The sequence below is a fragment of the Halobacillus sp. GSS1 genome, assembly GCF_017307035.1.
In the GTDB taxonomy this organism is placed as follows: Bacteria; Bacillota; Bacilli; order Bacillales; family Halobacillaceae; genus Halobacillus; species Halobacillus litoralis.
Genome location: NZ_JAFLHE010000005.1, coordinates 173014 through 230684, shown reverse-complemented (window position 1 = coordinate 230684; position 57671 = coordinate 173014). Strand labels below are relative to the sequence as shown.

Here is a 57671-nt window from a genome sequence, read left to right as displayed (position 1 = left end):
TCAGGCGTTCATCGGTGCCATGGGTGATTTAGGAGTACATAAAGCAGACTTGCTCCGCTACATCCTTGGGGAAGAATTTGTCGATGTCGCAGGTTTTGTCGAGAACAATGCGAAGAAAGACATCACGGTCGATGATAATGCGGTTTGCATTCTACGTTCTCAATCCGGAGTTGTTGGCACAATGGCAGCAAGCTGGGCCTATAATCCGAACGAAGACAACTCTACCGTGATCTACGGGGAAAAAGGAACGCTTCGTCTAGAAGACGATCCTGAATACTCCTTGATTGCTCAATACACAAATGGAGATATCGTCAATTATCAACTTGGAAAAATCCAATCCAACGAAGAAGGCGGACAAAGCAATTCCCACGTCATCGACCACTTCGTTGACAGCATTGTGAATGATACCGAGCCTCTGATCACTGGAGAAGAAGGTATGAAATCATTGGAAGTCATCCTCGGTGCCCTCCGCTCAGGCGAAACGAGACAAATCAGCAGCCTGGAGAAAGTCACGAAATGACACGATTGAAAATGGGAATCATCGGAGTAGGGGGAATTGCCCAGGGACGGCATATTCCCTCTTTCCTTGATTTAAAAGACAAAGTGGAGCTCACGGCTGTTCAGGATGTGAATGAAGAACGAGCGGAAGAAGTAGCCGAAGCCCATCAGATTCCCTATGTTTTTAAAGATTACAAAGACATGTTTGCAAAAGTCGATGCGGTCACAATTTGTACACCGAATAAGTTTCATGCGGAAATTTCCGTTGCCGCCCTTGAAGCCGGCGTGCATGTGTTATGTGAAAAACCGATGGCGATTACGACAGAAGAATGCGAAGCGATGATGGAAGCGGCAGAAAAAAATGAGCGTCTTTTATCCATCGCTTATCATTACCGCTACACACCGGAAGCGCAGCTGGCTAAAAAAGCAATCCTTAATCATGAAATTGGCGATCCTCTCGTAACAAGGGTCCAAGCGATGCGACGCCGAAAAGTCCCAGGCTGGGGCGTATTCACGAATAAAGATCTGCAGGGCGGCGGCAGTTTGATTGATTTCGGATGTCACTTGCTTGATCTTGCGCTTTGGCTTCTGGATGATCCAAAACCTGTAGAGGTGATGGGACGAACCTACGATCGATTGAGCAAAACGCCAGGACAGGTAAACGACTGGGGAGCGTTCGATCATGAAACGTTCAACGTCGACGACCATGTGACAAGTTACATTACGTTTGAAAACGGAGAGTCCTTGCAGTTTGAATGCTCCTGGGCAGCGAATATCAAGGAAGACCACACATCGCTTTCGATTTCTGGAGTCGACGGTGGTCTAAGCGTCTATCCTTTTGAGCTTTATCAAGCCAAATACGGAGCGCTGCTCGATAGTACAGCGAAAATCCGTGAAGGCGAGCCGACCCCTGGTCTCGCTCAGGCAGAGAACTTCATCGACAGCTGTTTAGGAAATGACGAATTAGTCGTGAAGCCGGAACAGGCGTTGAAAGTGACGAAGCTGATGGAAGCGATCTATCAAAGCAGTGAAACAGGCACGAGTGTGAAACTATAATCTTAGCAGGAGGAGATTGTTCATGAAATTAGGCGTTTTTACTGTATTATTTTCCGATAAATCCTTTGAAGAAATGCTGGACCATGCCAAAGAAGCAGGCTTGAAAGCGGTCGAAATCGGGACAGGCGGCTACCCTGGCAACGCTCACTGTAACGTTGATGAACTTTTGGAAAGTGAAGAAAAAAGAAACGAGTACTTAAAGAAAGTCCATGATCGCGGGCTTACCATCAGTGCATTCAGCTGTCACGGCAACCCGGTCTCACCGGATAAAGCTTTTGCAGAAGAGTCTCATGAAGCGTTTGTAAAATCGGTAAGACTGGCAAACTTGATGGATGTACCTGTCGTGAATACCTTCTCAGGTACACCAGGCGGACACGAAAACGATACGGCTCCGAACTGGCCGGTTACTCCATGGCCACCGGAGTATTCAGATGTGTTAGAATGGCAATGGAACGAAAAACTGATCCCTTACTGGAAAGAACAAGGGAAGTTTGCGGAAGAACATAATGTCAAAGTCGGTCTTGAACTGCACGCAGGGTTTCTTGTCCACACGCCTTACACAATGTTGAAGCTACGTGAAGCGACGAGCGACGCCATCGGGGCGAACCTTGATCCAAGCCACTTATGGTGGCAGGGCATCGATCCTGTTGCAGCTATCAAGATTTTGGGTAAAGAAAATGCGATCCACCATTTCCATGCGAAAGACACGTACATCGATCAGGATAACGTTAACATGTACGGTCTGACAGACATGCAGAATTACGGAAACGTACAGACGCGTGCATGGAGTTTCCGCTCCGTCGGATACGGTCACGGAATTGAAGAATGGTCCAACATCATCAGTGCACTCCGTACGTACGGCTATGATCATGTCGTCAGTATCGAGCACGAAGATCCGATCATGTCGATCAACGAAGGATTCAATCAAGCCGTGAAAAACTTGAAATCTGTGCTGATTGAAGAACCGGCAACGGAGATGTGGTGGGCGTAACTAGGAAATGACAAAACCCCTCAGACTATTGAGGGGTTTTTTATTGAGGAAGGGGAAGATTATGAAACAGTCATCAGGAATCAGGGGCGGATTATACGCCGTCAGCGAGTGGATCAGTAAATTCGCACTAACCAACCTTCAGTGGGCGTTGTTCAATCTGCCCGTCGCACTATTATTGTTGAGCTTATTGAACGTGGGGGGTGTACAGGAATTGTGGTATTTGCTGCCACCGCTTGTCCTCTTGCTGCCTTTCATCTTTTTCCCTGCCACGACTGCCATGTTTGCAAAAGCGCGCGACTGGGTGAGGAAGGATCATAAAGAAACGGCTGATCGCTCTTACTTCAGCTATTACAAAGAGAATTACAAAAACAGCATGAAGGCTGGAATCGTTCTTACCATTCTGTGGAGTGTGCTCGCCGCCGATCTTTATTATTTTTCAACGTCGAGCTCGCTGCTCATGAATCTGTTTCTCATCTTGGGAATTTTATTGTTCGTGTACACCATTAACACGTTCAGCACACTTGTTCATTTTGATTTGAAAGTAGGAGCGGCGCTGAAAAAAGCGTTTATGCTTACATTTGTCAGCCCGGTCCTCTTTTTGACAGTCGCCATCAGCTCAGGATTCATCCTGGCCGTCAGTCTGTACATTTTCCCGCTGATCATCCCGATCTTCACCGGATCCATCATCGCCTTTCTCGCCTTCTCTGCCTATTACAGGCTCTATCTGAAATTGAATAACATGGAAAATACTGTATGACCTGGTCCATTTGGATGAGGTCATCTTTTTTGTATTGCGGACATTTAAGAAAGCGGTTACAATTTAAGTAGTTATTAGTGATGAGTAGGGTGGAGATAGTATGACCCAAACGGTGAAAATAGGAAAGCTTGCGATGCTGCTTGCTTCGCTGGATGAGAGCGAGATGGAGCTTTTTACAGACGCGTTTGAACAGGTGGAGTACTGCCAGGGGAAAGCGGGTTCGATGGAAGTTCAAAAAGTAATTGCAGCCGTCGAAACAGCGGCTAAACGGAATGGCATCATTGCAGAAAACGTCTACAGGGAGACGCATGCCCTTTATCATGCGATCTTAGAATCCTTGCAAGGCGTGACGCGGGGGCAGATCGGTGTCGGGAATATGATGCGGACCGTTGGACTGCGTTTTGCCGTCGTGCGTGGAAAGGCTTATGACCGATCAGAAGAAGGCGAGTGGATCGCCGTCGCTTTTTACGGAACGATCGGGGCGCCGGTAAAAGGTTTGGAACATGAGACATTTGGACTCGGTATCAATCATATATAAAGAATAGGTGGCCTATAGTCATGAGCGATGAGGGGGCGACAATGGTATTTCCTATGCCATTGTCGCCCCTTTTTGTAGAAAATCCACCAGAATCTTTTCGCGTGAAAGGGGGATTGTGGATGATCGAACTAAATGGAAGAGATTTATCCATCGAGCAGATGAAAGAGATCTGTTTTGAAGACGCCAAAATCAGATTGTCAAAAACGAGTCTAATTGACGTCAGAGCAAGCAGGGAAACCGTAGAAGAAATCGTGACCAGAGGGCATTCGGTTTACGGCATCAACACAGGGTTCGGAAAATTGAGTGATGTCCGAATTGCTGCTGAAGACGTCGACAGCCTGCAGCAACACCTGATCCGTTCACATGCGTGTGGGGTGGGAGCACCTTTTTCTGAAAAAGTGAGCCGCGCTATGATGGTGCTCCGGTTGAACGCTCTTATGAAAGGTTATTCGGGCGTCCGGGAAGTGCTTGTACAGAGACTGTGCGATCTCGTTAATCTTAACGTCCACCCGGTCATTCCCTCACAAGGCTCGCTCGGGGCTTCCGGCGACTTGGCTCCACTCGCCCATTTGGCGCTCGTACTCATGGGGGAAGGAGAAGTTTTTTATGAGGGAGAGCGGCATGCGACGAAGGATATATTGCAGAGGCTTTCGTTGAAGCCGCTATTGTTGAAAGCGAAAGAAGGGCTTGCGCTCATTAACGGAACCCAGGCGATGACAGCAGTCGGAGTCATCAGTTACCTCGAAGCGGAGCGGCTGGCCTTACAGTGTGACTGGGTAGCAAGTCTTTCACTGCAAGCGCTCGAAGGCATTCGGGACGCCTTTCATCCGAGCATTCATGAAGCGCGCGGTTACCCGGAACAAATGGCTGTCGCCGAGCGGATGCGCCATTTGATCAACGGCAGTCATCTTGTCACTTTTCAAGGAGAGAAAAGGGTGCAGGACGCTTATTCTTTACGGTGCATTCCCCAAGTGCACGGCGCCACGTGGCAGACGCTGCATTACGTACGGGAGAAATTGACGATTGAGATGAATGCTGCGACAGACAATCCACTGCTTTTGGAGGGTGGTAAAGTGGTCGTATCCGGCGGCAATTTCCATGGCCAGCCGATTGCTTTTGCGATGGACTTTTTAAAAATAGCAATGAGTGAACTGGCCAATATTTCTGAGCGCCGAATCGAACGTCTCGTCAATCCCCAGTTAAACGACTTTCCACCGTTTCTCAGCGCGAATCCGGGATTGGAGTCAGGGTTGATGATCGTACAGTATGTGGCCGCATCGTTAGTTTCTGAAAATAAAACGCTCGCCCATCCGGCAAGTGTCGACTCGATTCCATCGTCTGCGAATCAGGAAGATCATGTGAGCATGGGTACAACGGCAGCCCGGCACGCGGCCATGGTCATCGATAACGCGACAAAAGTGGTAGCGATCGAGTTGATCTGCAGTCTGCAGGCACTGGAGCTGAGGGGAATTGAGCGCGCATCGGTACTGGCCCAGGACCTTTGGAAATCGGCAAGGACTGTCGTACCGAAAGTCACGCAGGACCGCGTGTTTTCCAAAGATATCGAAAACGTGGAGCAATGGTTGAAGGAAAGTGCTTTTGACTGGAAAAAGTGGAGATCCGTTCATGAAGGAGGAGAAACGTATGTCGACTACACGTAAAGTGAAAGCCAAAACAGGAACTCAGTTGGAATGTAAAGGGTGGGAACAGGAAGCTGTCTTAAGGATGCTTTGCAACAACCTTGACCCAGAGGTTGCAGAAATCCCGGAGGAACTTGTTGTCTACGGGGGTATCGGTAAAGCGGCAAGGAACTGGGAAGCTTTTGACGCAATTGTTGCAACGCTGAAGCGTCTGGAAAAGGATGAAACGATGCTTGTCCAGTCCGGGAAACCTGTGGGTGTTTTTAAAACGCATGAAAACGCGCCGAGAGTGTTGCTCTCAAATTCCGTGCTGGTCCCGAAGTGGGCGAATTGGCAGCATTTCCATGAGCTCGATCAAAAGGGTCTGATGATGTATGGCCAAATGACGGCAGGCAGTTGGATTTACATTGGGTCCCAAGGCATTTTACAAGGAACGTATGAAACGTTCGCATCTCTTGCTGAAAAACATTTCGGAGAGTCGTTGAAAGGAACGATCACATTGACAGCAGGCCTTGGCGGTATGGGAGGGGCTCAACCGCTTGCGGTCACGATGAATGGCGGAGTCGTCATCGCTGTCGAAGTGGATCCTGACCGGATTTCCAAGCGTCTGGAATCCGGCTACTGCGATGTGAGTACAGCGTCTATGGAGGAGGCAGTTATGTGGGCGAAGGAAGCGAGGGAGAATGGGGAGGCTCTTTCGATCGCTCTATTAGGAAACGCGGCAGAAATGCATGAACAGCTTTTGAAAAGTGGGCTGGAGATTGATATTGTCACAGATCAAACATCTGCCCATGACCCCCTGAATGGCTATGTACCTGTCGGATATTCACTGGAAGAAGCAGCTGTTTTGAGGAAAAAGGATCCAAACGAATATGTGCGTCTCTCATCGAAATCCATGGCCAGACATGTAGAGATCATGCTTCAGTTTCAAAGAAAAGGCAGCATCGTTTTTGACTATGGAAACAACATCCGTCAGGTCGCACTGGAAGAAGGTGTAGACGATGCGTTCGATTTTCCAGGCTTCGTTCCCGCCTACATCCGGCCGTTGTTCTGCGAAGGGAAAGGGCCGTTCCGATGGGCCGCTTTGTCTGGGGATCCCAAAGATATCTACCGCACCGACCAGCTTATCAAAGAACTTTTTCCTGAAAACGAAAAGCTGTTGAGATGGATCGACATGGCACAGGAAAAAGTCCAGTTTCAAGGACTTCCTTCAAGGATTTGCTGGCTCGGGTACGGGGAGCGTAAGAAGATGGGGATGGCGATCAATGAGCTTGTGAAAAAAGGGGAATTGAGCGCCCCGGTGGTCATCGGCAGGGATCACCTCGATTGTGGATCCGTCGCTTCACCAAACAGAGAAACGGAATCAATGCTGGATGGCAGTGATGCGGTTGGGGACTGGGCGGTGCTGAACGCACTCATTAATACAGCAGCCGGCGGTTCATGGATTTCGTTCCATCATGGTGGCGGTGTCGGTATGGGGTACTCGCTACATGCGGGGATGGTCGTTGTGGCTGATGGCACCGACCTTGCAAAAGAAAGACTGGAACGTGTCCTCACGACCGATCCAGGCATGGGCATACTCCGTCACGCGGACGCGGGTTATGAGAAGGCGGTTGAAGAAGCGGATAAACATGAGATTGATATCCCGATGAAAAGGAGGGGACAGTGATGTATGACACGTTGATTGAAAATATTGGACAGCTGATCCTGCCTGCGGAAGGTCCATTAAAAGGGGATGCGATGAAACAGTTGGAAGTGAAGGAAAACATGACGATCGCTTTTCATGAGGGCAAGGTTGCCTGGATCGGGACAAATGAAGAAGCGCAGAAACTGAAGGCCAGCGAGCGAGTCGATGCTATGGAAAAAACTGTAACACCTGGTCTCGTCGATCCGCACACACACCTCGTTTTCGGAGGTTCACGGGAAAATGAGCTGGCGTTGAAGCAGGCCGGTGTCCCTTATTTGGAGATTCTGAAGCAGGGAGGAGGGATTTTATCAACGGTGGAAGCGACTAGGGCAGAGAGTGAGGATGACCTTTATGAAAAAGCAAAGCAGACGCTGGAACAGATAGCAGCCCATGGTGTGACCACGCTTGAAGCAAAGAGCGGTTATGGACTTGATCGGGAAGCAGAGTTAAAGCAGCTTCGTGTCGTGAAACGATTGAATGAAGAAAGCATTCTCGATTTAGTCTCGACCTTCTTAGGTCCTCATGCGATTCCGCCGGAATATAAGGGAAAGGAGGAAGCGTTCCTTGATGAAATGATCCGCCTGCTTCCTGAAATCAGTGCGGAAGGATTGGCAGAGTTTACGGATATTTTCTGTGAAACAGGGGTCTTTACGATTGAACAGTCCCGTCGTTTTATGAAAGCCTCACAGGAACTTGGATTCCAAACGAAGATTCATGCCGATGAAATCGATCCGCTCGGAGGAACAGAGCTCGCCGTTTCTATGGGAGCCGCATCGGCGGATCATCTTGTTGCCGCTTCTGAGGAAGGGGTCGACAGCCTTGCTGAGGGAAATACGGTGGCTGTGCTGCTTCCTGGAACGACCTTTTACTTAGGAAAAGATCATTATGCAAAGGCTAGAAAAATGATCGACCGTGGAGCGGCCGTCGCGTTGGCTACTGATTTCAACCCAGGAAGTTGTGTCACCTACAACCTGCAGATGATCATGTCGCTCGCAGCACTGAAAATGAAAATGACCCCGGAAGAGATATGGAATAGTGTGACAGTAAATGCCGCGCATGCGATCGGAAGAGGGGATGTGGCCGGGTGTTTGAGTGTTGGGAGAACAGCGGATGTTGTCCTGTGGGACGTTCCGAATTATAAGTACATCCCGTATCACTATGCGGCGAACCATGCGAAGGCAGTATGGAAGAGCGGAAGAAAGGTGTGGGAAAGGAGGGGCGCACGTGTCTTTTCAGTACCTCAACCCGGGCAGGGATGCTAGATTCAAAGACCGTCATACGACGAAAGTTGATGAAACGGTTTCGTATTACGAGCCTGGGAAAGCCGGGGATATAGGGCTCATCGGCCTCCCTTTATCTAAAACTTCTATATCATTGTCAGGCGCATCAGAAGCACCTGGGTCGATTAGAAAGGCGCTGGGGGCTTACAGTACGTATTCAGGGGAGAAAGATAAGAGTTTTGAGGATGTGCAGGTGTTGGACTTTGGGGACGTCCCGGTACATCCAACGGATAATGAAGAAACTCGGAAGCGACTGAAAACAAGTGTGAAAGAAATGATCGACACTGAAGCCTGTCCCAAGTATGTCATGCTTGGTGGGGATCATGGCGTGAGTTTCCCTAGCATCTCTGCCTTTCAAGAGAAATACGGGAGAGTTGGGGTCATCCAATGGGATGCTCACCATGATCTGCGAAACGTGGATGATGGCGGTCGAACCAACGGCACTCCTTTTCGAAGTTTAATTGAAGAAGGAGTCCTCCGTGGTGAAGATCTCGTCCAAATCGGCATCCGTGACTTCTCCAACGCCAAAGCCTACGCCGATTACGCCCGACACCACAACATCCATACCTACACCATGGCTGATGTTGAGGAGAAAGGTATCCATAATCTAACAGACCAGGTCATACAGATATTGGAAACCAAGTGTGACTGCATCTATTTGTCTGTCGATATGGATGCGGTGGATCAGGCGTATGCACCTGGTTGTCCAGCGATAGGACCAGGAGGATTGACGGCGAGAGAACTGCTAAACAGTGTATCTATTGCTTCCTCTCACCCTCTAGTCAAAGGGATGGATATCGTAGAAGTCGATCCAAGCAAAGATTTCAGGGATATGACGAGCAGGCTTGCGGCTCATGTTATGATGCGGTACATGTATGTATGATATGGAAATAACTGTTATACCTGGTCATCCATGAAATGGGTGACCAGGTCTAACAGTATTTGTAAGAAACCATATACAAGTGTTCTTCCTTATGGTATTTTTAGTTTAATCTTGTGATGTGTTTTAGCTTTTGAGATGGGAGAATGAGAGATTAGCCATGAGAGAAGTTATTTTATTATTGGCTGATGTAGTCAATGTCTGGCATGACGTAATTTTGAAGTTCACGCAAATGATGGGGTGGAACCTTACAGATAAGGACCTCCACTTTTGGGTCATTGGTGTACTGGGACTCATCGGGCTTATTTTCGTGGATATAATTTTCCATGCCATAGCGAAATGGAGCATAACCGCCATTTCATTTTTATTTACGTTTGCGATGGTGCTTGTGTTTGTTTTTGCGGTTGAAATCCAGCAGAAAATAACCGGAAGTGGAAACATGGAGTTTGCGGATGCCTTGGTCAGTGTCCTTGGTTTCTTCCTGTTTTGCGGCATTTATTTTGTTTTCATTGGAATCATCCGAGCTATAAAAAAATATACAGCTATTAAAAAGGAAGACCAGGATGCGGCTTAAGTAGGCGGCTGGTCTTTGAAATGAAAAGCCCCCTTCTCAAGAAGAGAAGGGGGCTTCGTTTTATTCAGAACCGAAATTAACAATCATGTCATGTGTTTTTTGAATTTCTTCATCAGACATGTCGATTAAATACATGCCATTTGCCCGGAAGTTGTCGCCCTCCATTTGATACGTGGTCGAATTTTTACGGGCACTGCTGTAATTGGTGACGAGTCTGCGCATATCCGCAAACTGCATGTTTGTGCTTACATTGTCACCGAGTACATCCATGACGTCACCCACTTTGTTCACAGCGTCGAGACGCGCTCCTTTATCAATGATTCCCTGGATGACCTGACGTTGTCGTTCGTTACGGCCTAAGTCTCCGTTCGGGTCATTCTTACGCATGCGTACATAAGCGAGTGCTTCACGACCGTCCAGTTTAATTTCGCCTTCTTTAAAATTGAAATTACCTGAGGTAAACGCGCGGTCGTTATTTACTGTGATGCCATTCACAGCATCGACAACTTGAGATAATCCTTCCATATTGACCCTGATGTAATAATCCAGTTCAATATCAAGGAAGTTCTCGACTGTATTCACAGCCATGTCACTGCCACCGTAGGCGTAGGCATGGTTGATTCGTGTCATACGTCCGTCTCCGGCGATTTCTGCATACGTATCCCTCGGAATACTGACCATCTGCATTTGGTCATTGTTCGGATCAAGCGTCATGACAATCATCGTATCAGAACGGCCGACATCGTTCTCCCGTTCATCCACACCGAGAAGGAGAATGTTCAACGGTTCCTTGTTATCTACTTTTTCTTTAGTTTGGTCTGTATCGATAGACGTTACATCCTCGTGTAAATCTTGGTTCACTGTCGTACGAACTTCATTATAGATGGTATATAAATAAACGCCTCCGATTAAAAATATGAGTGCAACTACAAATAGGAGGACTTTCCAACGTCTGCGTTTACGCCTTTTCTTTTTCTTCAGTTCCCTGCGTTCCATTCACCCACCTCTTTCTATAAACTACTATCCTATTATACGATTTTTGTAGATATATGTAAAAACACACTGATAAATAAAGAAAGAGGGGGAGATTTTGGTAAATTTTAACGTACCAGGTCATCCAGAATATGGATGACCTGGTACGTTATTTTCTGGAAGGTGTGGTACGAGGAAGGGGTTCGGCATATAGTGGCATAAGCTATTCTTTTGGAGGAATGTAAATTGAGAAAGTGGTTGGGGCTGTTGCTCGTTTTGGGTCTTTTAGTTGGATGTGCACAGAATGCGACAGAGAGGTCAATCCAACAGTTTACATCTTCTATGGAGAATGAACTGCATTTTGTTTATTTTTATGATGAAGAACCACCAGACAAAAAAATCCGCTCGCAATTGAACGGAATGAAGGTGTATTTAGCCCGGAAAAACGTCATCGCCACAATCAGCTATCAAAAGATCGTGGCCGAAAAAAATTATCAGGAACTTCTCGATGTGAAAGATAGTCAGATTCTCGTTTTTGATTACAAAGGGATTCGGTATAACGCAAGGAACATTCATGTGTTGGAAGGAATGGTCCTGCAGATGCAAGTGAATCCATAAAAAAAGCCTGCCGACAGCTTCACACTGCCGGAAGGCTCTTTTTCTTACCTCGAGAAAAACTCTTCTAATATCAATACACACGCCCCGATCGCTGATGCGTGCTCTTCCAATTTGGATAAGACGATTGGCGTTTCCTTCGCTCTACTCGTCAGTCCCCGGGAGTGGATCGTTTCTTTGATTCCATCCATCAGAAAGTCCCCGGCCTTTGAAACCCCTCCACCGATAATGATCCGCTTCGGGTTCAATGTATGAATCAAGTTGGTCAAGCCGATGCCGAGGAACCTTCCTGTCTGATTCAGCAGTCCAATGCTGAACTCGTCACCCTCACAGGCCGCTTCATAGACAAGCTTTCCATCCACCTTCTCAAAATCGTGATCCACAAGGTCACGAATCATCGATGGTTTCCCTGTTTTCAATTCTTTGCGGGCTCTCTCCGCAATGGCCGGCCCGGCAGCAAGCGTCTGCAGACAGCCGTAATTGCCGCAGGTACATTTCGGTCCGGAAAGATCGATCGTGATGTGACCGATCTCTCCGGCGATATTGTTTTCCCCATGAAAAAGCTGTCCTTTGATCATCATCCCAGCGCCGATCCCGTTCCCGACATTGACACCGACCATGTTATCCGCATCGTTCCCACTGCCGAACCAGTATTCCCCAAGCGTCATTGTTTTCGCATCGTTTTCCACTTTGACAATCATATCAAACTCATGTTCAAGCTCTGCTTTAATGGGGATATCGTAAAGCTGGAAGGATGGAGCGAAACGAGAGACTCCTTCAACCGGATCCACAATTCCGTGCATCCCGATGCCGATCCCGAGGAACTTCTTAGGGTCACACTTACCGGATGTGAAAAATTCGCGTATACCGCTCTTCATCGTATCTAGAATATCTTCTTTTGACGGATAAGGAGGAATGTCTTTTTTCGCAACATCCTTCAGTTCTCCGTATAAGTTCGTCACGACAAAGTTCATATGAAAGGTGCCTACATCGACACCGATGATGTAAAAATGATCTGCGTTGATTTCAAGTAATGTCGGTTTCCGTCCACCTTTGGACTGGCCCTGGGTCGTTTCAATTACAAATTGTGTTTGGATAAGTTCTTTGACGATATTGCTCACTGTGGGCGGAGTCAATCTCGACTGCTTCGCGATATCCGCCCGTGAGATCGGACCATGCTCGCGAATCATATTTAAAATAATTGAGCGGTTCATCGATTTCATCAACTGAAAACTGCCTCTAGTATAGTGCGTGCTCATACGATTCCTCCAACTATGCTGTACTATTTCCATTTTACCACAAAAAGTAACTTATTAAATTTATTTTACTAAGTTACTCACGTAAATGCTGTCTCCGCTGCATCTATTATAGAACAGCCCTCTCTTTAAAAGAGTTAATTTTGAAAAAACTCTTTTCATTTATATAGTTATGTGCTACCTTATAACTAGTTAGTTAATTTATTTTATTAAGTTTTGAAAACGCTATCAATAAAAGGGGGAGGAAGACAGAATGAAAAATTGGTTGAAGAGTTTTCTTTTGGTAGGCCTTGTGGCTGGTGGACTGGCTGCTTGTTCCGGTGAAACAGGAGGAGAATCCTCAAGTGAGGGTGGAGAAGGTGGAGAACCAGCCGGCGAAATTACCGTTTGGGGCTGGAACGTAGCTGCTGAATCGATGGAACTTGCGGTTGACGGGTTTAAAGAACAATACCCGGATGTCGAAGTGAACGTGGAAGATATCGGACGTTTGGATGTTTATGAAAAGTTAACTGTAGGACTAGCTTCCGGTGGAAATGGACTGCCGGACGTCGTGATGGTCGAGTCCGATCGTCTAGCCAACTATCAGGATCAATTCCCAGATGCGATCGCTAACCTTTCCGAACTCGGTTACGATGAGCACGCAGATAAATTTGGGGAATATAAGAAGTCTGTCACACAAAATGAAGAAGGTGAATTCTTTGCCGCTCCTTGGGACGTAGGACCTGCGGGTGTCTTCTATCGTACGGACATTTTTGAAGAAGCAGGCGTCAATCCAGATGATATCAAAACTTGGGATGACTACATTGAAGCAGGTAAAACCATTCAAGAAGCAACAGGAACTAAAATGGTTCCCATCGATGTTGCAGCGGACGATGCGCTTTACCGTATGATGATGAACCAACAAGGTGCGTTTTACTTCGACGAGGAAGGGAACATTGATGTCGCTTCTGAAGAATCACAAAAAGCTTTTGATGTAATCCAGCGTTTGCATGATGAAGATCTTGTCCTGAACAACAACGGTTGGGATGGCGTCGTTTCTGCAACGGTTAACGGCGAGGTGGCCACTGTTCCATTCGGCGTATGGTATTCCGGTACAATCATGGACCAGGCTCCTGACCAAAGTGGCAACTGGGATGTCTTCTACCTGCCGGCGTTTGAGGAAGGTGGCAACCGCGCAGCCAACCTTGGTGGATCTGATCTAATGATTCCATCTTCAACAGATAACCAAAGCACAGCTTATGCATTTGTTGAGTACTTCACTACAGAAGTAGAACCGCAGATGAAGGCTCTTAAAGAGAAAGGAATCTTCCCATCCTTGGAAACAACATATGAAGAAGATTACTTCAGTCAGGAATCCGAATTCTTTAACAATCAGCCTGTTTTCCAACTGTTTGCGGATGAAGTATCTGATATTCCTGTAGCGAATTACACGGCTGATTATGCACGTGCGTTCGATACGATGTCTGATACTCAAGCATCCATCCTGCTTGATGGCACGCCAATTGAAGAAGCGCTTCAAAACGCTGCTGACAAGCTAGAAAGTGAGACAGGACGCAGTACGAACTAATTCGTCCCCCTGATCTCCCTATATGAATTAGAATGAAAAAAAGGTCGATCTCCGCTTTGAGAGATCGACCTTTTTGTTTCATATCTTTATTAAAGTATATGGCAGGATTGTGGAAGACTCAGTTTCGGGATGTTTTCGGGGTTCGTTTGCCATAATGGGAGTCAGGGGGAGTTGGGAAGCTACTCGCTTTCCTGTGGGGGAGTGCCGAGCTTCCTCGGGCTACGCCCTGCGGGATCTCGCCGATCTCCTTTCTCCCACGGGAGTCTCGCAGCTTCCCAACCCCCCCTTCCAACTAACAAAAAGTCTCGAAACTAAGCCTTCAAGAATAAGAGCGTTTATGGTAGGGGAAATGAATGTAATTTTTCTGAAAATGGAGCAGACAAACGATAAAGGCTATGTTACTATTAAGTAAATTAAATTAATTAACAAAGTCCAAAAACTCTATTTTGAAAGCGCTTTTAGAATCGACCAATATCTTTGAGGGGGTAGAACATTGTGAGTCAAACGAATGCTGAACAGATGGCAAACGACAACCACGAAACGAACAAGCAGCCATCTAAGAAACCAGGTCCGTCCAGCCAAAAACCAAAATCCCGTAAGAAATGGATTACACCGAAAACGGTGCCGTACTTATTTATTCTTCCAGCCGTTACCTTCTTCTTAATCTTTACCGTTTATCCAGTCATTTCGTCATTATTATTAAGTTTCCAGACGCGTGCAGGATCAGGGTATGAATTTGTTGGCCTGGATAATTACATTCGATTGTTCCAGGACACGTTATTCTACAAAGCGCTCGGGAATACGTTCCTCATTTTGCTCATTCAAGTACCGATCCAGTTGTTCTTAGCTGTCGTCATTGCGGTGGCTCTTAATTCTCAACTGGTCAAGATGAAGAGCTTCTTCCGGGTGGCCTTCTTCATGCCGGCCATTACGGCATTGGTCGCCTCTTCCATCATCTTCATGATCATTCTTGATGAAAACTACGGCCTTGCAAACTATGTGCTTTCGCTGTTCGGTATTGAGGCGATCGCCTGGTTGTCTGATCCATTCTGGGCAAAAGTCGCTTTGATGGCCGCGATCACATGGCGCTGGACCGGGTACAACATGGTCATTTTCCTTGCCGGTCTCCAAAACATTCCCGGCTCGCTTTATGAAGCGGCTGAGATGGACGGGGCAGGAAAGGTCCGTCAGTTCTTTTACATTACCGTGCCTCAGTTGAAGCCGATTTTCTTGTTCACATTCGTATTATCAACCATCGGGACGCTGCAGTTGTTCGATGAGCCATACATTCTTACGCAAGGTGGTCCGAACAATGCCACACTGACCATTACCCTTTACTTGTATCAAAATGGTTTCCGTTACTTTGACTTCGGTTACGCATCCGCGATTGCATATGTTCTTGTATTGATCATCGGGGTCCTTTCCTGGGCACAAATGAAATGGGCAGGTGAAGATAAATGAATCAACAGGTCAGTCCGCTTAAAAAAACACTTTTATACGCTTTCTTATTCATTGGAGTCATCATCTCCGTCTTCCCGTTCTATTGGATGTTTGTCGGGGCAACGAACCCGTCCGGAGAAATTTTCAAGGTTCCACCGAACTTTCTGCCAGGCGACTATGGCTGGGAGAACTTTAAGAACCTGAATGAAAACGTCGGGATTATCCGCGTCATGGGGAACTCCTTGTTCATTACACTCACATTCACTGCTATTTCCGCTATTGTTTGTACGGCGGCGGGCTATGCGTTTGCGAAGTTCAAATTCAAAGGTCGAAACGCGATTTTCTTCATGTTGCTTGTAGCGATCATGATCCCTTATCACGTAACGTTGATTCCTTTGTTTGAAATCTTCGGTACTGTCGGATGGTTGAACACGTTCCAGGCGGTCATCCTTCCACAGGTGGCTTATCCATTTGCGATATTCTTAATGAGGCAGAACATGCAGTCGATTCCGGATTCCTTACTTGAAGCTGCGCGTGTCGATGGTGCCGGAGAGTTTCATATTTTCTTCCGTATTGTACTTCCAGTGATGCGTCCGGCGCTTGCTGCTGTCGCGATTTTCTTGTTCATGTTCCAGTGGAACAACTTCATTTGGCCACTCGTCGTCCTGCAGTCACAGGAAATGTACACCTTGCCGGTCGCTCTCTCCAGTCTTGTCGGGATGTCACGAATTGACTATGGACAGGTCATGATGGGGACGACGTTGTCTACCTTGCCGATCATGATTTTCTTCCTGCTGCTGCAAAAGCAGTTCATTTCCGGAATTCTTGGCGGGTCTGTTAAAGAGTAGAAGGAGGCGCAGCCATTGATCTTTATTAATGAAGAAACACAACAATTTCATCTCACCAATGGACAAATCAGCTACATTTTCCACGTCATGAAAAACGGGCAGCTCGGTCATCTCTACTATGGAAAAGCGCTCCGCGACCGGGACTTCCACCATTTGCAAGACTATGAAAATACCAACCCTTCGACGACACATCCGTTCGAAGGGGACCCTGGTTTTTCCTTAGAAACGGTCAGGCAGGAAGCGCCGGTTTACGGAAAAGGTGACTTCCGTACGCCAGCACTCATTTTGGAAGAACAAAAGGGCGCGGCTGTCGCTGATTTTCGTTATGAAGCCCACGAGATTATAAAGGGAAAGCCAAAACTAGAAGGTCTACCGGCGACTTTTGCGGAAGATACAGAAGCAGAAACGCTGGTGGTCACACTCATAGACGACCAGGCGCAGGTGGAGTGGGAGCTCCTATACACGATCTTCCGTGATCTGCCTGTTCTCACAAAAAGTAACCGGATCACAAATAACGGGGAACGTTCTGTAACGTTGAAGCATTCGATGTCTTCCTCCATCGATCTTCCTGACGCGGATTATGAAATGATTCATCTGTCTGGCGCATGGGCCAGGGAACGTCATATCGAAACGAGAACACTCACTCCTGGCATTTCGTCCATCGGAAGCGTACGCGGGGCGAGCTCTCATCAGCACAATCCTTTTCTCGCTTTGAAAAGGGAAGAGACGACCGAAGACAGCGGGGAGGCGATCGCGATGCAGTTCGTTTACAGCGGGAATTTCCTCGCTCAGGCTGAGGTCGATCATTATGATACGACACGCTTGTCGATGGGAATCCATCCCCAGGCTTTTCAATGGAAACTGGCAAAGAAGGAAAGCTTTCAAAACCCGGAAGTGATTTTAACTTTCACGGAAAACGGCCTGAACGAAATGAGTCAGACGTTCCATGACTTGCACCGCAAGCATTTAATTGCGCCAAGGTGGAGGGAAAAAGAACGTCCGATTCTGATTAACAATTGGGAAGCGACGTACTTTGATTTCAATGAAGAAAAATTGGATCGTTTTACAGATGAAGCGCGGGATCTGGGAGTCGAATTGTTCGTCCTCGATGACGGCTGGTTTGGAAAACGCAATGATGATACTACTTCGCTTGGCGACTGGTTTGTTGACCACAAGAAACTTCCAAATGGAATTGGAACGCTGGCGAAAACGGTGAAAGATAAAGGACTTCAGTTCGGACTCTGGTTTGAACCGGAAATGATCAGTCCTGAAAGTGAACTGATTAAACAGCGTCCTGAATGGGTCGTTGGACCACCGCACAGACATCAGACGCTCGAACGGAATCAAAAGGTGCTCGATTTCGCCAACCCTCAGGTGGTCGACTACTTGTTCGAACGCATGAGCTCTCTCATAGAAGAAACCGGACTCGGCTACATCAAATGGGATATGAACCGCAACATCACAGAACCTTATTCCCAATATCTGTATGACCAGGTCAACTTTTTTCACCAGTACATCCTCGGCGTCTATGAGTTGTATGAGCGTTTGACGACGAAGTATCCGGATGTTTTGTTCGAATCCTGTGCGGGTGGAGGTGGACGGTTTGATGCCGGCCTGCTTTACTATGCTCCACAGGCATGGACGAGTGATGATACGGATGCTGTGGAACGGTTGAAGATTCAATACGGTACCTCTCTTGCGTACCCGTTATGCAGCATGGGATCACACGTCTCCGCGGTACCGAACCACCAGACTTACCGGAACACCCCTTTGAAGTTCCGTGCCGATGTCGCCTATTTTGGCACGTTCGGCTATGAATTCGATCCCAGTCAATTAACGGCGGAAGAAAAGGTCATCGTAAGAGATCAAATCAAGCAGTTTCAATCACTCCGGGGTTTGATTCATTCCGGTAAATTTTATCGCCTGACAAACCCCTTCAAACATCAGGATACCTCCTGGATGGTCGTCTCAGAGGAAAAAGATCATGCGGTCGTCGGCTGGTACCGGGCTCACTATTTCCCGAATCCGAAGAACGACCAGGTCGTAAAACTACGTGGTCTGGATCCTGAGAAACGGTATGAAATAGAGGGAGCAGAGCGGACGTTTTATGGCGACGAACTCATGTATCATGGACTGCCGCTTGGTGTGGAGTTCAATGGTGCCAATCATGAAAAATCAGAACGTAGCGGAGACCACCAGTCTCAGCTTTTTATCATTAAAGAGAAAAAATGAAGAAGGAGGGAATCGAAATGGAAGATTTACTTTCCGTTTTTTACGAGAAATTCAACGGAGAACAGGATGCGCAAATGTTCTTCGCACCAGGCCGGGTGAATTTGATCGGGGAGCATACGGACTATAACGGAGGACATGTTTTTCCATGTGCGTTAAGCGTAGGAACGTATGTGGCTGCAAGAAAGAGAAACGATCAGAAGCTCCGGTTTTACTCTATGAATTTTCCGGACAAAGGAATTGTCGAATCTCATCTAGAAGGACTGGTATATGAGGCAGAGGATGACTGGGCCAATTATCCGAAAGGCGTCCTGGATGTTTTCCGGAAAGCCGGCTATGACATCGATACAGGACTTGATCTTGCTTTTTATGGCAATATCCCGAATGGTGCCGGACTATCGTCATCTGCATCCATTGAACTTGTTACAGGGGTCGTCCTGGATGAACTGTTCGATTTATCGATGGACCGTGTAAAGATGATTCAGCTTGCTCAACAGGCGGAAAACGAATTCGTCGGTGTCAACTGTGGCATTATGGATCAGTTTGCCATCGGCTTGGGGAAAAGTGATCACGCTATGCTTTTGAACTGTGACACCTTGGACTATCAATACACACCTCTCCAGCTCAAAAACCATGCATTAATTATAGCGAATACAAATAAACGACGCGGTCTTGCTGATTCCAAGTATAACGAGCGTAGAGAGGAATGCGAACAAGCGCTGACACAGCTGAAACAAGTCGTTTCTATTCGTAGTTTGGGAGATTTGAGTGTCGAAGATTTTGAAATACACCAATCGAGCATAGAAGATGCGACCGTCCGGAAGCGCGCAAAACATGCCGTCTATGAAAACGAGCGTACGATCGAAGCGGTCCATCAGTTGAATGTCGGCGATATTGAAGGGTTTGGGAAGTTGATGAATGCCTCCCACGTATCTCTGAGAGATGATTACGAGGTGACGGGAAAAGAGCTGGATGCCCTCGTTGAAGCGGCCTGGAACGAAGGGGCTGTCGGATCGCGCATGACCGGAGCCGGATTTGGAGGGTGCACGATCAGCATCGTCAAACGAACACACGTGGATGGCTTCATCGAAGCTGTTGGACGACGCTACCAGGAACAAACAGGATTGGAAGCTGATTTTTACGTCGTAGAACTTGGAGATGGAGCGAAACGTTTGGAGGGGGAGAGAATATGACCGTACTCGTATGTGGAGGAGCAGGATACATCGGAAGTCACGCTGTCGCACAGCTTCTGGACCGGGGAGAGAGCGTCATCGTCGTCGATAATCTCCAGACAGGTCATCATCCCGCTGTACTGGATGGAGCGAAACTCTATGACGGAGATTTGCGGAATGAGAGTTTCCTGCACACCGTCTTCCAGGAAAATGAGATCGACTCTGTGCTCCATTTTGCCGCCGACTCTCTGGTCGGGGAAAGTGTAGAGAAACCTCTTCAATATTATGATAACAACGTCGGAGGAGCGATATCTCTTTTGAAAGCGATGGCTGCCCATGACGTAAAACGGATCGTGTTTTCTTCAACAGCCGCTGTTTATGGAGAGCCTGAGCAGATTCCGATTCAGGAAAGCGATCCAACACTTCCAACGAATCCCTACGGGGAGACGAAGCTCGCGATTGAAAAAATGTTGAAGTGGGCCGAAGAGGCGTACGGCATCCAGTACACCGTCCTCCGTTATTTCAATGTGGCCGGAGCGGACCTCAAAGGGCGGATAGGTGAGGATCACCGTCCGGAAACGCATCTCATCCCGATTGTTTTACAAGTGGCCCTCGGTAAAAGGGAAAAAATCATGATTTTCGGTGACGACTATCCGACCGCCGACGGGACATGTATCCGCGATTATATTCACGTCGAAGATTTGGTAGCTGCCCATCTGCAGGCCATCGATCACTTGGAAAAAGGAGGCACAAGCGCCATCTACAACCTCGGCAACGGACAGGGTTTCAGTGTGAAAGAAATCATCGAAGCGGTCCGTGAAGTGACTGGGCACCCGGTCCCGGCAGAAGTTGCACCGAAACGTCCCGGCGACCCGGCGCAGCTTGTCGCATCATCTGAAAAAGCGAGAAAAGAGCTCGGCTGGTCCCCACAATATCCAGAGGTCGAAAAAATGATTGAATCCGCATGGAAGTGGTTTCAGGAACATCCAAATGGGTACGAAGATTAAAAGGGTGGTGAGGATATGACGATTTATCAAGACATTGAACATCTCATTCATTATGGACTCCATAAACGTATGATTTCGGTATGGGATGTCGATTACGTCCGCAACCGATTATTTCATTTGTTCAAACTTGAAGGCGCTTCCGTGGAAGTGTCTCCTGAAGATGAGGACTACACCACTCCTGTCTTAATTTTACACCGTATGCTTTCCTATGCGGTTGAAGAAAAGATCATCGAAGAAGATACGATCACGGACCGGGACCTTTTTGATGCGAAAATCATGGATACCCTCGTCCCGCGCCCATCGGAGATCACCAGAGACTTTTATTACAAATTTGAAAGAGAAGGACCGCAGGCAGCGACGGATCATTTTTATCAACTATCCAAGGACTCGCATTACATTCGCACCGACCGTATTGCTAGAAACAAGCATTGGTACAGTTCGACGGAATATGGAGATTTAGAGATTACGATCAATCTATCAAAACCGGAAAAAGACCCTAAAGCCATCGCAGCGGCGAAAACCAAAAAGCAAACCACTTATCCAGAGTGTTTACTTTGTAAAGAGAATGTCGGCTACGCAGGCAGGCTCGACCATCCGGCAAGAGACAACCACCGCATCATCCCGGTCGATCTCGAAGGGGAGCACTGGTTCCTGCAGTATTCGCCGTATGTGTATTACAACGAGCATGCGATCGTTTTATCACGGGAACACCGGCCAATGGAGATCTCCAAAGAAGGCTTTGATCGCCTCCTCGATTTCACAGATCAGCTGCCTCACTATTTCGTCGGATCCAACGCTGATTTACCGATCGTCGGCGGGTCCATTTTGAGTCATGATCATTTCCAGGGTGGTCACCATGAATTTCCGATGGCAAAAGCACCAGTGGAAGAAACGTTTGAGATTCCTGGATTCAAAGATGTTGAAACAGGTATTGTCCGCTGGCCGATGTCTGTGGTTCGGCTGAGAGGCGAGGACCGTGACCGGGTATCTGAACTCGGAGACGTCATTTTACGCTCGTGGCGGAAGTATTCTGATGAAAAGGTAGAGGTTTTCTCAGAATCCGAGGGCGAATCTCATAACACAGTGACTCCGATCGCACGTTACAGAAAGGGACAGTATGAGCTTGATCTCGTCCTTAGGAATAACCGTACGAACGAAGCTCATCCGCTGGGAATTTTCCACCCTCATGAAGAAGTCCATCATATTAAAAAAGAAAACATCGGTCTGATTGAAGTGATGGGGCTTGCCGTGCTACCAGGACGATTGGTTGATGAAATGGGGCAGTTGAGCCGTTTCATAAAAGAAGGAAAATTAGATGCTGCGGTGAATGATGGATTGGTCGGAAAACATGTGCCGTGGGCGAAGCAGATCGAGTGGACCACAACATCAGAACAAGCGGTCTGGGAACAGATGCAGAAAGAAATCGGCAAACGATTTTCCACTGTTTTGGAACATGCAGGGGTGTTCAAACGTACAGAAGAAGGGAAGGAAGCATTCCAGCGTTTCATGAAACAATTAGGTTAAGGAGGCGGTGACCGATGGTCGATGTATGTACGTACCAGAAGACAAAATTCAAGAGTCTGGATGCCGTTGTATTGGAAAATGAGAGTGTAAGAGCGGTGATCCTACCGGGATACGGAGGGAAAATGGTCAGTTTTTTTGATAAAGAAGCCGATTATGAATGGCTGTATCAGACCGATCGTCCAAATCTCGAGATTCCCCCGTACGGAGCGGATTTTTCCAAATACGATTCCAGCGGTTTTGACGAAATGTTTCCTGGGATCGACAAGGGCCCTCACCCGACAGATTGGAAGGAGATTCCCGATCACGGAGAAGTGTGGACGCTGCCGTGGGAATATAAAGCGACCCATGATGGGGTTTCGCTTGAGGTTCACAGTCCTGAATTTCCTTATGCATTAAAAAAGAAAATCTGCCTGCACGGCAATGGTGTGACAATCAAGTATGAAGCGATCAACAAGAGTGATGAGCCGTTCCCGTTCATTTGGACGCCGCACGCACTGCTCAATCTTAATGAACACACAGCCATCGAAGTACCTGAAGATTTGAACCAAGTGATGAATGTGGAAAAAGGATCACAGCATTTGGGTGGCTGGGGAACCCCACACGCTTATCCTGAGACAAAGTCAGCGAAAACAGGAAACACGATTGACCTGAGTCAGCTTGAGCCTATGGAAGAGGGAACGGCAGAGAAATTTTATTTCACAGAGCCGCTTTCCAAAGGATGGTGCTCGCTCGTACAACCGGACGTGAACAGGAAATTGACGTATCGTTTTCCTGAAACTAAAGTGCCTTACCTCGGGGTCTGGAAAACGCGTGGCGGCTACCGGGGAGAGCATAATATTGCATTGGAACCTTGCACAGGCGTCTACGATGATGTGTATCTTGCTGAAAAAATCGGCAAAGTTTCTTATATCCCAGCACACGGCTCGTACACGTGGACGTTGAACATCGAGACAGGAGGCTTATAAATGACGTATTTAGGTGTCGATTACTATCCGGAACACTGGCCGGAAGAAATGATGGATGAAGACATTCAAGGCATCAAGGACATGGGCGCTAACATCGTCCGGATCGGAGAATTTGCGTGGCATCTCATGGAGAAAGAGGAAGGAGCGTTCGACTTTTCCTACTTTGACCGTGTGCTTGAAAAAGTGAAACAGCAGGGCCTAGATGTTATGTTCGGGACACCGACCGCGACATTTCCAGCCTGGCTCGCTCAAAAACACCCCTCGATTTTGTCTGAAAATGAAAACGGTAACACAAGAGTATTCGGCGGCCGCCGTCAATACTGTTTTAATTCAGATAAATACCGGCAGTACGCGGCAGGGATCACGGAAAAGCTCGTCCAGCACTATAAAGACGAAGAAGCGATCGTCTCGTGGCAGATTGACAATGAATTCGGTCATGAAGGAAGTGACATGTGTTTCTGTCATCAATGTCATTCCGCGTTTCATGAGTATTTGGAAAACAAATACGACAGTGTGGAGCAATTGAATGACGAATGGGGCACGATCTTCTGGGGACAGACGTACAATGACTTTTCAGAAATTCCGATTCCGAAGCCGACGGTAACGACTCACAACCCGACATTGAAACTGGAGTGGGCGCGCTTCCGTTCTGCTTCCGTCAACGGATTCACTCACGAAATGACGGAGATTGTGAAAGAACATAAGGGAAGCCATCAAACCGTTACGACCAACGTGTCCGGTGGCTTTTTCGATAAATGGTTTGACCATGAGGAAAATGTGAAGCCGATGGATTTCGTTTCCTATGATAACTATCCGGTGTGGGGCGGACTCGAAAAACCGATCCCTCCAGAGGCGATTGCGATGACGCATGATTTCAATCGTGGTTTGCTCGATCAAAACTATTGGATCGTCGAAGAACTGATGGGAGCCCAGGGGCATGATGTCATCGGCTATCTGCCACGACCGAATCAGGCGAAGATGTGGTCGTATCAAGCATTCGCACACGGCTGTTCCAACTTGCTCTATTTCCGCTGGCGCGGCATGACGAAAGGGGCCGAACAGTTCTGTTACGGTGTCGTCGATCATGACAACGTCTATGGCCGCAAATATAAAGAGGTGCAGTCCTTATTCAGCGAGATCAAAGAACATGAAGAGCTGTTGAATGCAGACATCAAGTCTGATGTTGCGGTTCTCTATGATTATGACAACATCTGGTCCTGGCGTTCACAAATCCAGAGCAAAGACTTTGACTTCAATGAAGAATTGCTGCGTTTGTACCGCCCGTTTTACCGGAAGAATACAAACATCGACGTCATCCCGGCTAGCCGTGATCTTCGTACATACAAAGTTGTACTGGTCCCTGTTATGCAGCTGATGGACGATGCGCTTGCCAGTCGTTTTCGTACCTTTGCAGAAGAAGGCGGGACAATCATCTTTTCCTACCGTGCCGGACTGAAGGGCAAGGACAACAACATCCGACTAGGAGAAGTCCTGCCTGGACCTGTCCGTGACCTGATCGGTGCGCGTGTAGAGGAAATCGAATCACTGACAGCCGCTCATCAGCTTGAATTGCAGGGAGAAGGAGCTTTTGCTGAGGTACCAGCGTCTATTTCTGTCTGGCGCGACCTCCTCGTTCCTGAACAAGCACAGACCCTCTATTCGTATCAGGATCAATTTTACAAAGACTATGCAGCCGTGACGAAGAACACGTTTGGAAAAGGAAGCGTTTATTATGTCGGCGGTGGTTTGAGTGAAGAGGCTTTGGAGAAAATTGCTTCAGATGTAACGAGTGACCATGGCATTCAAACAATCGAGTCCGAGCGCGATGTGGAAGTGTATCGCCGTCATATCGGTGGAGATTACTATCTATTCTTGATGAATCACAGTGATAAGGAAAAGTCGTATGGTAAGGAGAAGCTGGGGCCATTTGAAAGTAGAATTGTGAAAGGATAAGGAAAGTGCAGGAGAGACCTCCTGCACTTTTTTGTTTGATTGATATATTCGAGATTTGGTTGATATATTCGAGATTTAATTGATATATCAAAGATTTAATTGATATAAGAGATTTTTGGTTGATAAAAGCCTCCTGTATGAACAGGAGGCTTTACCTTTACTTATCGCTATTATTTTTCTGGAGCACTTTCAAACCTTGGTTCATATCTGAGCCGAGCACGTAGTTACGATCGACGAATGTTCCCCAGAAATAACCACCCGCTGGACTATAAACACCAACTTGCTCTGGGTTGCTTGGATCTGTGATATCGACCGCACGAATACCTCCTGCATAGTGAGAGAGGTATAAAGTGTTGCCATGAACTTTTGGATCGTGGACCGTATTGGCGAATGTAATGCCATCTTCCACGTCATCGACGAGCTCTGTCTTGAACGTGCTCAACAGCTTCGGATTCTGCTTGTCTTTAATATCAAAAATTCTTGTGTAGCCGTAGGATTCTTCATAACCTTCTCTTGTAGGGTTGTACACTTCGCGTGTCTCAATCAGCACATTTCCGCCTTTGGCAAGGGCAGCGGAGTGCGCGGAACCCTGGACATCCGGAGCATAATCGGTTCGGCCTTCGAACTTCACATTGTAAGGATCAGAGATATCGAGAATGATTGTACCGAGATCCCAGAAGGAAAGAAGGGCCGTATCTCCATTGTTATCCGTCATCGTACTATGGTTGAAGACTGGACGCGTTTTTCCATCCGGAGAATTCCAGTGATATCCATTAAAGTCTTCATCCACTTCAGGGAGAGTACGCGGGTCGAATTCATAAATCGTTTCCGGAGCGGAAGGATCGGTGACATCAACTAAAGCAAAATCTTTCTCTTCGCCGTGCGTGTAGTAGTCCGCATACGGATTGGCCGCTAATACGAAAGGCTTTCCTTCTTTCACCGTCAGGTAAAGTTCATGAGTACCAGGTACGCGCTTGTCCATTTCCCAGAAACCGAGTTTTTCAGGTGATTCAGGATTGGATACGTCATACAATAGGAAACCACCCTTTGAATCAGGGTTGCTGCGGTTGAGCTGTTGGACACTTACGACAGCAAGATCACCTTTGAATTCCTCCGTGTTTACTTTTTTAACAATGACCTTCTCCTGCCAGGTGCCTGGGATGTCATCGGCAAACTTGGCGATTTCAACAGGATTGGATGGATCTTTCAAATCAAAGATACGGACGCCGCCTTCGCCGCCGTTTCTTGTATGTGTACCCACATAAGCATAGCCGTCATGGGCGTACACATCAGCGGTATTATTTTGTACTCCGTCATATTTTTTCAGTTGTGCAGAACCGACTTCCTTCCAGTTCCCCACATTTTTTGTACCTTCTAAAACAGGTACCTCATTAAGTGATTGAGACCCTTCCTGTCCCTTTTCTACTAAAGCATCATCAAGCATGTCGTGCGCAAATGTTGTCGGTGTAGCAGAAAAGACAAGCAACCCAGCCATAGCCGAGCTAAGAACGATGTGTTTCTTATTCATCAAATTTCCCCCTCTAATAAAAATACTTACCAAAATATAACATGTGAGGAAATTAATTTCATTAATATTCAGAAAAATGAATCGAACGGACAGGTGTTCCCTAGTATATCTATCCTACGCATTCAATCTTTCGTGTGTCTAAAGAAACACAAACCAGCAAACAAATGAAGGAGGAAAGGGAGATTTACAAAAAATGGTGTACCAGGTCATCCATATTATGGATGACCTGGTACACCAAATAAAGGAAACTAAAACAGGAGTAATGCGACGATGGTGGAGATGATCAGTCCTAGAATGACGGGGATGAAGTTTTTCCGGACGAGTTCCATGACGGGGACGCCGCAGAATCCTGCGATCGCAATCAAGGACGACCAGGCGATGATGGTTCCCCCTCCTGTCCAGATGGATCCCATCTGTCCGATGGCAGCGAGGGTTGAAGCGTCAATCGTTCCGTTGGAGAGTGAGGCGGATAGCGCACCGGTAAGCGGAAGTCCTGAGAAACCTGAGCCGTCCAGCCCTGTAATGATTCCGATGATCAAAATGCTAAAAGCGGTCAAAAAGGCGCTTTGTGGCAGATAATCCTGGCTCGATTGGACGAGGTCGAAAAGGAAGGAAGGGGCCGCTTCAGCCGGCAGCACAAGAATATCTTTGGCAAAGTCCCCGCTGCCGAGAAAAAAGAAACCGGCAATTGGAATCACAGGACCCATTGCTTTAAAGGCAAAAACGAACCCTTCGGTAATATGCTCACTCACATCATCGAGCGCTTTATGTTTCCCGAATGCCACACTGGAAAGCAACAATAAAACGACAGCGACGCCTCCGATAAATGCCGCACCGCTTCCTCCTTCAAATCCACCCATCCGTCCCGAGCCAATCTTGGTCGAAACCATATAAATCATGACAGCAAGCATAGAGAGAGGGACGAGAACAGCAAAGACTTTGCTCCAAACATGAACGCGTGAGCTTGTCGCTTGTTCTGTTTCTTTGAGCCCCTGCATCTGAACAATTTCCTGCTCGTTATGAGGGTCATCCTTGGAGCGGAAACTTTTTCTATTGAAGAGATAAGCGAGACCAATTGCAACGATCCCTGTAACCACCGATAAAATCAGAGCCTGATCCATGATACCCGCTGTATCGATCCCTGCCGATTTTGCGGATAATTCTGGTGCTACCTGGATGATATAGTCCGAAGATAACGCCATCCCCTGTCCGGCAAGCGCAACAGCCATCGCCGCCACCATCGCCGGCAGGCCCGTACGGATGGCTGCAGGGACAAGAAGGGCGCAGATGAGCGGAACAGCAGGAGTCGGCCAGAAGAAAAGAGACACCACATAGGTGACGACGACGAGAATAAAAAACGATACATGACTGTTGATCATCACTTTTTGAATCGGCTGGATCATGCGGGTATCCGCACCGAGATCTTTTAAGGAACGTAACAAGGCCACCATAAAAGTAATGATCAAGAAAATATTGAACAACTCTTTCGCAGCCACAAGGTTGGCATTGAAGACACCCACAAAGCCACTGATTAAACTCCCATTAAACATCCATGCGACCACGAAAGTACCAAGCAAAGTGGGGAGTACGACCCCTTTACGGAAAATCATCGTCAAGATGATGAGAAATGTGAACAGCCCATAAATCCAATGAGACATTGTCAATTCCATCAAAATGCCTCCTCTTTTTTATATAGGCTATTCACCAATACAGGGAGAGGTGAGAAAGGGGATCTTCTTTATAAAAAAGGATAGCGTCCTAACGGAGGAGGGTATCGGCCTGGCACCATTCCGCGCACATAAAAATGCACAAAAAAAGCCGCGGGATCACCCACGGCTCTCATCCTATTTCTTTTCTTCCCCAGGTACTTCACAGCCATCTTCCGTACAAGCCGCTCCACTCTCACTGGATAAATCCTCAAAAGCAGGAGTCTGTTCTTCTTCAGCAAAAGCTTTTTCAAGCCCCTGAACGAAGACTTCCGTCGGCTGGGCGCCAGAGACGGCATACTTACGGTTGATGACGAAAAACGGTACGCCCTGCACACCGATCTGCTGGGCTTCGGCTTCTTCACGGCGAACCGCTTCCGTATAATCGGATCCTTCAAGAACAGAAGTCACCGCATCACGATCAAGTCCGACCTCAACGGCTAGCTCTGTGATTGTTTCATGATCCCCGGCATCTTTGCCATCTGTCAGCACGGCTTTGAAAAAGCGTTCAGCAAAAGCTTTGCCCAATCCTTTTTCATTGGCCAATTGAGAGACACGATGGGCATCAAACGTGTTTGTCGGTACCACCGAATCAAAGTGGAAATCAAGGCCGACCATTTTCGCCTGTTCGGTCATGTTCTGCGTCATCTCACGCGCTTCTTCCATAGACCGGCCATATTTTGCGGCAAGTTTCTCATGCATGTTTCTTCCCGTGTTGCGCTCGGCATTCGGATCAAGCTCAAAGCTTTTATAGACGACCTCCACTTGTTTGCCTGGGAAGTTTTCCAGCGCTTCTTCTAGTCTGCGTTTTCCAATATAACAAAAAGGACAGACGAAATCTGACCAAATTTCTATTTTCATTGCGTTCACCTCTTCATTAGATTCCCTTCCATTTTACGATGCTTATCATCGTAATTCCATGATTCTGTTTGGAAGCTGTCCCACGTATATATGGGAAAAAGGAGGTTGGACTTTATGGGGGTTACGTTGGTTAAAATTTCAACTGTTTATTTTGCCATCGGCATTGCAATCGGATACTACATGTCGAGTGCACACGACTATGCGCTCACACCTGTCCACGTCCACATCAATTTGCTCGGGTGGACCGCCCTCACACTTGCGGGTATTTTATATCATCTTTTTCCCACCCTTGCGAAATCTTTATCTGGAAAAATTCATTTCTGGCTTCATAACATCGGTCTTCCGATCATGATGCTCGGCTTATTTCTAGTCGTCCTTTTCGAAAATGACGTGTGGCTTCCCCTTGTCGCGACAGGCGCAACCATAACATCACTCGGCATTTTCTTCTTCGTGTTCAATGTGTTGATAAATTTGAAAGCAGCCTGACACCAGATCCCTCTCCGCTTCGATTATAGAAGCAGGGAGGGATTTTATGATTACAATAGAAACCTTGAAGCAGCGCAGTTTGAACAAAATGGGGAATGTCCAAACACTCGTACAAGAAAAGGTTTGGAAAATGATTGAGCAGGCCTACAAAGAAGGGATATTTGTACAAATTTCCTCCGGCCATCGCACATATGAGGAGCAGGCCCGCTTGTATGGGCAGGGACGCCCAGATTATTTTTGGAACGGGAAAAGATATGGACACAGTGGGAACATTGTCACCTATGCCAAACCCGGCAAAAGTAATCACCACAGCGGCCGTGCGGTTGATTTTTTTCTCGTCAGTTCAGATGGGAGAAAAGCACTCTGGACGGTGAATCAGGATTGGCGTAAAGTAGCGGATATTGCTAAGTCACTCGGTTTTCATTGGGGTGGAGACTGGTCTAGCTTCAAAGATTATGCTCATCTCGAATGGCCGGAAAAATCCCCGGATATCCGTGATCTCCAAACAAAACTCCACCGATTAGGTTACGAACCAGGTCCCATCGATGGCCTGTATGGGCCGCGGACAAAACAAGCAGTCGTCGCTTTTCAACACCAGGAAGGGTTGGAAGTGGATGGAAGTGCGGGTCCGTTGACGACAAACAGGCTCAATGCGCGTACTTATCCGGGGCATCCGATACACTTCGGCGCTAAAGGACCCGTGGTCAAACGGATCCAGAGGGCAGTCGGAACAACAGACGACGGTCATTTCGGACCAATAACAGAAGCGTCCGTATGCACATTCCAGCAACAGCACCGGCTTGAAATTGATGGTGTTGTCGGACCTCGCACATGGCGGAAGTTGTTCGGAAACCGGCATCCCTCTTAGGATGCTGGTTTTTAATAGAATCGCACTGATGCATAAGAGGAAATTACATAAATCCTCGAAACTTGTCTAGTCATATCGTACCTGTTGACAAATTATGAGAATTTTATAATAATACAAGTTGTAATATTCAGTTAAATCTAAATATTCACACAAAAAATTTTACCAGAGTATGTTAACGCTTACACAAAAGGGGGGTAGATTCGTTGCTGATTCCGATTATTCTTTCCGTTATAACCGTACTTTCTGTTGTTTTCGCCCTGAAAAAGAAGCGTCCGTTCCTACTGGCCGTACCATTCATAGCGCTCTTTGGTGTTGCTCTAACCAAGATCATCATGGTGCCGATGCCGTTCTGGGAAACCGTACAGTTCATTTTTAACCTAAGAGGATAATGCGAAGGGAGGTGAATCGTTGTGAAAAAAATGGATCCACAGAAGGCGAAAGCGTATTTCCGTTTGCGTACGACTTTGATCATCATCTATCTCGCTATCGGGGCAATCGTATCTTTTGGAGTTGTTCTTTTTGCCGAAAGTCTTCAGTCCTTTACAGTGATGGGGATACCTCTTCCTTATTACATGGGAGCTCAGGGAGCTATTATTACGTTTATTGCACTTCTTTTCTTTAATGCCATCATCAGTGACGTCGTCGATAAGAAATTCGGGTTGGTACCAAAAGAAGATTCCGATCAAAATCAAGTGGTTAACCAATAGGATAGGGGGAGAAATATGGACGCACAGTTTATAGTCTCCCTTGCTTTGATTGTCGCTACTTTTGCTCTGTACATAGGTATCGCTGTCTACAATAAAGCAAGGGCTACTTCAGATTTCTACGTTGCCGGCCGCGGAGTGCCGCCTGTTTACAATGGCATGGCCATTGGAGCGGATTGGATGAGTGCAGCTTCATTCATCGGACTCGCCGGTACGGTCATGATTCTTGGATACGATGGACTCGCATACATTATGGGCTGGACAGGCGGGTATTTACTGCTTACGTTCCTTTTAGCTCCACAGTTAAGAAAATATGGCCGGTATACCGTGCCGGAATTCATTGGAGACCGCTACCGCAGCAACACGGCTCGATTGATTGCGGCTGTAGCGACGATTATCATCAGCTTCACTTATTCCGTCGGTCAGTTGTCCGGTTCAGGAGTCGTCATCGGGCGTTTGTTCGAAGTGGACACTGTAATCGGAACGTTGATTGGCGTTGTGCTGATCGCCTTTTACTCAGCGATGGGTGGAATGAAAGGAATCACCTGGACACAGGTCGCCCAGTACTTAGTATTGATTATCGCGTATTTGATTCCGGTCATTTTCATGTCGCTGCAGCTTACGCAGAACCCTGTCCCTTGGATTTCATACGGGGACGTCATTTCGGAGATGCGTACGATCGATCAGGAGTTGGGCATTTCTGAATACATCATTCCATTTACAGAAGGATCGAAATGGCAGTTCATCGCTCTGATGTTCACACTGACGGCGGGAACAGCTGGTTTACCACACGTCATCGTTCGTTTTTATACGGTAGCGACCATGAAAGCCGCTCGCTGGAGTGGAGCCTGGGCTTTGCTCTTCATCGGTTTACTCTATTTGTCCGCTCCTGCCTACGCTGCTTTTTCCCGTTTCATCTTGATGACGGAAGTGGCTGGTTCGCAATTGAATAATCTTCCCGCATGGACACAAGCCTGGGTGGATACCGGACGGCTTTCCCTTGCGGACAATAATAGTGACGGGGTCCTTCAGTGGTCGGAACTTGTCATCAGTAATGATATCGTCGTTATGGCAACACCAGAAATCGCAAACCTTGGCATCTTCGTCATCGGTTTGATGGCTGCCGGTGCGATGGCGGCTGCCTTATCGACAGCCGGTGGTTTGATGATCGCGATTTCCGCCGCCTTGTCCCACGACATTTATTTCCGCTCCATCAATCCGAATGCGAGTGAGAAAAAACGTCTGGCTGTCGGACGCTGGTCGATCGTCCTTGCTACTGTAGCAGCAGGTTTGATTGCCTTGAATCCGCCAGGGGCCATCACGCAAATCGTCGCCTGGGCCTTCGCTTTAGCATCCGGATCGTTCTTCCCGGCCCTGCTTCTCGGCGTTTGGTGGAAGCGGGCAAATGGACCTGGAGTTATTGCCGGTTTGCTTGTCGGCCTTTCCGTGACACTCGGATACATTTTTGCAGCGAAATACGGAGGATTCACGATTCTAGGAATCATTGATACCGGTGCAGGAGTCTTCGGGGCATCCGCCGCTATTATAGCGAATGTCGTGGTCTCTCTCGCAACCGCACCACCTTCCAAACAAACCCAGGACGAAGTCACAGACCTCCGTTACCCGGAACAAATCGAATACAAAGACGGAGAATACTGGCTCAAAGAAAAAGTCAAATAAAAACGAAAAAACAGGCGTACCAGGTCATCCAATATTTGGATGACCTGGTACGCCATTTATTTACATCTTACATACGATGAAGTTTTTCGAAGTCGGATTGCAGTTTGCCTGATACGGATTCGTACACTTCAAAGAGGGCTTTGTATTTTTGATGATTCTCGGTATTTGGTTCATAATGTTCCTTCATTGGGATCGAAGATTTAATCGATGCTAAGCTGTCCACGTGACCGAGACTGTACAAGGCTACCCAGGCAGCACCCCAGGCGGAACTTTGGTGGCTCACCGGAATGTCGATCCGCTTGTTGAAAATGTCAGCGAGCATCTGAACCCATGTCTCTGACCGGGCGAATCCGCCACTCGCATAAATTCTGTCATGCTTGTTGCCAAGACGCTCCAGGGCACTCCCAATATGTAAAATGGAAAACAGCACGCCTTCCATCGCGGCTCTCGTCATATGTTCCTTGCCGTGGGCAGGTGTGAGACCAATGAAAGATCCTTTCGCTTCCGCGTTCCAGAACGGCGCGCGCTCCCCATTTAGATAAGGAAGGAAAATCAAATTCCCCGCACCCGCTTCCACTTCACTGGCTAGACGAGTCAACTCTTCCACTGAAACTTTTTCCTCACCGGAAAAGAGCTGCTGCACCCATTGCAGCACAAGCCCCCCGTTATTGGACGGTCCGCCGGTAATCCATAAATCATCGGTAAAGCTATAGGAGAACACCTCCTGTTGATCATCCAGAAGCGGTTCACTGGAAAATTGACGGATTGCTCCACTTGTACCAATGGTGATCGCTGTCTCACCAGGCTGAATCGCGCCAATACCAAGGTTCGCCAAAGGGCCATCACTGCCGCCGATAACAAACGGCGTTTCCGCACCCAGACCAGACTTTTCAGCTACCTCCGCATCCATACTTTTCATGGCATACGTCGGATTCACTGGTTGGAAAAGCTGTTCAGCATGAATGCCCGCAATGGCCAGGGTTTCTTCATCCCACTTGTTTTCGTGAATGTTGAAAAGACCGGTGGCTGCAGCGATTGAATAATCGACCACTTTTTCCCCGAACCAGCGATACAATAAAAATTCTTTCACCGACACAAAATAATCAGCCTTTTCCCATGGTTCATAGTGGTTGTTCTTCATCCATAACAGCTTCGATAACGGAGACATTGGATGAAGCGGTGTACCTGTGCGCCGATACACATCGGGGTGGCTTTCCTTCAAGGTGTTCGCTTCCTCTGCACTGCGCGCGTCTGCCCAAATGATCGACGGGGAAAGAGGAGCACCTTTTTTATCCATACAAATCAGGGAGTGCATAGCGGCAGAGATCCCGACGCCCACGATGTCCTCGCGTTTAATGGTTTCTGTACTTAAGTTCAACGCTTCTAGTGCGGCTTGCTCTATTTGAAGCGGGTCCTGTTCGGCGTGACCGACGACAGGGTGGGAGAGGGGGTAAGCCACTTCGTATTCAGCGGCTACCTCTCCATTTTTATGAAAAACGACGGATTTCGCGCTCGTCGTTCCAAGATCTAATCCAATCACATAACTCATCTTAAATTTCCTTTCTACACACGCTTTCTTGAGATCGCATCACGCATGCGCTGCGTAGCGGTCTGCGCTTGTTCCTTCATTTTTACACTATAATTGACAAAAAGAGAATCGATCAGCGAAAGACCGGCGATTCTCGAAGCGAGCGCTTCTGAGCGGAATTCCGTTTCCTCTGCGACGGTATACAAAGACAAATCGACCACTTTTGTCAGTGGAGATTTAGCGAAGTTCGTTATAGCGATAATCTTCACATGATTCTCTTTCGCGACATCCACAATATCGAGAATATCCTGATTCGAACCGGTATGAGATATAACCACCGCCACATCCGTTTCTCTCATTTGCGAAGCGGACATCAGCTGTAAGTGTGTATCCGGGTACGCATAGGCTTCCATTCCGGTCCTCATAAACTTGTGCTGGGCATCCATCGCAAGGATATTCGAGCCCCCACTACCAAAAAAGAACACCCGATCGGCTTCGACCAAGTACTCCATCGCTTTTTTCAACGAAAGCGGGTTCTGGACATCCCGGGATGTTTCAAGTGCCCGGATATTCGCTTGAAACACTTTTTCAGTAATTTCAAAGTCGGTATCTTCTTCAGATATCTTTTCATGGATATCCTGGATCGGATTGACGATTTCTGAGGCTAAAGCAATTTTCATGGCCTGATAGCCTTTAAAACCTAAGCGCTTACAAAATCTGAAAACGGTTGCATCCGCGACCATAAGATCATCGGCGACCTGGTTAATGGTAGAGTGAACAATGTCTTCTGTATTTTCTAAAATGTAATCAGCGATCAGTTTTTCTTTTTCACTGAACTGTGTATAAGAAGAACGGATTCTACTGATGACGTGTTTCGTGGGAGCTTCAATCATAGGGATTCCTCCTTCGAAATTCCACTTTCTCTTATTGTATATGAAATTAATTTCAAAAGAAAGTTTGGGTTCGTTGAAATTTTTTTCTGAAAAACTATTGAACTAAAAAAGATTTATTGTATAATCGAAATTACAGAAAATAATTTTCACATTTTTCAACACGTTTTTTTTAGTAGTTCTTTGAAAGCGCTTCTAATCCAGACGCGGAGGGAGATGTACATACGGAAACTATTTTCTATGGAATCGATTCCTGTTTCGTTGGCCCTTCATTGAAAGCGGTTACCGTTTCGGGAATAGTACGTAAGCTTTGTGAAAAAAATTTTACATACAAAAGGAGAGAGGTTGAACATGAAGAAATTATTTGGTTTATTGTCCATGGTTCTTTTGATTACGGTCCTTGCCGCTTGTGGTAACGGCGATGCAGAGTCCAGCAGCGGCGAAGGTGAAAGCGCTTCAGGCGACAGCGGGGAAACAAAAACGATTAAAGCGGGTATCGGTCTGAACAGTGACCACCCTCAGTACAAAGGTCTATTGAAGTTTAAGGAAATTGTGGAAGAGAAAACAGACGGTGCGATCAAAGTGGATACATATCACAGTGGTCAGCTTGGTGACGACCGTTCCATGACGGAAGCACTTCAGCTTGGTACACAGGAAGTGGTGGTTCCTTCTACAGCACCACTAGCGAACTTCGTACCAGAATTCAGCGTCTTCGATATTCCGTTCCTTTTTCCTAACGAACAAGTAGCGGACGAAGTGTTAGACGGTGAAGTTGGACAAGAATTGCTTGGTAAACTGGAAGAACAGAACCTTGTAGGCCTTGCTTATTGGGAAAATGGTTTCCGTGACCTTACAAACAGTGAGCGTGCGGTAGCATCTGTTGATGACTTCGATGGTTTGAAAATCCGTACAATGGAAAACGACCTTCACCTGGATGCCTTCAAGGCACTGGGAGCAAACCCTACACCAATGGCATTCACAGAATTGTTCACAGCAATGCAGCAAGGTACAGTTGACGGTCAGGAAAATCCTTATGCAACGATCTATCTTCAAAAGTTCTATGAAGTTCAGGATCACGTGTCTAACACACACCACATCTACAGCCCATTCGTATTCTTGATGAGCAAATCATTCTATGATGGTTTGACAGAAGATCAGCAGAAGATTGTGAAAGATGCAGCAGTAGAAGCAGGTAAGCATGAGCGTAAGTTGAACCGTGAAGCGAACGAGAAGTATTTGAAACAGCTTCAAGAAGAAGGTATGGAGTACACAGAAATCTCTGATGAAGCTCGCCAGGAAATGGTCGACGCAGTAGCTCCTGTCATTGAAGATTACAAGAGCAAGATCGGTGAAGAAACCGTAGACAAAGTGTACAAAGCGATTGAAGACGCGCAAAAATAATAGAATGAAAAAGGGTACGCTGTAGCGGGTCTGCAGCGTATTCTTCTCCATTCAGGGTCAGTTGAGGTGAAGAAAATGAACATCATTCGAGCGATCGACCGCAGATTTGAAGAAGTATTGCTCGTCATTTTCTCGACCATCATGGTCAGTGTCATTTTCCTGCAAGTCGCGATGCGTGTGTCGGGAAATTCACTGTCCTGGTCAGAGGAACTCGGACGGTACTGCTTCATTTGGTTAGTGTATATCGGAATCAGTTACGGAGTGAAGAAGCAGCGCCACATCAAAGTGGATGTCATGCTGCTGTTACTTAAAGGAAAAGCAAAATTGATGCTCGCCATCATTGCGAATCTACTATTCTTAGTTTTCAGTTTGTATGTGGTCGTCAATGGATACAGCATCGCTTCCCAATTATTATCGTTCGGCCAGCAGTCACCGGCCTTACATATACCTATGGGGCTTGTTTACATGGCGACACCAGTCGGATTTGCTTTGACAGCGATCCGTCTCGTACAAAACTTGATCGTTCAGATCAAAATGCTGATTGGTAAAAAAGAACTCGACGTCGACGATGAACGCGATCGTATGCAGCAGCAGGAAGGAGAGGATGAATCATGACAACAATCGTATTATTCGGGACATTCGCCCTCTTCCTATTGCTTAGTGTACCGATTGGAATCGCTCTCGGATTATCGACACTTGCGACCATCTTCTATACGGGCGCCATTCCGGTGCAGTTTTTAATGAAGGAACTCGTCACATCTGTCGACTCATTCCCATTGATGGCCGTTCCCTTTTTCATCCTAGCCGGTGAAATCATGGGGAAAGGCGGCATATCCGAGAGACTGTTCAACTTCGCAAACGCTCTGGTAGGTAACAAAACGGGTGGATTTGCGATGGCGACCATCGTCACATGTATGTTCTTTGCAGCGATTTCCGGTTCAGGACCAGCAACCGTTGCAGCCATCGGTGGCATTATGATTCCCGCCATGGTGAGACAAGGATATGACAAGAAATTCGCGACAGCTACGGTAGCTGCAGCGGGTTCCATTGGTGTCATCATCCCTCCAAGTATTCCAATGGTCATCTACGGTGTCGTTGGTGGAGCCTCCATCGGAGACATGTTCATCGCAGGAATTATCCCAGGATTTATCGTCGGTGGAGCACTTCTTGCTTGGGCGTACATTTATTCAAGACAACAAGGGTATAAAGGTCTGGCAGAAAAAACGTCCCTCGCAAACATCGGAAAAACACTCTGGGAAGCCAAATGGGCCCTTGTCATTCCTGTCATTATCTTAGGTGGGATTTACGGCGGAATTTTCACACCGACAGAAGCAGCCGTTATTGCTGTCGTGTACGGTATGATCGCCGGCTTGTTTCTGTACGGTGAACTCAGGATCAAAGACATGCCGAAAATTTTCGCAGATTCAGCTTTGACGACGGCGACCGTCCTGATCATCGTTGGTTCCGCAACAGCTTTCGGCCGTCTACTTACGATCGAGCAGATCCCTACGCAAGTGGCCAACTTCATGTTGTCCATATCAGAAAATGAGATCATTCTGATTCTATTGATCACATTGCTTCTGCTTATCGTCGGGTGTTTCATGGATACACTGGCAGCGATCATCATATTGACACCGATCCTGCTACCGATTGCCGTAAACCTTGGTTACGATCCGATCCACTTCGGAATCATCATGGTCGTGAACCTGGCGATCGGATTCATTACACCGCCACTCGGCGTCAACTTGTTCGTCGGATCCGGAATATCCGGGCTCTCCATCGAACAGTTGTCCCGTGCGATCATCCCTTACTTTTTCGCGATGATCTTCTCGTTACTGATGATTACATTTATTCCAGAGTTATCTCTATGGTTGATCAGCTTCGCTGAATGATGAAAAAAGGACTGACCCTCCTTGTACGTCACCCGGAATCCCTTGCTTTTAGGCAAGGGGTTTTTCGGTTTTAGGCGTTCACCCCTCAGTTTAAAAGGAAAGGCGGTGCGGACGCCGTCTAATAGATGGCGGGACGCAGCCGAACGGTAAATGTGTTATGAGTGTATTTATCCAAGTCGTATTGCCGGTTATTCTCATTTTCGGAGCCGGCTTTACCATACAAAAAATCGCTAAACTAGATGTGAAATCTGTATCGACGATCGCCCTGTATGTGATGCTTCCCTGTTTAGTTTTCCAGACATTTTACGAAGCGGATTTGAACGGGGAATATTTGATGATGCTCGTCTTCTCCGGCCTGTTGCTTTTCAGCATTCTTGGAATCAACAAAATTGTCAGTAAGGTGAAAAACTACGACCAGAGCATGGAGAGCGGGTTGATTTTATCAACGGCGTTCATGAATTCCGGGAACTACGGCGTACCGATCATTCTGTTTGCTTTCGGTGAAGAAGGATTTGTCTACTCCGTGTCCTTCATGGTTCTGCAGGCGATCATTATGAACTTCTTTGGCGTGTACTATGCGGCTAAAGGAACCTCCGGATTGAAAATGGCCCTGCTTTCTGTTTTGAAAATGCCACCGACGTATGCGGTACTTGTGGCACTTCCCATGAATCTTGGCGGAGTACCCGTCCCGGAGAATCTTATGAACAGCATCGACTTGCTGGCTGCCGCAACGGTTCCGATGGTAATGGTCGTGCTCGGCATGCAGCTTGCCGGCATCCCATTGAGGAACCTGGAATGGCCGAAAGTTTCCTATGCCACGACCCTTCGTCTGATTGGTTCACCACTCATCGCCTTCGTTCTGACATTAGTGCTGCCGATGAGTGACATGATGGCTGCTGTGCTGATCGTTTCCGCGGCCATGCCTTCAGCAGCAACGACAACGATTTATGCCGTCCAGTTCAATTCGAAGCCGGACCTTGTTTCAAGCATTACTTTAGTGACGACGTTATTCAGTATCGTCACCATCCCTATACTATTGAACCTATTCATATAAAAGGAGGAAGATTGAAATGAGCGAAAAAGTATCGAAAGATGTGAAGGTACACATGAAAGAAACACAAACAATCATGGAACTCTCCCAGATCATCCAAAGCTATGATGCAGAAATCATTCTGAAGAAAGTGGTCCAGGGAAGCGTGCATGAAGCCAATCTGAAAAGCTTCCTCGGCCTGATCAACTTAAGACTGCACGAAGGCGACGAAATCGAAGTCACCTGCATCGGCCCCGACGCCGCCCAAGCCCTCGAAGAAGTAGAAACCTTTCTTCAGCCTTAATTGGAATTTTATGTAAGACCTGGTCCCCCATTATTTGGGGACCAGGTCTTTTTTAGCAGGACTTTTAAGCTTTTGAATCCATTCTATTTCGCATCAAACTTTCCTCTATGCACCAGTAAAAAAATGCCGGAATGGATGATGAAAATAGAAAAAGTATGGTCGGATAAAACCTGGTGAATAAACCTTCCAGATTGTTTTCAAGCAGCGGAAAAAAGAGTAGAAAAAGTGGTCCTCCTACGAGATGGAAGAGTAGAGAAACGTTTCGTACGTTCTTAGATTTAATTCTTCCTTTTTTCCACAATGCATCACTTAACCCTTCACTAATGAGTGACCAGAACGGGGCGTAAACAAAAAATGCAAAAAGGAAATGGATGTTAGTAACCGCAGTCATCAACTCTACGATCTCCCATCCTAGGATGAAACTCGAAAAAAGGGTGAATAAGAGAAAAATGAAATAAAAAATCATGCCCACCAAGAACTTTCTTAAATACATATTCTCAGTCATATACATATGCACTTCCTTAGAAAAAGATATGATGTCGAATAATCATTATAAACTTAAGTTATCATAAATTGTGAGAGGATAGAGGTTCTGTGTGGGATTTTATGTAAGACCTGGTCACCCATTATTTGGGTGACCAGGTCTTACTTTATTTGCCATTTGAACGAAAAACTCATACTGCTTCACGTCTTTGAAATAAGAAAGAATCGTAGAGGTGGAAACGAACTCGGAGTAATAAGGTGAGGGGGATAAGTAATGAGCGTAACTGCTCCATTTGTAATCTTCAGGCTGAAAGGTGATGAGTGCCCGGCAAGGGTTCAAGTGAATATAGCGACTGACCTGGAGCACGGCATTCACATCATCCTCGAGCTTCGCTTTATAGGGTCCTTCAAAGAGATGACCGGCATAGCCATATTTTTTGTTAAAATACATGGCATATTTAGAGTGAAGATCTTTCATGAAAGTGCCTGGTGGGAGTTCAATGGTTTCGATAAGAAGGTGTACGTGGTTGGACATGAGGCAAAAAGAGTGGAGGTGGAATGGGTGGGAAAGCTGTGCTTCCTGCAACAGTGTTAAATACTTGTACCTGTCTTTCTCATCATAAAAAATATCTACTTTTCGGTTTCCTCTAGCCGTTATATGGTACCAGGCCTTCGGAAACCATCGACGCTTACGCATAACATCAATCCTTTCTCCTTCAATAATCACACCTCTCCTTTATTCGACAAAAGCGTCCAAACTCCTGCACCATTTCCAAATATTGTTGTACCAGGTCTTGCAAATATTGTAAATTGAATTGCCGCATAGAGTTAACAATTTTCTTGTTTTGTCAAACTTTAATATATGCCGAAAAAAAGAGTAAATAATAAAGAATCGTTCTTTATATTGAACGTTGCATTCAATATAAAGTTGTTTTGAGAAATATAAAGAAATACAGATATTTACAATTAATATATTATAAAATACAATCGTTCTTTAAAGAAAACGAAACGGGAGGTGAAAAAAATAAAACTATTGTACCAGGTCATGAAATCCACGGGGATAGTAGTCGTATGTATCATTTTAATGATATCTGCTTATTTGTTTTATCAAGCGAAGACAAATCCTCTGAATCCTCCAGAATTATTTGGTATTCAAGTATACACGGTCATAAGTGGCAGCATGCAGCCTACGATTTCCCCAGGTGACATCATCCTGGGAAGTAGTAAAGTGAAGGGAGTTAAAGAGGGAGATATCATAACTTTTGTCCATGACAGTGAAGTGATCACGCACAGGGTGACCAACATACATACAAGTGCTGAAGGAGAAGTCTATAAAACGAAAGGTGACGCCAATGAAACGGCAGATAACTTCGAATTAAATGAGTCCGAAGTATTATCCACACACCTGTTAACTATTCCTTACCTTGGGTATATGGCTGGTTTCGCTAGCAGTACAACTGGGTTTGTATCGCTCATTATTGTCCCCCTTTTATTGCTTGGTCTTTTTGAACTTATGAACCTTTTTAGAAAAGAAGATGAAAAGGATAAGAAAACAGCTTAAAAACAATATGCGGAGGTTAGACGAGATGAAGAAAATGAGGAAAATTGCTCTTGGAACGGTAATTGGTGGCTCTATGTTGGCAGCAGTAGGGTTTGGAACAGCCGCTCAGTTTGGGGAAACTTTCTCCTCCAAAGATAATGCGGTGCAAGCTGCGAACTTTAGTGTAGAGAATAATTGGGGGGAACTTGGTAAAGATGGATCCTCACAATTTAATATTGATAAACTTGCTCCAGGAAAAGGCGGGATGTATCAGTTCGGCATCGATACGAGAGGTTCAGATGTGCCAGTAATGCTCGATGTTAAAGCTGATGTAAAAGGAGCTTTAGCAGGTGGAAACTCCCCTGTACAATTTAAACTCGTGAACACAACAGGAGATACCTATCATGTTATTGATGAAGATGCTTCTGATGGATTGACATTCACGACGACGGATAGTGTTCAAACCTATGCGGTAGAGTGGTACTGGCCTGAGGATACGGATCGTAAGACAAGTAACAAGTTCGCTGGAAAAACAGCGAAAGTAAATATTGAAGTAGATGCCAACCAAGTGATTGAAAAAGAACTCACTACTACCATATGGTCCAAGGCAACCGGAACAATTAACGGTGTAAACGTTAAATTTAATGATGAGGCTAAAGTTGAAATCAACTATGATGGAAAGACGTATGTGGCCTCGTATAATTATATGGATGAAAAGAAACAAGTCCAAGTTAATTCAACAAGCGAATTAACGCCTGTATTCGGTAGCCAGGGAATAAATATTAAAGTACCAGATGGTTTCGTGAAATAATCATATCAAAAAAGAGGACAGGGGCCCTGTCCTCTTTTTTACTAAAGAAGGGTGTTCTTATGAAGAGAGTATTAAGTGTGGTTCTGACTATTTCCCTAGCATTCATTTTCATAGGAAAGATAAGTACAGATACCTATTCAAAATTTTCCTACTCAGACACAGCATCATTTGAAATACAATCAATAGATAAGAACGAGATGATAGGTGAAATAAAGGAAGAGAAGTTGGATGCTTCAGAAAACGTTGATGGAGAAAAAGAGTTAGTTAACGAAGGCGAAAAAGACGAGAATAGCGTTGAGGAAAAGACAGGGGATAGCGATAGTGAGGAAGTAATAGAGAAGGAAGTAGAAGAAAGTGAAGAAGTAGAGAATACTCCTGCTGAAAATGAAACGGACGAGGAAGAAGAAAAGGTAGTAGAAGAAATAGAAGAAGAAGAGAAAGAGATAGAAGAAACACAAGAAGAAAAAAGCGAGGAAGGTTCTGAAGAGGAAGAGATTACAGATAAAAAAAGCGGGGAGCCTTCCAAAGAAAAGGAAAGGGGTTCTGAAGACAAAGAAAAATCAGAAGATAACCAAGAGGATATTGAAGCTAACAAGAAAAATGAATTGAAAAAATAAAAGGTCCGCCCATACAAATTAGGCGGACTTTTTTATGAGCTTTTTTCCTTCTTTTTGTCCTTCCAGAACATATAAAGGTTCAGGCATAGAAACGCGACACTGAAGATGGCGCTGAAGGTCGACATTTCAACGACATTCGTGAACCAGCCCAGAATTAAATAAATGAGAAAAAATCCGGCAAATCCGAGATAGAGCATCGTCTCTTCCTTTCCATAAAACGTCCCCTACATTATAACATTCGAAGGAACTTGAAGGAAAATCATGATTACTCCGGTGGATACATGTGAAACCGATAAACGTTGAATTCATTGCCGGCTTCGATGGTGTAGGACTGAATGGGGAGGTGGGCAAACAAGGTGCCGTCGGTTTGTTCAATGGAGATGTCGAGTACGAGTTCTCGATCTTCTAACAATGGCAGCGGGAAAGGATTGACGATTTCCACCATCCATTCGTAAGCGAGACGCTCGAGAAATGCATGAGTGAACGTGGTTGGTGCATCATCGAGCCAAATATTCGCAAGAGGGAACAAGGACCGGGACGTTTGTTCCAAAGAGGATTCCTCCGTTTTTATTGGGATAATAATATTTTCCCTATTTCCTACGTGGGTAAACAGTCGACTACTTTCCTCCTGATCTGTCTTCGAGCTCTTAGAATTGTAGAAGGGCTCTTTCCTATCAATAACTTCATTTGATTTACAGTGTAGCCGGTATAACTTTTTTCGAAAATGACTCGTTCCATATAGGTGAGAGAAGAGTAGTGATAAATGTCAAGAAGGAGAAGGGGTTCGTGCAGCGGGTCTTTTTCATGTGGTTTTTGATGGATGGAGAAAAGTTGAATGGCTTTCCTGTTTTGATGGTTTTTCCTGTTCATCGTTTGGAAGTGTCTGTACAAGGTTTGAATGAAAAACGTGGAAAACTTGCTGCGTTCGGAGTCATACTTTTCTACACAACGTACGTAAATGAGGTAGCTTTCCTGCAGGCAGTCTTCATAAGGCTCCGGGAGCTTCCAACGAAGGAGGCAGGAATGGATAAGGCGTTGATAAGCGGGGAAATCAAGAATATGATCTTTCATAACACACTCCTTTCTATGCATCTATTATCCTGTATTTCCCAACGAATGGAAAGAAAAATTCAATTTTCTTCTACATAAAATTGAAAAATTTGCAAAAACATGACACCAAAATCCCTTTTTCTATCGATTATAGTATGAAGGATTATTTAGGGAGGGTGTCTTATGGTTATCGATGATATGTTTGAAAAATTAGTAGCAGAAAGTGAAGAGTTGATTCATTTTCATATTCATAAGCTGAATATTAGAGATCGAAACGGCGATTTCTATGCCGAAGGTCTTTTCGCTCTGTGGAATGCCTACCGTACATATGACCCTGAGGCGGGAACCTTGAAGTCATACATGCACTGGAAAGTCCGCAATGCGTTGATTGATAAAATCCGTAAAGATTCGAGAACCTATGAGCAGGAGGAGGGGATCGCCGAGCAGATGGTACAGGAGGGACGCGATCAATGGGAGGACGAAATTACAGACGAACTCCTATGGAACCAGGTAAAAGAGGCGCTCACACCGAATCAGTGGAAATGGGTCTATCACTATATTATTAGGGACCGGTCCATTTCACAGATTGCTCGTCTGGAAGGAGTAACTCAGGATGCTGTGAAAAACTGGGGGAGGCACGCAAGGAAGAAACTGAAGGAACTTGGTAAGACCATATAAAAAGCCTCGGAGGGGACCCCGAGACTGTGCGCTTATTTATTAATGGTTATATTTATTTTGCTCAACCCAAGCGCGCGTGCAGCTTTAATCATCTTAACCGCCTCTTGCTCTGCATCCTGGATTTGCACGTCATTTCTGGAAATGCTCAACGTCGTCCCGCCAGACAACATCGTCGCTTCCTCTGATGTATGTTGATCCTCTTTAATCGATAAAAACGATTGTGGTTGTTCTTCCATCATTTCTTCCTGACGCATACGATTGACACGTCCGCGAATCTTACGACCGTGATACACGACGCTCGCATACGGGCATCCTGTCTCTGCAGCAATTTCTCGGTAGTTTTTATCTGTCTCGCCGATTAGACGTTTTACTTCGCTGAGGTCATAGTCGTATTGTTTACTCTTCTTCGCCATTTCGAATCCCCCTTTTGATTTTCTAATAATATTGTATACAAATTTTCCCCTTAATAATAGTGTGAGTTATTAATTCTTTAAATCTTTTAAAATCATTTACAGTTGTTGTAAACTATTAAATATGCAAATGAAAAGATAATAGGAAAGTGTGACTGATTTTGTGTAAAAAAGTTATTTATGGTTTATTACCCCTGGGTGTAATGGGTTTAATTTTCTTCTTTTCTTCCCAGCCCTATGAACAACAGGACCTGCGTCCAACGGTGAATCTTTATATGAATTTAGATTTTATAAAACCAGTGTTATCCCTCATCGAATTTACTTACTACGGGGAGACGATCAATATAGAAAGCCGTGGGGTTGACGGCATGCTGGAGTTTCTCATTCGGAAAGCTGCCCACCTGACCGTTTTTTTCTTCCTCATGATCACGACATTCCTCGCTTTTCATCACAACACAGAGTGGGGCTTAAAAGGCAAATTGATCGTATCTTACATGATCACCGTCCTTTATGCTTGTTTGGATGAATATCACCAGTCGCTCACTCCAAACCGCACGCCCTATGCCGGAGATGTCGTCTTAGACAGTGTCGGAGGTTTGGCGGGAGTTTTACTCATTCTTCTCTTTTATATTAGAAAAAGCACGAGGAAACGTTAATCCTGGACTCCATATTTTATAGTAGCGCGCCAAAGAGAGTCCGAGTCGCGCCAAACGCTGACCAAGACACACCAAAACAAAAAGAGAACCAGCACTCCATGTACTGGTTCTCTTTGTCATTTTTCAGGCGTCAAAACCAATGTTTCCGCACCACTCAGGTTCACTTGAAGCGGTTCGACCTTATAATCTTCCAGATCCAATTCAAGTCGTTCTCGTTTACCTTTATTCCATTCATCAAAAAGGGCCACAGTGGTCGGTCCTGCCCCACTGATGTAGTGGCCGAGCGAATGTTCTTTTTCCAGAATCTCTTTAAACGAAGAGAAGCCTGGAATGAGAATCTGTCGGTAAGGCTGATGCCAACGGTCGCTCTGCATCATTTTTCCGGCAAGTGCCCAATTTTTTGTAGCTAAGGCAGCGACGAGTACATTGGCGCTCCCGCTATTGTTGACCGCCTGTTTGTATTCCATTTCCACAGGCAGCAACCCACGTGCTTTTTCCGTTTCCAAATGATAGTCGGGAATGATGGCGAGCCAGGTCAAATCATCCATTCCTTCTGTAAAATGGACATAATCCAAATGCTCCCCGTCATAATTAGAAACCATAATACCGCCGAAAATCGCCGGTCCTACATTGTCAGGATGCCCCTCAATTTCGCAGGCAATTTTAAATTTTTCATAACGACTTAAACCGAGGTCCAGGAGGTGATCAGCCAGTTCAATCCCTCCCACTACTGCGGTTGATGAACTGCCAAGCCCTCGGGCGATCGGGACGTCATTTGTTAATTCCACATGGGTGGGCGGAAGCTCTTCATGCCCCATGGCTTCGGCTGTGAATAACGCCGTCTTATAAATCAGGTTGTTTTTACCCGAAGGGATATAAGGCTGGTCTTCTTCAGGAACGGAAAAAAACCATTCATCGGCCGGCTGGCAGTCAAGCGTCACATATTTCGATAGCGCAATACCGACGGAATCAAATCCCGGGCCGAGGTTCGCGGATGTCGCAGGCACTCGGATTTGAAACCGGCTCATGATTGAACACCTGTCACAGCAGAAGCGAAGATGTTGTAATCATTTTCGATGCGTGTCGGTTTGACTGGGCTCTGGTCCATGGCTGTCGTCGGATCCTTCAATCCGTTCCCTGTTAACACATGAACGATTTTAGAACCTTGTGGAATCGTACCGTCTTTCACTTTTTTAATCATACCTGCGATGGAAGCACAGGAGGCAGGCTCAGCGAAAACGCCTTCTTTTTGCGCGAGATACTGATAAGCTTCAACGATTTCTTCATCTGTCACTTCATCAATCAGGCCATTCGATTCGGCACGCACGCTTAACGCTTTATCCCAGCTTGCCGGGTTCCCGATTCTGATCGCTGTCGCCAATGTTTCCGGATCTTCGATAATCTGATTGCGGACGATCGCGGCAGAACCGCTCGCCTCAAAGCCCATCATCTGGGGCAGTCCGGAACCATGTCGCTCGTTATATTCTTTGAACCCTTTCCAGTACGCCGTAATGTTTCCGGCATTACCGACAGGGATACTTAAGATATCCGGTGCAGTGCCAAGCGCATCACAAACTTCAAAGGCAGCCGTCTTCTGTCCTTCGATACGGTAGGGGTTCACAGAGTTTACGAGAGTGACCGGCTCATTCTCCGCCATTTTCCTTACCATACGAAGAGCGTCATCGAAGTTCCCTTTGATTGCAAAAATTTCCGCGCCGTACATAACCGCCTGCGCCAGTTTTCCTTCTGCGATTTTTCCATCAGGGATGACGACGATGCAGCGAAGGCCGGCTCGTGCCGCAAACGCAGCTGCTGAAGCGGAAGTATTCCCTGTTGAAGCACAAATCACAGCCTCTGAACCTTCTTCAATCGCTTTTGCCATCGCCATCACCATGCCGCGGTCTTTGAAAGAGCCTGTCGGGTTCGCTCCTTCAATTTTGACATACCCCTCGATTCCAAGGTCCTGGGAGATGGATGGAATCGGAAGGAGAGGAGTATTCCCCTCATGCAACGTCAGTTTTGGTGTTTTTTCGGAAACGGGTAAAAACTCTCCATATTCATGAATCAATCCACGCCACATGTCAGTTTCCTCCTTCTACACGGAATATGCTGTCGATATTTCTTACAGAATCGAGCGATTCAATATCCTGAATCGCTTTTTCAAAATCTTCCTCGCTCACTTGATGAGTGACCATCATCAATTCACGTTCGCCTTCCTGATCAGTCGAACGCTGGGTGAATTGATCGAAAGAGAGGTCGTATTGGGCGAAAATGTTCGTCAGGTCGTTCAACATGCCTGCCTTGTCATCAACATGAAGACGGATATACTTCTTCGTCAGCTGATCTTTCTTCGCTTTCACCTGCTTAGGGAACTGTGGCTGCACATAGGCTGTACCTGTTGTCCCGAGGCGGATGTTTTTCAATACGGCGATCAAGTCCGCTACCACAGCAGTGGCTGTCGGAAGTTTCCCGGCACCCGGTCCATAGAACATCGTTTCACCTACGGCATCCCCGTACACATAAACGGCATTGAATTCATCATTCACAGAAGAAAGCGGATGTTGAATCGGAAGCAATGTCGGCTCGACACTCACAGAAACGCCGTTTTGGTCATTCTCGGCAATCCCAATCAGCTTGATGCGATACCCAAGTTCTTCTGCATAGGTAATATCATCTGAAGAAATGCCGCGGATCCCTTTGATATCTACATCTTCTAAACTATAAGGCATAGAGAAACCTAAGATTGATAGAATTGTCATTTTCCGAGCCGCATCAAGTCCATCAACGTCAGCCGTCGGATCAGCTTCTGCGAAACCAAGATCCTGTGCTTCCTTCAAGACACTGTCAAAGTCCACCCCGTCCTGGGCCATTTTCGTCATAATATAGTTTGTCGTGCCGTTGACGATTCCCATCATTTTTGTAATACGATCGGAGGACAGGCCGTCCATGATCGAGCGGATAATCGGAATACCGCCGGCCACACTCGCTTCGTAGTACAAGTCGCAATTGTGCTTCTGACAGGCTTCGAAAAGCTGCTCACCATGCTGGGCGACAAGATCCTTGTTCGCCGTGACGATGTGTTTTCCGTGTTCAATGGCTTCTAATAATATAGTAAGCGTGTGATCGATCCCACCCATCACCTCTACGATGACATCAATCTCCGGATCTCTCGTAATATCCTGGTACTGATCCGTCAACTGGGTTTCAGCCGGAACCTCGCGGGGCTTAGACATGTCACTGACAAGCACAGACTTAATCGTGACATCACACCCTGTCTTATGTTCAATGCGTTCTTTATGATCGCGGAGGATCTCAATCACTCCACTTCCGACCGTTCCAAGTCCTAGTAGTCCTACGGTAATGGCTTTATTCATCGTTCACACTCCTTGTCTACTTGAAATAAACATTATTCTTTGTATAAAGGACATTGTAACGGAAAGGAAATTGAAGCACAAGACCGAATTATCCGACGATTTCACCTTCCATATATTGTATGACCTGGTACACCAGAAAATGGGAGTGTGTATTTTAGTTATTCCTCCTACCTGAATGGACTCACCGTCTGAATAGATAGATTTAGTCGTGCTTCTTAAGTTAGTAGATGAACTTTTACAATAAATTAACAAACTTGGAAAAAGTAAATTTGTAAGGTGTTTTCACAAAGAAAAGGGCGTTTTAATATTATTTTTAAGTGGAAAATCATTTTATCTAAATCATTTATTGTAAAAAATTGCAAATGGTATTAAGTGAAAAATATAGGATATATTGACTAATAATGGAAGGTACATTATAACTAAATGGGACAGATGAGGAGGTGAAACTATAAATGAACGTTTTAACACAGGCGAGGATTCAAGAAGTATTACTATTACCTAAGACTTTTGAAGTCTATGATGAATACGTAAGGAGACTTATGAAAGAATGGGGAATATATGGACGCGAAGATGAATTTATAAGAGAAGGAAGAGCAACCGTCTACCGCCTCCATAAAGAGAAGAAAGAGACGATGGATATAGATATATGTATAGAGATAAGAAAAGATCTGCTAAAATTTTTTCCCTCAGATTAACTCATTATAAGGAACAAAAGAAAGAAGGCCGCTAGCTTCCACAGCGGCCTTCTTTTTTTGGGAATGATAGGATGACCAGGTCATACAAATATTCCCATTGTACATTCCGCATGAGAACAGTATTAAGAGTGGAATTCATTTATTGGGAATAAAAGGTGTACCAGGTCATACAGATATTTCCATAATAGAAACATCCTACTTAAATGTTACAATATTAGATGAAGTTACATAGTTTATTAGTTTTCGGTGTAAAAAGGTAAGAAAAGTAAAAGATTTCTATCTAAATGCGCCGAAAAAACAGGATTTCAAACAAATAATGGCGAATGAAAAGAACTAGAGAAGAACGAGTTGGAATGCAATGATAGACTTCCACTCATAAAAAATGGCTTCCCTAAATCGCTAAAGAAAAATAATCACGAAGGAGTGTTGTGCATGTGGAAAAATGATTACAACCGTTGGAAAGAATTTACCGAACTTGATGCTGACCTTGCATCAAAGCTGGAAGAACTAACATCAGATGAACAATCTTTGGAAGATGCTTTCTACAAGAACCTGGAATTCGGGACAGGTGGAATGCGCGGAAAGCTCGGACCAGGAACAAACCGCATGAACATCTACACAGTGAGAAAAGCGGCCGAAGGCCTGGCCACCTATGTCAACGACCAGGGCTTGTCCAACAGGGGCGTAGCGATCGCTTATGACTCCCGTTATATGTCCAAGGAGTTCGCAGTAGAGACCGCACGTGTCCTTGGCCACCACGGCATTCCTTCTTATGTATTCACGTCCTTAAGACCGACGCCGGAATTATCCTTTGCTGTCCGCCACTTGAACGCAGCAGCAGGTGTTGTCGTGACGGCGAGTCACAATCCTCCGGAATATAATGGTTTCAAAGCCTACAACGAGGACGGCGGTCAACTTCCTCCTGAGCAGGCGGAAATCATGATCGATTTTGTAAACAAAGTGGAAAACGAATTGAAGGTCGAAGCGGCTGATCAACAAGAACTGGAAGAACAGGGACTGCTTCGCTGGGTTGATGATGAAGTCGATGAGGCTTATCTTGAAGCATTGAAAGGAGTTACGGTCCAGCCGGATATCCAAAAGGATCTATCCCTCGTGTTCACGCCACTGCACGGTACGGCTCGTGATCTTGTTGAAAAAGGCCTGCAGCAGAGTGGATTCACGTCCATTCACATCGTTGAGGAACAAGCGAAGCCGGATCCTGAATTTTCTACTGTAGCCTCTCCGAACCCTGAGGAGCATCAGGCTTTTGAGATGGCCATTGATCAAGGAAAAGCCATTGGGGCTGACTTGTTGATGGCGACAGACCCTGATGCCGATCGGCTAGGTGTTGCTGTTCCGAATGAAAAAGGCGAATATGTCGTTCTTACAGGGAACCAGACGGGTGCCCTTCTTCTGGATTACATTCTAGGTCAATCCGAACAATTACCGCAGAACGGGCTGCTGATCAAGACGATCGTAACCTCTGAATTCGGACGGGTTATTGCTAACTCCTACGGGATCCGTTCCCTCGACACGCTGACAGGCTTCAAGTTCATTGGGGAAAAAATTCGTGAATATGAACAAAGTGGAGAGCACACGTTCATGTTCGGCTATGAGGAAAGCTACGGGTATCTGGTTAAAGACTTTGCCCGTGACAAGGATGCTGTCCAGGCCGCTGTCCTTGCAGCAGAAGTCGGGGCGCATTGGAAGAATCAAGGGAAAACGTTACTGGATGCTCTGGATGAGTTGTATGAAAAACACGGCTACTTCCTTGAGGACCTACAATCGATGAAACTTGAAGGGAAATCAGGGACAGAGCAAATCAAGGCGATTATGGACGACTTCCGTAACGCAGAAATTAGAGAAGCGGGTGGGAAGAAAGTCGTTGCCATCGAAGATTATGCGACCACCATCCGTAAACATGTCCAGGACGGAACCGAAGAGGAAATCGATCTTCCGACGTCCAATGTCGTTAAGTTCATCCTTGAGGACGACTGCTGGTTCTGCCTGCGCCCGTCAGGTACAGAACCGAAAATCAAGTTTTATTACGGTGTGAAATCCGGCACAAGAAAAGAAAGTGAAGAGCTGCTGGCCGCTGTAAAAGCAACCGTCAACGAACGTTTGCATGCGCTTATCTAAATTGTTGAACCTCCATCCCGCGGGATGGAGGTTTTTTATTATGGATTTGAATGAAGTCTCTATTGCGCTCAGCTGGTTCGTTACCCATTCAGACACAATCGCTCCACCAATAATACCTTTCAAAAACGCCGAAACCCAAAGCCCAATCCAGATTAATCGCTTTCATTTTGTTGACAAATACGCGATAATAGAATAAAATACTGAAAATTCAGATTTAATGAAAAAGGGGTGGGCCCATGTTGAACATAAAAATGCTTAAGCCATACTATGTTAAAGAAGACAAACGCTTCATTCGAGTCGTTCTAGCCTACCAGTACTTTTCGCTGCTCATCGATAACGAGTTGTATCAGTTCATCCCGATGGAATCAAGAGAAATTATAATCGACCGCAATCGTCAACGGGTGCATAACGTTTTCGATATATTCGTTTTTCAACGAGGCAAGAAAATGGTTTATGTTTCTGTCTCCGATCTATTGCAATTGTCTGAGTTTATCTCGCACCTTCATTCGATTGTGTCGCCGTATTATGAAGAGGGGATCGAAATTAGTCAGCAATCATCTAAAGAAGTGAAGGAAATCATCCGTGAATTAGAAAAAGATAACCTTCGACGCCTCATCGACAAGGCGATCGATCAACATGATGAAGACGCCTTCCGTCTTCTCACTGAAAAATGGAATAACATGTACTCATGAAAACACCCAGGTGTGAATTCAATCATGCCTGGGTATTTATTTCCCATACTTTATTCGTCAAAAAAATACAACATCTTTATTCGGCTTATCAAAAACTATCTGAAAAATGTGAAATTTAAGTGATAATAGTTCAATTGAGTTCAAGATTTATCCATTATAATAATACATATAACAAGGACAAAGTGATACGAGTATTGATGATACTGGTGAAGACCATTCATCAAGCTCTGCTCATCGATTTGACCATTAGGGGAGGTTGACCGGATGGAAACGCTGCCTAGAGAACGGAAGTTGGATGAAGAATGGGTGTTTTTATTGAAAGAAGCGAAAGCCATGGGGTTAAGTAAAGATGAGGTTAAAAACTTTTTAAAACGTCAATCAAAATCAGCCAAAACGGTCTGACATCCTTTACTTGAAAGGGTGTTCTTTTTTTGCCATGATAGAGAAGTACTAAGCATAAAGAAGGGGCAGGAAGAGAGGTCCTTATGAAAAAATATGAGTTAATGAACTTGTTGAAAGATTGTTCAATCACTATGAACATCCCTGTGTTAATGTTTAATGAACGAAATAAGATGATTTACCATTATCCTGAAGATTTTCAAAAGCCGCCCAAAGCTCTCAGAAGTATACATAAAACCTATATCAACGAGTGTAGAAAGCATCCCTTTACCATGCAAGTGTACACAGATCATTATTATCAACATCTTTTCTTATACCCTTATGTAGATGAAAACGGAAAGGACCTGGTGATCGGAATTGGTCCTTTTGTCCAACAGGAAGTAAGCCACAAACATGTAAGAATGAACCTTATTATGAATGATTTGGATGCTGGGTTGGAGGAACCATTTGTCGAGTATCTTGCTCAACTCCCGATGCTGAACCAATCGCAGGTAAGCGCGCTTAAACGGTTGATGAACCAACTATTACCGAAGCAGAAAAAAAAGGTGACGGGGAGTATGGAACAGGAGAAAATTCATAAGCAGTATCAATCCTTCACCCAAACGCTATCTTCTTATCCTGAGACAATAGCAACCAAACAAAAATTCATCGAATTATTTAAAAATGGTCAAAATGAAGCCATCGAAGAGTACGAAAAGCTCCGAGAGAAAACGTTAAACGGAAAAGACCTTCGCCATCATAAAAATCAAATGATTCGTTGGATTTCTGAATTAGGGCATGTATGTATGGAAAAAGGTGCCCAGCAGGATGAAGTTGAATCGTTAAGTGATTTTTATATCAATTTTTTAGAAGCTCAAGGAACGGAAGAAGATTTGAAAGCCTTAGAAATGAACATCCTTAAATCATTTTTAGAGCGGATACAGAAGATTGGTGAACGAAGGATGTATTCTCCATTGGTGGAAAGAACGCAGAAATACATTTTCCAAAACTTAACCAAAGATTTGACCTTGAAAGGAATCGCTGAAGCTCTTAATGTTAATCCGAATTATCTATCGGGAGTCTTTACAAAAGAAAAAGGGATTTCTATTACTCAGTTCATAAATCAACAACGGATAAAAGAAGCGAAGGAATTATTATGTATCACTCATCATTCCCTTATGGATATCAGTACGTTGCTCGGATATAACAGTCAGAGCTATTTTACTCGAGTGTTTAAAAGTATCGAAGGCATCGGGCCGAAAGAGTTTAGAAATAAATACAGAGTTTATGAGGAATAAAAAGACGGATCACCATTCGTCTTTTTTTTTATGTCCGTTTGCTGCCAAGGAAGGACAGCAAGCTCCAATAGGAAGGTTTCTTATTACTTAAACCCATTGTTTGAACGTTCTTATTAAAGAAAAGATGAGGTTGGAGTAACAGAGTTTTCATTAGAAAATATAAAGGTAAGTAAATATAACTGTTTCTTTTAATGAATAAAAGCATTATAATATTCTTAATAGAGAACAAAGTGGTATGGGAAATCAATTATTGGCCAAGAAAGCGAGGTAAAGAAATGACCCCTATCGGAGAGAAGATACGCGTACTAAGAATGGGGAAAAATTTATCAGTTAATGAGTTTGCAAAAAAGTCCGGGGTTTCGAAATCCTACATCAGCAATATTGAGCGCGGCGTCCAAGCCAACCCTTCGCTTATCGTGATGGGGAAGCTTGCGAAAACTCTTGACGTTTCATTGGAAGAATTATTGACTCATAAGTATGCCCGTGCAGAAGATGATGAGGAAAAGGTTTGAAGTGAGTAGCGCAGAGTGCGATTTCATTCTTATAAAAGAACCACCCGTTGGATGGATAAGAGAGGAGGAGGAGGAAGGTGAGAAATAAGGTCATGTTCACAAGAGAAGCAGCTCGAAGGAACATTTATTCCATTCCTCTTCCACCTTTGCACGCTCCGTCTGATGAACGGCTGAATTTGAATGCCGTCGTATCTTACTATTCCCAGCTATGTCTAAAATCCGGATGGAACGTGCTGAGGAAAGAAGGACATATATATGTAGAAAATCAGGGGGAAGAAATCGCAGGATCGGAATGGACGGATGGAATCATAGGAGATGCTTCACCGCTTTCTTACTTGCAGGCGGCTGTATGCGATCATCATCTCAATGAATACAGCACCCATAAAACATCAGTGATTGAAGAAGCAATCATAGATGACGCCTATGTGCGAGCCTTGGATTTGCTAGGAGAATGGGACTTCGGGGATATCAAAAGAAGTCTCAATCCCATCTTTTTCTATGACTCTCTGGATCATCCCGCAGTGATTTTCTTTACTTTTCATCTGGAAGGAAAGAGGATCCTGCAAAAGCACATTCATCGTTTCAGCAAACACAGCTACAGACTTAAAGTTCTACACAAGACATGGATGACAAATGAATAAGGATAAACGCAACCTGACGAGCGCCTGCCCCCTCGCCGTCAGGTTCTTTTTTGTGTGGAATCGCTTCCTGTACGGCTACCCACACGGGTGTTAGGGATGAATCATATTATATTCTGACAATTTTTATTTTATTTTGTAGAAAAATAGTATAATATAAGAGGGAGATTCAATTATTTAACATATTTCCCCGGAAATAATCATATTTTGAAACTTTTTTGATGCTGAAACGTCTAATAGAATAAGAGATACATAGATGTACAGCCAGAAAAAGTCGTTTAGTGACGAACATTTAAGTAAATAGAAGGTATATAGAAACTTATAGAAAAGGTGGGGAGCATGGATAATTTAAAGGATGTTTTACAGAACATTATTCAAAAGACGGAAGACGCCGAACTGCTTACTTCAAGGGATGTTATCGATCATTTGATTGAACAACTTCAGCAATAGAAGAAAAGCATCGCCACATTGGACAAGGTGAGCGGTGTTTTTTGTGTGCACATGTACATAAGAGAACTCTTAACCTCCACCTATCTATGTTATAATTTTAACCGCCTAGAGGAAACTTAAGATGTAAGTGAGGATTAATATGAATATCTATATAGACATAATCATTGCAATCGTATTATCAATGGCTGTGAGTTTCATTCTTGTTTTTCCAGTTATGAAACTTGCGGTGAAATGGAAGATGATGGATTACCCTGAAATGAGGAAAATCCATAAGGAAATTACTCCGCGGATGGGCGGTCTTGCCATCTTTGGAGGAGCTGCGGCTGGTATGCTTTATATTCGCCCGGACCTTCCTTATCTGGTCCCTATTTGCATAGGTGCATTCATTATCGTTCTGACGGGTCTTCTTGATGACCGCTATCAGATCCGGCCTTTATTCAAACTATTGGGTCAAGTTTCGGCAGCTGGTGTTCTTATCTTTTCTGGTTTGAAGATTGATGTGCTGAGTATTCCGTTCATCGGAATGGTGTCCTTCAGTGATCCGATCAGTATCATTTTTACGTTCCTTTGGATTATTGGAATTACCAACGCTATTAATCTGATTGATGGATTGGACGGGCTCGCTGCAGGTGTTTCCACCATCTCATTGATTAGTATTGCCGTGATGGCACTGGCGATTGAGCCTCAAGTGGCCATTGTATATTTGTGCGTTGTTTTAATCGGAAGCAATATCGGTTTCTTATTCCACAACTTTCACCCTGCCTCCATTTATATGGGCGATACGGGTTCATTGTTTCTTGGTTATTCCATGGCCGTCATTTCGATGGTCGGATTATTTAAAAATGTGACCTTATTCAGTTTTGTCATTCCAATCATTGTGTTAGCCATTCCTGTTTTTGATACATTGTTCTCGATTGTGAGAA

At 45.6% G+C, this 57671-nt stretch carries 57 protein-coding genes (2 of these 57 only partly in view); 43 read left to right on the top strand and 14 right to left on the bottom strand.

What is annotated here, in order from left to right:
* The 10 genes from J0K78_RS12750 to J0K78_RS12705 form a co-directional block, all read left to right on the top strand.
* A protein-coding gene (locus tag J0K78_RS12750) for a Gfo/Idh/MocA family protein (RefSeq protein ID WP_206947430.1) crosses the window boundary here: on the top strand, window positions 1-520 show its 3' end. The gene continues 521 nt to the left of window position 1, outside the view; only the last 520 of its 1041 coding nucleotides appear in the window; its start codon lies beyond the left edge, outside the window; its stop codon occupies window positions 518-520.
* Entirely contained in the window at window positions 517-1554 is a 1038-nt protein-coding gene (locus tag J0K78_RS12745) for a Gfo/Idh/MocA family protein (RefSeq protein WP_206947429.1), read from the top strand. Before J0K78_RS12750 ends, J0K78_RS12745 begins: the two co-directional genes overlap by 4 nt.
* A gap of 22 nt (window positions 1555-1576) precedes the next feature.
* A complete protein-coding gene (locus J0K78_RS12740; protein WP_160913892.1) occupies window positions 1577-2545 on the top strand; it encodes a sugar phosphate isomerase/epimerase family protein in 969 nt (322 codons plus the stop codon).
* 61 nt (window positions 2546-2606) lie between these two features.
* Window positions 2607-3302 (top strand): YesL family protein, encoded by a 696-nt coding sequence (locus tag J0K78_RS12735; protein ID WP_206947428.1) that lies wholly within the window; start codon window positions 2607-2609, stop codon window positions 3300-3302.
* A 100-nt stretch (window positions 3303-3402) separates the two neighbouring features.
* Window positions 3403-3840 (top strand): histidine utilization transcription antiterminator HutP, encoded by a 438-nt coding sequence (gene hutP / locus J0K78_RS12730; protein ID WP_206947427.1) that lies wholly within the window; start codon window positions 3403-3405, stop codon window positions 3838-3840.
* A 119-nt stretch (window positions 3841-3959) separates the two neighbouring features.
* Entirely contained in the window at window positions 3960-5501 is a 1542-nt protein-coding gene (gene hutH / locus J0K78_RS12725; protein ID WP_206947426.1) for a histidine ammonia-lyase, read from the top strand.
* Complete coding sequence (gene hutU, locus J0K78_RS12720) at window positions 5485-7149, top strand: urocanate hydratase (RefSeq protein WP_206947425.1); 1665 nt, start codon at window positions 5485-5487, stop codon at window positions 7147-7149. The genes hutH and hutU overlap by 17 nt, the downstream gene beginning before the upstream one ends.
* Window positions 7149-8429, top strand: coding sequence for an imidazolonepropionase (gene hutI / locus J0K78_RS12715; RefSeq protein ID WP_206947424.1), 1281 nt, complete (start codon window positions 7149-7151; stop codon window positions 8427-8429). The genes hutU and hutI overlap by 1 nt, the downstream gene beginning before the upstream one ends.
* Window positions 8392-9330, top strand: a complete 939-nt coding sequence (gene hutG / locus J0K78_RS12710; protein ID WP_370551123.1) for a formimidoylglutamase — start codon at window positions 8392-8394, stop codon at window positions 9328-9330. Before hutI ends, hutG begins: the two co-directional genes overlap by 38 nt.
* 157 nt (window positions 9331-9487) lie before the next feature.
* Window positions 9488-9901, top strand: a complete 414-nt coding sequence (locus tag J0K78_RS12705) for a hypothetical protein (RefSeq protein ID WP_206947422.1) — start codon at window positions 9488-9490, stop codon at window positions 9899-9901.
* Window positions 9902-9961: 60 nt separating this feature from the next.
* Here the strand turns inward: J0K78_RS12705 and J0K78_RS12700 are convergent, their stop codons facing one another.
* Complete coding sequence (locus tag J0K78_RS12700; RefSeq protein ID WP_206947421.1) at window positions 9962-10897, bottom strand: LCP family glycopolymer transferase; 936 nt, start codon at window positions 10895-10897, stop codon at window positions 9962-9964.
* A 222-nt stretch (window positions 10898-11119) separates the two neighbouring features.
* On the opposite strand from J0K78_RS12700, the gene J0K78_RS12695 reads away from it, so the two are divergent.
* Window positions 11120-11491: a hypothetical protein gene (locus J0K78_RS12695; RefSeq protein WP_206947420.1), complete on the top strand. Its 372-nt coding sequence runs from the start codon at window positions 11120-11122 to the stop codon at window positions 11489-11491.
* Window positions 11492-11535: 44 nt separating this feature from the next.
* Here J0K78_RS12695 and J0K78_RS12690 read toward each other — a convergent pair whose 3' ends face one another.
* Window positions 11536-12747, bottom strand: coding sequence for an ROK family transcriptional regulator (locus J0K78_RS12690; protein ID WP_206947419.1), 1212 nt, complete (start codon window positions 12745-12747; stop codon window positions 11536-11538).
* A gap of 250 nt (window positions 12748-12997) precedes the next feature.
* Between J0K78_RS12690 and J0K78_RS12685 the strand changes: the two genes are divergently transcribed.
* From J0K78_RS12685 to J0K78_RS12645, 9 genes are all read left to right on the top strand, one after another.
* Entirely contained in the window at window positions 12998-14311 is a 1314-nt protein-coding gene (locus J0K78_RS12685) for an ABC transporter substrate-binding protein (protein ID WP_206947418.1), read from the top strand.
* Window positions 14312-14806: 495 nt separating this feature from the next.
* On the top strand, window positions 14807-15772 hold the full coding sequence (locus J0K78_RS12680) for a carbohydrate ABC transporter permease (protein WP_326315609.1): 966 nt from the start codon (window positions 14807-14809) through the stop codon (window positions 15770-15772).
* Window positions 15769-16599 (top strand): carbohydrate ABC transporter permease, encoded by an 831-nt coding sequence (locus tag J0K78_RS12675; protein WP_206947417.1) that lies wholly within the window; start codon window positions 15769-15771, stop codon window positions 16597-16599. The genes J0K78_RS12680 and J0K78_RS12675 overlap by 4 nt, the downstream gene beginning before the upstream one ends.
* 15 nt (window positions 16600-16614) lie before the next feature.
* Window positions 16615-18831, top strand: coding sequence for an alpha-galactosidase (locus J0K78_RS12670; protein ID WP_242517860.1), 2217 nt, complete (start codon window positions 16615-16617; stop codon window positions 18829-18831).
* A gap of 17 nt (window positions 18832-18848) precedes the next feature.
* Window positions 18849-20021 carry a galactokinase gene (locus J0K78_RS12665; protein WP_206947416.1) on the top strand — a complete coding sequence of 391 codons (1173 nt, stop codon included), beginning with the start codon at window positions 18849-18851 and terminating at the stop codon, window positions 20019-20021.
* Window positions 20018-21007, top strand: a complete 990-nt coding sequence (galE, locus tag J0K78_RS12660; RefSeq protein ID WP_206947415.1) for a UDP-glucose 4-epimerase GalE — start codon at window positions 20018-20020, stop codon at window positions 21005-21007. The genes J0K78_RS12665 and galE overlap by 4 nt, the downstream gene beginning before the upstream one ends.
* 15 nt (window positions 21008-21022) lie before the next feature.
* Entirely contained in the window at window positions 21023-22531 is a 1509-nt protein-coding gene (galT, locus tag J0K78_RS12655) for a UDP-glucose--hexose-1-phosphate uridylyltransferase (protein WP_206947414.1), read from the top strand.
* A gap of 14 nt (window positions 22532-22545) precedes the next feature.
* The gene (locus J0K78_RS12650) at window positions 22546-23496 is read left to right on the top strand and encodes an aldose epimerase family protein (protein ID WP_206947413.1); all 951 of its coding nucleotides are present in this window, start codon (window positions 22546-22548) and stop codon (window positions 23494-23496) included.
* Window positions 23497-25449, top strand: coding sequence for a beta-galactosidase (locus tag J0K78_RS12645; protein ID WP_206947412.1), 1953 nt, complete (start codon window positions 23497-23499; stop codon window positions 25447-25449).
* 157 nt (window positions 25450-25606) lie between these two features.
* Here the strand turns inward: J0K78_RS12645 and J0K78_RS12640 are convergent, their stop codons facing one another.
* From J0K78_RS12640 to J0K78_RS12630, 3 genes are all read right to left on the bottom strand, one after another.
* The gene (locus tag J0K78_RS12640; RefSeq protein ID WP_206947411.1) at window positions 25607-26977 is read right to left on the bottom strand and encodes an LVIVD repeat-containing protein; all 1371 of its coding nucleotides are present in this window, start codon (window positions 26975-26977) and stop codon (window positions 25607-25609) included.
* 248 nt (window positions 26978-27225) lie between these two features.
* Window positions 27226-28647: a hypothetical protein gene (locus tag J0K78_RS12635; RefSeq protein WP_206947410.1), complete on the bottom strand. Its 1422-nt coding sequence runs from the start codon at window positions 28645-28647 to the stop codon at window positions 27226-27228.
* A gap of 174 nt (window positions 28648-28821) precedes the next feature.
* On the bottom strand, window positions 28822-29544 hold the full coding sequence (locus J0K78_RS12630) for a DsbA family oxidoreductase (protein ID WP_206947409.1): 723 nt from the start codon (window positions 29542-29544) through the stop codon (window positions 28822-28824).
* A gap of 114 nt (window positions 29545-29658) precedes the next feature.
* Between J0K78_RS12630 and J0K78_RS12625 the strand changes: the two genes are divergently transcribed.
* The 5 genes from J0K78_RS12625 (at window position 29659) to J0K78_RS12605 (ending at window position 33282) form a co-directional block, all read left to right on the top strand.
* Complete coding sequence (locus J0K78_RS12625; RefSeq protein ID WP_206947408.1) at window positions 29659-30030, top strand: cytochrome-c oxidase; 372 nt, start codon at window positions 29659-29661, stop codon at window positions 30028-30030.
* 46 nt (window positions 30031-30076) lie between these two features.
* On the top strand, window positions 30077-30898 hold the full coding sequence (locus J0K78_RS12620) for a peptidoglycan-binding protein (protein WP_206947407.1): 822 nt from the start codon (window positions 30077-30079) through the stop codon (window positions 30896-30898).
* A 203-nt stretch (window positions 30899-31101) separates the two neighbouring features.
* A complete protein-coding gene (locus J0K78_RS12615) occupies window positions 31102-31287 on the top strand; it encodes a hypothetical protein (RefSeq protein ID WP_160911035.1) in 186 nt (61 codons plus the stop codon).
* A 21-nt stretch (window positions 31288-31308) separates the two neighbouring features.
* Window positions 31309-31605, top strand: coding sequence for a DUF4212 domain-containing protein (locus J0K78_RS12610; RefSeq protein ID WP_160911036.1), 297 nt, complete (start codon window positions 31309-31311; stop codon window positions 31603-31605).
* Window positions 31606-31620: 15 nt separating this feature from the next.
* A complete protein-coding gene (locus tag J0K78_RS12605; protein WP_206947406.1) occupies window positions 31621-33282 on the top strand; it encodes a sodium:solute symporter family protein in 1662 nt (553 codons plus the stop codon).
* A 67-nt stretch (window positions 33283-33349) separates the two neighbouring features.
* Here J0K78_RS12605 and J0K78_RS12600 read toward each other — a convergent pair whose 3' ends face one another.
* Together J0K78_RS12600 and J0K78_RS12595 are read right to left on the bottom strand one after the other, a co-directional pair.
* Window positions 33350-34831 (bottom strand): gluconokinase, encoded by a 1482-nt coding sequence (locus tag J0K78_RS12600; protein ID WP_206947405.1) that lies wholly within the window; start codon window positions 34829-34831, stop codon window positions 33350-33352.
* A gap of 14 nt (window positions 34832-34845) precedes the next feature.
* On the bottom strand, window positions 34846-35703 hold the full coding sequence (locus tag J0K78_RS12595) for a MurR/RpiR family transcriptional regulator (RefSeq protein WP_206947404.1): 858 nt from the start codon (window positions 35701-35703) through the stop codon (window positions 34846-34848).
* 348 nt (window positions 35704-36051) lie between these two features.
* On the opposite strand from J0K78_RS12595, the gene J0K78_RS12590 reads away from it, so the two are divergent.
* The 5 genes from J0K78_RS12590 (at window position 36052) to J0K78_RS12570 (ending at window position 40327) form a co-directional block, all read left to right on the top strand.
* Window positions 36052-37101, top strand: a complete 1050-nt coding sequence (locus J0K78_RS12590) for a TRAP transporter substrate-binding protein (RefSeq protein ID WP_206947403.1) — start codon at window positions 36052-36054, stop codon at window positions 37099-37101.
* A gap of 75 nt (window positions 37102-37176) precedes the next feature.
* Window positions 37177-37716, top strand: a complete 540-nt coding sequence (locus J0K78_RS12585) for a TRAP transporter small permease (protein WP_160911046.1) — start codon at window positions 37177-37179, stop codon at window positions 37714-37716.
* Entirely contained in the window at window positions 37713-38993 is a 1281-nt protein-coding gene (locus J0K78_RS12580; RefSeq protein ID WP_206947402.1) for a TRAP transporter large permease, read from the top strand. The genes J0K78_RS12585 and J0K78_RS12580 overlap by 4 nt, the downstream gene beginning before the upstream one ends.
* Before the next feature lie 157 nt (window positions 38994-39150).
* Window positions 39151-40047 (top strand): AEC family transporter, encoded by an 897-nt coding sequence (locus J0K78_RS12575; RefSeq protein WP_115823988.1) that lies wholly within the window; start codon window positions 39151-39153, stop codon window positions 40045-40047.
* A gap of 16 nt (window positions 40048-40063) precedes the next feature.
* Window positions 40064-40327, top strand: a complete 264-nt coding sequence (locus J0K78_RS12570; RefSeq protein WP_206947401.1) for an HPr family phosphocarrier protein — start codon at window positions 40064-40066, stop codon at window positions 40325-40327.
* A 619-nt stretch (window positions 40328-40946) separates the two neighbouring features.
* Here the strand turns inward: J0K78_RS12570 and J0K78_RS12565 are convergent.
* Window positions 40947-41507 (bottom strand): transposase, encoded by a 561-nt coding sequence (locus J0K78_RS12565; protein ID WP_206947400.1) that lies wholly within the window; start codon window positions 41505-41507, stop codon window positions 40947-40949.
* Window positions 41508-41825: 318 nt separating this feature from the next.
* Between J0K78_RS12565 and J0K78_RS12560 the strand changes: the two genes are divergently transcribed.
* Genes J0K78_RS12560 through J0K78_RS12550 form a run of 3 tightly spaced genes read left to right on the top strand, consistent with a single transcriptional unit; the run spans window position 41826 to window position 43778 of the window.
* Window positions 41826-42371 (top strand): signal peptidase I, encoded by a 546-nt coding sequence (locus J0K78_RS12560; RefSeq protein ID WP_206947399.1) that lies wholly within the window; start codon window positions 41826-41828, stop codon window positions 42369-42371.
* Between the two features lie 25 nt (window positions 42372-42396).
* On the top strand, window positions 42397-43161 hold the full coding sequence (locus J0K78_RS12555; RefSeq protein WP_206947398.1) for a hypothetical protein: 765 nt from the start codon (window positions 42397-42399) through the stop codon (window positions 43159-43161).
* A gap of 59 nt (window positions 43162-43220) precedes the next feature.
* On the top strand, window positions 43221-43778 hold the full coding sequence (locus J0K78_RS12550) for a hypothetical protein (RefSeq protein WP_206947397.1): 558 nt from the start codon (window positions 43221-43223) through the stop codon (window positions 43776-43778).
* A 265-nt stretch (window positions 43779-44043) separates the two neighbouring features.
* Here J0K78_RS12550 and J0K78_RS12545 read toward each other — a convergent pair whose 3' ends face one another.
* Both J0K78_RS12545 and J0K78_RS20310 read right to left on the bottom strand, forming a co-directional pair.
* Window positions 44044-44328 carry a hypothetical protein gene (locus J0K78_RS12545; RefSeq protein WP_206947396.1) on the bottom strand — a complete coding sequence of 95 codons (285 nt, stop codon included), beginning with the start codon at window positions 44326-44328 and terminating at the stop codon, window positions 44044-44046.
* A gap of 47 nt (window positions 44329-44375) precedes the next feature.
* The gene (locus J0K78_RS20310) at window positions 44376-44849 is read right to left on the bottom strand and encodes an RNA polymerase sigma factor (RefSeq protein ID WP_206947395.1); all 474 of its coding nucleotides are present in this window, start codon (window positions 44847-44849) and stop codon (window positions 44376-44378) included.
* Window positions 44850-45011: 162 nt separating this feature from the next.
* Here J0K78_RS20310 and J0K78_RS12535 point away from each other — a divergent pair, with 162 nt between their 5' ends.
* Window positions 45012-45506 carry a sigma-70 family RNA polymerase sigma factor gene (locus J0K78_RS12535; RefSeq protein ID WP_206947394.1) on the top strand — a complete coding sequence of 165 codons (495 nt, stop codon included), beginning with the start codon at window positions 45012-45014 and terminating at the stop codon, window positions 45504-45506.
* Window positions 45507-45538: 32 nt separating this feature from the next.
* Here the strand turns inward: J0K78_RS12535 and J0K78_RS12530 are convergent, their stop codons facing one another.
* Window positions 45539-45919, bottom strand: a complete 381-nt coding sequence (locus J0K78_RS12530) for a hypothetical protein (RefSeq protein ID WP_206947393.1) — start codon at window positions 45917-45919, stop codon at window positions 45539-45541.
* 200 nt (window positions 45920-46119) lie between these two features.
* On the opposite strand from J0K78_RS12530, the gene J0K78_RS12525 reads away from it, so the two are divergent.
* A complete protein-coding gene (locus tag J0K78_RS12525) occupies window positions 46120-46572 on the top strand; it encodes a VanZ family protein (protein ID WP_206947392.1) in 453 nt (150 codons plus the stop codon).
* A gap of 116 nt (window positions 46573-46688) precedes the next feature.
* On the opposite strand, the gene thrB is transcribed toward J0K78_RS12525, so the two are convergent.
* Genes thrB through J0K78_RS12510 form a run of 3 tightly spaced genes read right to left on the bottom strand, consistent with a single transcriptional unit; the run spans window position 46689 to window position 49946 of the window.
* Entirely contained in the window at window positions 46689-47600 is a 912-nt protein-coding gene (thrB, locus tag J0K78_RS12520; protein WP_206947391.1) for a homoserine kinase, read from the bottom strand.
* Window positions 47597-48652: a threonine synthase gene (gene thrC, locus J0K78_RS12515; protein WP_206947390.1), complete on the bottom strand. Its 1056-nt coding sequence runs from the start codon at window positions 48650-48652 to the stop codon at window positions 47597-47599. The genes thrB and thrC overlap by 4 nt, the downstream gene beginning before the upstream one ends.
* A gap of 1 nt (window position 48653) precedes the next feature.
* Complete coding sequence (locus J0K78_RS12510) at window positions 48654-49946, bottom strand: homoserine dehydrogenase (protein ID WP_206947389.1); 1293 nt, start codon at window positions 49944-49946, stop codon at window positions 48654-48656.
* Window positions 49947-50398: 452 nt separating this feature from the next.
* Here J0K78_RS12510 and J0K78_RS12505 point away from each other — a divergent pair, with 452 nt between their 5' ends.
* The 8 genes from J0K78_RS12505 to J0K78_RS12470 all read left to right on the top strand — a co-directional run.
* The gene (locus tag J0K78_RS12505; RefSeq protein WP_206947388.1) at window positions 50399-50641 is read left to right on the top strand and encodes a hypothetical protein; all 243 of its coding nucleotides are present in this window, start codon (window positions 50399-50401) and stop codon (window positions 50639-50641) included.
* A gap of 432 nt (window positions 50642-51073) precedes the next feature.
* Window positions 51074-52780: a phospho-sugar mutase gene (locus tag J0K78_RS12500; RefSeq protein ID WP_206947387.1), complete on the top strand. Its 1707-nt coding sequence runs from the start codon at window positions 51074-51076 to the stop codon at window positions 52778-52780.
* A gap of 236 nt (window positions 52781-53016) precedes the next feature.
* On the top strand, window positions 53017-53472 hold the full coding sequence (locus J0K78_RS12495) for an IDEAL domain-containing protein (RefSeq protein ID WP_206947386.1): 456 nt from the start codon (window positions 53017-53019) through the stop codon (window positions 53470-53472).
* A gap of 264 nt (window positions 53473-53736) precedes the next feature.
* Entirely contained in the window at window positions 53737-53874 is a 138-nt protein-coding gene (locus J0K78_RS12490) for an anti-repressor SinI family protein (protein ID WP_206947385.1), read from the top strand.
* Window positions 53875-53957: 83 nt separating this feature from the next.
* Entirely contained in the window at window positions 53958-55148 is a 1191-nt protein-coding gene (locus J0K78_RS12485) for a helix-turn-helix domain-containing protein (RefSeq protein WP_206947384.1), read from the top strand.
* A gap of 275 nt (window positions 55149-55423) precedes the next feature.
* On the top strand, window positions 55424-55660 hold the full coding sequence (locus tag J0K78_RS12480; protein WP_206947383.1) for a helix-turn-helix domain-containing protein: 237 nt from the start codon (window positions 55424-55426) through the stop codon (window positions 55658-55660).
* Between the two features lie 77 nt (window positions 55661-55737).
* On the top strand, window positions 55738-56301 hold the full coding sequence (locus tag J0K78_RS12475; protein WP_206947382.1) for a hypothetical protein: 564 nt from the start codon (window positions 55738-55740) through the stop codon (window positions 56299-56301).
* Window positions 56302-56887: 586 nt separating this feature from the next.
* A protein-coding gene (locus J0K78_RS12470) for an MraY family glycosyltransferase (RefSeq protein ID WP_160911081.1) crosses the window boundary here: on the top strand, window positions 56888-57671 show its 5' portion. The gene runs 302 nt beyond the window's last position; 784 of the gene's 1086 nt are visible here — the first part of the coding sequence; the start codon lies at window positions 56888-56890; the stop codon falls past the right edge of the window.

Bases quoted from the DNA above. Each gene is read 5' to 3' on its own strand.
- thrB (WP_206947391.1), bottom strand. From the start codon at position 47,600: ATGAGCCGGTTTCAAATCCGAGTGCCTGCGACATCCGCGAACCTCGGC.
- J0K78_RS12690 (WP_206947419.1), bottom strand. From the start codon at position 12,747: ATGAGCACGCACTATACTAGAGGCAGTTTTCAGTTGATGAAATCGATG.
- J0K78_RS12675 (WP_206947417.1), top strand. From the start codon at position 15,769: ATGAATCAACAGGTCAGTCCGCTTAAAAAAACACTTTTATACGCTTTC.
- J0K78_RS12495 (WP_206947386.1), top strand. From the start codon at position 53,017: ATGTTGAACATAAAAATGCTTAAGCCATACTATGTTAAAGAAGACAAA.
- J0K78_RS12575 (WP_115823988.1), top strand. From the start codon at position 39,151: ATGAGTGTATTTATCCAAGTCGTATTGCCGGTTATTCTCATTTTCGGA.
- hutH (WP_206947426.1), top strand. From the start codon at position 3,960: ATGATCGAACTAAATGGAAGAGATTTATCCATCGAGCAGATGAAAGAG.
- J0K78_RS12485 (WP_206947384.1), top strand. From the start codon at position 53,958: ATGAAAAAATATGAGTTAATGAACTTGTTGAAAGATTGTTCAATCACT.
- galE (WP_206947415.1), top strand. From the start codon at position 20,018: ATGACCGTACTCGTATGTGGAGGAGCAGGATACATCGGAAGTCACGCT.
- galT (WP_206947414.1), top strand. From the start codon at position 21,023: ATGACGATTTATCAAGACATTGAACATCTCATTCATTATGGACTCCAT.
- J0K78_RS12635 (WP_206947410.1), bottom strand. From the start codon at position 28,647: ATGGAATTGACAATGTCTCATTGGATTTATGGGCTGTTCACATTTCTC.
- J0K78_RS12565 (WP_206947400.1), bottom strand. From the start codon at position 41,507: ATGCGTAAGCGTCGATGGTTTCCGAAGGCCTGGTACCATATAACGGCT.
- J0K78_RS12605 (WP_206947406.1), top strand. From the start codon at position 31,621: ATGGACGCACAGTTTATAGTCTCCCTTGCTTTGATTGTCGCTACTTTT.
- J0K78_RS12530 (WP_206947393.1), bottom strand. From the start codon at position 45,919: ATGGCGAAGAAGAGTAAACAATACGACTATGACCTCAGCGAAGTAAAA.
- J0K78_RS12580 (WP_206947402.1), top strand. From the start codon at position 37,713: ATGACAACAATCGTATTATTCGGGACATTCGCCCTCTTCCTATTGCTT.
- J0K78_RS12555 (WP_206947398.1), top strand. From the start codon at position 42,397: ATGAAGAAAATGAGGAAAATTGCTCTTGGAACGGTAATTGGTGGCTCT.
- J0K78_RS12650 (WP_206947413.1), top strand. From the start codon at position 22,546: ATGGTCGATGTATGTACGTACCAGAAGACAAAATTCAAGAGTCTGGAT.
- J0K78_RS12500 (WP_206947387.1), top strand. From the start codon at position 51,074: ATGTGGAAAAATGATTACAACCGTTGGAAAGAATTTACCGAACTTGAT.
- J0K78_RS12700 (WP_206947421.1), bottom strand. From the start codon at position 10,897: ATGGAACGCAGGGAACTGAAGAAAAAGAAAAGGCGTAAACGCAGACGT.
- J0K78_RS12685 (WP_206947418.1), top strand. From the start codon at position 12,998: ATGAAAAATTGGTTGAAGAGTTTTCTTTTGGTAGGCCTTGTGGCTGGT.
- hutP (WP_206947427.1), top strand. From the start codon at position 3,403: ATGACCCAAACGGTGAAAATAGGAAAGCTTGCGATGCTGCTTGCTTCG.
- J0K78_RS12645 (WP_206947412.1), top strand. From the start codon at position 23,497: ATGACGTATTTAGGTGTCGATTACTATCCGGAACACTGGCCGGAAGAA.
- J0K78_RS12595 (WP_206947404.1), bottom strand. From the start codon at position 35,703: ATGATTGAAGCTCCCACGAAACACGTCATCAGTAGAATCCGTTCTTCT.
- J0K78_RS12480 (WP_206947383.1), top strand. From the start codon at position 55,424: ATGACCCCTATCGGAGAGAAGATACGCGTACTAAGAATGGGGAAAAAT.
- J0K78_RS12745 (WP_206947429.1), top strand. From the start codon at position 517: ATGACACGATTGAAAATGGGAATCATCGGAGTAGGGGGAATTGCCCAG.
- J0K78_RS12640 (WP_206947411.1), bottom strand. From the start codon at position 26,977: ATGAATAAGAAACACATCGTTCTTAGCTCGGCTATGGCTGGGTTGCTT.
- J0K78_RS12525 (WP_206947392.1), top strand. From the start codon at position 46,120: ATGGGTTTAATTTTCTTCTTTTCTTCCCAGCCCTATGAACAACAGGAC.
- J0K78_RS12630 (WP_206947409.1), bottom strand. From the start codon at position 29,544: ATGAAAATAGAAATTTGGTCAGATTTCGTCTGTCCTTTTTGTTATATT.
- J0K78_RS12510 (WP_206947389.1), bottom strand. From the start codon at position 49,946: ATGAATAAAGCCATTACCGTAGGACTACTAGGACTTGGAACGGTCGGA.
- J0K78_RS12665 (WP_206947416.1), top strand. From the start codon at position 18,849: ATGGAAGATTTACTTTCCGTTTTTTACGAGAAATTCAACGGAGAACAG.
- J0K78_RS12570 (WP_206947401.1), top strand. From the start codon at position 40,064: ATGAGCGAAAAAGTATCGAAAGATGTGAAGGTACACATGAAAGAAACA.
- J0K78_RS12735 (WP_206947428.1), top strand. From the start codon at position 2,607: ATGAAACAGTCATCAGGAATCAGGGGCGGATTATACGCCGTCAGCGAG.
- hutU (WP_206947425.1), top strand. From the start codon at position 5,485: ATGTCGACTACACGTAAAGTGAAAGCCAAAACAGGAACTCAGTTGGAA.
- J0K78_RS12490 (WP_206947385.1), top strand. From the start codon at position 53,737: ATGGAAACGCTGCCTAGAGAACGGAAGTTGGATGAAGAATGGGTGTTT.
- J0K78_RS12505 (WP_206947388.1), top strand. From the start codon at position 50,399: ATGAACGTTTTAACACAGGCGAGGATTCAAGAAGTATTACTATTACCT.
- J0K78_RS12590 (WP_206947403.1), top strand. From the start codon at position 36,052: ATGAAGAAATTATTTGGTTTATTGTCCATGGTTCTTTTGATTACGGTC.
- hutI (WP_206947424.1), top strand. From the start codon at position 7,149: ATGTATGACACGTTGATTGAAAATATTGGACAGCTGATCCTGCCTGCG.
- thrC (WP_206947390.1), bottom strand. From the start codon at position 48,652: ATGTGGCGTGGATTGATTCATGAATATGGAGAGTTTTTACCCGTTTCC.
- J0K78_RS12600 (WP_206947405.1), bottom strand. From the start codon at position 34,831: ATGAGTTATGTGATTGGATTAGATCTTGGAACGACGAGCGCGAAATCC.
- J0K78_RS12705 (WP_206947422.1), top strand. From the start codon at position 9,488: ATGAGAGAAGTTATTTTATTATTGGCTGATGTAGTCAATGTCTGGCAT.
- J0K78_RS12550 (WP_206947397.1), top strand. From the start codon at position 43,221: ATGAAGAGAGTATTAAGTGTGGTTCTGACTATTTCCCTAGCATTCATT.
- J0K78_RS12740 (WP_160913892.1), top strand. From the start codon at position 1,577: ATGAAATTAGGCGTTTTTACTGTATTATTTTCCGATAAATCCTTTGAA.
- J0K78_RS12625 (WP_206947408.1), top strand. From the start codon at position 29,659: ATGGGGGTTACGTTGGTTAAAATTTCAACTGTTTATTTTGCCATCGGC.
- J0K78_RS12535 (WP_206947394.1), top strand. From the start codon at position 45,012: ATGGTTATCGATGATATGTTTGAAAAATTAGTAGCAGAAAGTGAAGAG.
- J0K78_RS12620 (WP_206947407.1), top strand. From the start codon at position 30,077: ATGATTACAATAGAAACCTTGAAGCAGCGCAGTTTGAACAAAATGGGG.
- J0K78_RS12585 (WP_160911046.1), top strand. From the start codon at position 37,177: ATGAACATCATTCGAGCGATCGACCGCAGATTTGAAGAAGTATTGCTC.
- J0K78_RS20310 (WP_206947395.1), bottom strand. From the start codon at position 44,849: ATGAAAGATCATATTCTTGATTTCCCCGCTTATCAACGCCTTATCCAT.